General features: G+C 42.4%; 60 protein-coding genes and 3 tRNA genes (1 of these 63 running past the window's edge). 32 read left to right on the forward strand and 31 right to left on the reverse strand.

All coding sequences use genetic code 11. From position 1 onward, the window contains the following. The 5 genes from QXR92_01225 to QXR92_01245 form a co-directional block, all read right to left on the reverse strand. The coding region (locus QXR92_01225; GenBank protein MEM0318633.1) for a glycosyltransferase family A protein at positions 1–600 on the reverse strand (600 nt) is incomplete at its 3' end. Between the two features lie 1,365 nt (positions 601–1,965). Further along, entirely contained in the window at positions 1,966–2,850 is an 885-nt protein-coding gene (locus QXR92_01230) for an AEC family transporter (protein MEM0318634.1), read from the reverse strand. A gap of 98 nt (positions 2,851–2,948) precedes the next feature. Further along, positions 2,949–3,809, reverse strand: coding sequence for a hypothetical protein (locus QXR92_01235; GenBank protein ID MEM0318635.1), 861 nt, complete (start codon positions 3,807–3,809; stop codon positions 2,949–2,951). A gap of 94 nt (positions 3,810–3,903) precedes the next feature. Then, a complete protein-coding gene (locus QXR92_01240; protein ID MEM0318636.1) occupies positions 3,904–5,199 on the reverse strand; it encodes a hydroxymethylglutaryl-CoA reductase, degradative in 1,296 nt (431 codons plus the stop codon). A 116-nt stretch (positions 5,200–5,315) separates the two neighbouring features. Then, the gene (locus QXR92_01245) at positions 5,316–6,647 is read right to left on the reverse strand and encodes a cyclic 2,3-diphosphoglycerate synthase (protein MEM0318637.1); all 1,332 of its coding nucleotides are present in this window, start codon (positions 6,645–6,647) and stop codon (positions 5,316–5,318) included. Between the two features lie 128 nt (positions 6,648–6,775). Here QXR92_01245 and QXR92_01250 point away from each other — a divergent pair, with 128 nt between their 5' ends. Both QXR92_01250 and QXR92_01255 read left to right on the forward strand, forming a co-directional pair. Next, complete coding sequence (locus tag QXR92_01250; GenBank protein ID MEM0318638.1) at positions 6,776–8,074, forward strand: acetyl ornithine aminotransferase family protein; 1,299 nt, start codon at positions 6,776–6,778, stop codon at positions 8,072–8,074. Positions 8,075–8,159: 85 nt separating this feature from the next. After that, positions 8,160–9,383 (forward strand): Nramp family divalent metal transporter, encoded by a 1,224-nt coding sequence (locus QXR92_01255; GenBank protein ID MEM0318639.1) that lies wholly within the window; start codon positions 8,160–8,162, stop codon positions 9,381–9,383. Here QXR92_01255 and QXR92_01260 read toward each other — a convergent pair. Beyond that, positions 9,374–12,535, reverse strand: coding sequence for a DEAD/DEAH box helicase (locus QXR92_01260; protein MEM0318640.1), 3,162 nt, complete (start codon positions 12,533–12,535; stop codon positions 9,374–9,376). The two genes, QXR92_01255 and QXR92_01260, sit on opposite strands and share 10 nt — an antisense overlap. A 58-nt stretch (positions 12,536–12,593) precedes the next feature. Here QXR92_01260 and speB point away from each other — a divergent pair, with 58 nt between their 5' ends. Further along, the gene (speB, locus tag QXR92_01265; protein ID MEM0318641.1) at positions 12,594–13,490 is read left to right on the forward strand and encodes an agmatinase; all 897 of its coding nucleotides are present in this window, start codon (positions 12,594–12,596) and stop codon (positions 13,488–13,490) included. Here the strand turns inward: speB and QXR92_01270 are convergent. Then, positions 13,483–13,653, reverse strand: coding sequence for a hypothetical protein (locus QXR92_01270; protein MEM0318642.1), 171 nt, complete (start codon positions 13,651–13,653; stop codon positions 13,483–13,485). The two genes, speB and QXR92_01270, sit on opposite strands and share 8 nt — an antisense overlap. 101 nt (positions 13,654–13,754) lie before the next feature. On the opposite strand from QXR92_01270, the gene QXR92_01275 reads away from it, so the two are divergent. Continuing rightward, a complete protein-coding gene (locus QXR92_01275; protein ID MEM0318643.1) occupies positions 13,755–15,698 on the forward strand; it encodes a S9 family peptidase in 1,944 nt (647 codons plus the stop codon). A 4-nt stretch (positions 15,699–15,702) separates the two neighbouring features. Here the strand turns inward: QXR92_01275 and QXR92_01280 are convergent, their stop codons facing one another. Further along, positions 15,703–16,191 (reverse strand): hypothetical protein, encoded by a 489-nt coding sequence (locus tag QXR92_01280; protein ID MEM0318644.1) that lies wholly within the window; start codon positions 16,189–16,191, stop codon positions 15,703–15,705. Positions 16,192–16,672: 481 nt separating this feature from the next. On the opposite strand from QXR92_01280, the gene QXR92_01285 reads away from it, so the two are divergent. Further along, positions 16,673–16,987 (forward strand): hypothetical protein, encoded by a 315-nt coding sequence (locus QXR92_01285; protein MEM0318645.1) that lies wholly within the window; start codon positions 16,673–16,675, stop codon positions 16,985–16,987. Between the two features lie 166 nt (positions 16,988–17,153). Here the strand turns inward: QXR92_01285 and QXR92_01290 are convergent, their stop codons facing one another. The 6 genes from QXR92_01290 to QXR92_01315 all read right to left on the reverse strand — a co-directional run bounded on the left by QXR92_01290 (position 17,154) and on the right by QXR92_01315 (position 21,033). Continuing rightward, positions 17,154–17,405, reverse strand: a complete 252-nt coding sequence (locus QXR92_01290) for a hypothetical protein (protein MEM0318646.1) — start codon at positions 17,403–17,405, stop codon at positions 17,154–17,156. A gap of 34 nt (positions 17,406–17,439) precedes the next feature. Beyond that, positions 17,440–17,799 (reverse strand): DUF134 domain-containing protein, encoded by a 360-nt coding sequence (locus QXR92_01295; GenBank protein ID MEM0318647.1) that lies wholly within the window; start codon positions 17,797–17,799, stop codon positions 17,440–17,442. Positions 17,800–17,874: 75 nt separating this feature from the next. After that, entirely contained in the window at positions 17,875–19,434 is a 1,560-nt protein-coding gene (locus tag QXR92_01300) for a radical SAM protein (GenBank protein ID MEM0318648.1), read from the reverse strand. Then, positions 19,424–19,795: a hypothetical protein gene (locus QXR92_01305; GenBank protein MEM0318649.1), complete on the reverse strand. Its 372-nt coding sequence runs from the start codon at positions 19,793–19,795 to the stop codon at positions 19,424–19,426. The genes QXR92_01300 and QXR92_01305 overlap by 11 nt, the downstream gene beginning before the upstream one ends. Positions 19,796–19,810: 15 nt before the next feature. Next, entirely contained in the window at positions 19,811–20,182 is a 372-nt protein-coding gene (locus QXR92_01310; protein ID MEM0318650.1) for a hypothetical protein, read from the reverse strand. Between the two features lie 164 nt (positions 20,183–20,346). Next, entirely contained in the window at positions 20,347–21,033 is a 687-nt protein-coding gene (locus QXR92_01315) for a phosphoribosyltransferase (protein ID MEM0318651.1), read from the reverse strand. Between the two features lie 194 nt (positions 21,034–21,227). Here QXR92_01315 and QXR92_01320 point away from each other — a divergent pair, with 194 nt between their 5' ends. Both QXR92_01320 and QXR92_01325 read left to right on the forward strand, forming a co-directional pair. Continuing rightward, a complete protein-coding gene (locus QXR92_01320) occupies positions 21,228–22,073 on the forward strand; it encodes an S-methyl-5'-thioadenosine phosphorylase (GenBank protein ID MEM0318652.1) in 846 nt (281 codons plus the stop codon). Further along, the gene (locus tag QXR92_01325) at positions 22,040–22,960 is read left to right on the forward strand and encodes a hypothetical protein (protein MEM0318653.1); all 921 of its coding nucleotides are present in this window, start codon (positions 22,040–22,042) and stop codon (positions 22,958–22,960) included. The genes QXR92_01320 and QXR92_01325 overlap by 34 nt, the downstream gene beginning before the upstream one ends. On the opposite strand, the gene QXR92_01330 is transcribed toward QXR92_01325, so the two are convergent. Further along, on the reverse strand, positions 22,954–23,997 hold the full coding sequence (locus QXR92_01330; GenBank protein ID MEM0318654.1) for a type II glyceraldehyde-3-phosphate dehydrogenase: 1,044 nt from the start codon (positions 23,995–23,997) through the stop codon (positions 22,954–22,956). The two genes, QXR92_01325 and QXR92_01330, sit on opposite strands and share 7 nt — an antisense overlap. Before the next feature lie 144 nt (positions 23,998–24,141). Here QXR92_01330 and QXR92_01335 point away from each other — a divergent pair, with 144 nt between their 5' ends. From QXR92_01335 to QXR92_01355, 5 genes are read left to right on the forward strand one after another with little or no spacing between them, the layout of a single operon-like run. Then, on the forward strand, positions 24,142–24,741 hold the full coding sequence (locus tag QXR92_01335; GenBank protein MEM0318655.1) for a proteasome subunit beta: 600 nt from the start codon (positions 24,142–24,144) through the stop codon (positions 24,739–24,741). A gap of 9 nt (positions 24,742–24,750) precedes the next feature. Beyond that, positions 24,751–25,392, forward strand: a complete 642-nt coding sequence (locus QXR92_01340; GenBank protein MEM0318656.1) for an endonuclease V — start codon at positions 24,751–24,753, stop codon at positions 25,390–25,392. Then, positions 25,373–26,056, forward strand: a complete 684-nt coding sequence (locus QXR92_01345) for a DUF120 domain-containing protein (GenBank protein ID MEM0318657.1) — start codon at positions 25,373–25,375, stop codon at positions 26,054–26,056. The genes QXR92_01340 and QXR92_01345 overlap by 20 nt, the downstream gene beginning before the upstream one ends. Next, positions 26,053–26,814 carry a rhomboid family intramembrane serine protease gene (locus QXR92_01350; GenBank protein ID MEM0318658.1) on the forward strand — a complete coding sequence of 254 codons (762 nt, stop codon included), beginning with the start codon at positions 26,053–26,055 and terminating at the stop codon, positions 26,812–26,814. The genes QXR92_01345 and QXR92_01350 overlap by 4 nt, the downstream gene beginning before the upstream one ends. A 15-nt stretch (positions 26,815–26,829) precedes the next feature. Continuing rightward, positions 26,830–27,666, forward strand: a complete 837-nt coding sequence (locus QXR92_01355; protein ID MEM0318659.1) for a cation transporter — start codon at positions 26,830–26,832, stop codon at positions 27,664–27,666. 7 nt (positions 27,667–27,673) lie between these two features. Here QXR92_01355 and QXR92_01360 read toward each other — a convergent pair whose 3' ends face one another. The 5 genes from QXR92_01360 to QXR92_01380 form a co-directional block, all read right to left on the reverse strand. After that, the gene (locus QXR92_01360; GenBank protein MEM0318660.1) at positions 27,674–28,282 is read right to left on the reverse strand and encodes a DUF981 family protein; all 609 of its coding nucleotides are present in this window, start codon (positions 28,280–28,282) and stop codon (positions 27,674–27,676) included. A 280-nt stretch (positions 28,283–28,562) separates the two neighbouring features. Continuing rightward, the gene (locus QXR92_01365) at positions 28,563–30,074 is read right to left on the reverse strand and encodes a chloride channel protein (GenBank protein ID MEM0318661.1); all 1,512 of its coding nucleotides are present in this window, start codon (positions 30,072–30,074) and stop codon (positions 28,563–28,565) included. A gap of 57 nt (positions 30,075–30,131) precedes the next feature. Next, a tRNA-Leu gene (locus QXR92_01370) sits at positions 30,132–30,216 on the reverse strand. Positions 30,217–30,326: 110 nt separating this feature from the next. Beyond that, positions 30,327–31,418, reverse strand: a complete 1,092-nt coding sequence (locus tag QXR92_01375; protein ID MEM0318662.1) for a cytochrome ubiquinol oxidase subunit I — start codon at positions 31,416–31,418, stop codon at positions 30,327–30,329. Continuing rightward, positions 31,415–33,043 (reverse strand): cytochrome ubiquinol oxidase subunit I, encoded by a 1,629-nt coding sequence (locus QXR92_01380; protein MEM0318663.1) that lies wholly within the window; start codon positions 33,041–33,043, stop codon positions 31,415–31,417. The genes QXR92_01375 and QXR92_01380 overlap by 4 nt, the downstream gene beginning before the upstream one ends. Before the next feature lie 299 nt (positions 33,044–33,342). Here QXR92_01380 and QXR92_01385 point away from each other — a divergent pair, with 299 nt between their 5' ends. The 5 genes from QXR92_01385 to QXR92_01405 all read left to right on the forward strand — a co-directional run bounded on the left by QXR92_01385 (position 33,343) and on the right by QXR92_01405 (position 36,231). Further along, a complete protein-coding gene (locus QXR92_01385) occupies positions 33,343–34,557 on the forward strand; it encodes a dicarboxylate/amino acid:cation symporter (GenBank protein ID MEM0318664.1) in 1,215 nt (404 codons plus the stop codon). Positions 34,558–34,647: 90 nt separating this feature from the next. Beyond that, positions 34,648–34,742: transfer RNA gene (locus QXR92_01390), tRNA-Pro, on the forward strand. Positions 34,743–34,767: 25 nt separating this feature from the next. Further along, on the forward strand, positions 34,768–35,007 hold the full coding sequence (locus QXR92_01395) for a hypothetical protein (GenBank protein ID MEM0318665.1): 240 nt from the start codon (positions 34,768–34,770) through the stop codon (positions 35,005–35,007). Between the two features lie 8 nt (positions 35,008–35,015). Next, positions 35,016–35,699: a hypothetical protein gene (locus tag QXR92_01400; protein MEM0318666.1), complete on the forward strand. Its 684-nt coding sequence runs from the start codon at positions 35,016–35,018 to the stop codon at positions 35,697–35,699. Next, the gene (locus tag QXR92_01405; GenBank protein ID MEM0318667.1) at positions 35,680–36,231 is read left to right on the forward strand and encodes a hypothetical protein; all 552 of its coding nucleotides are present in this window, start codon (positions 35,680–35,682) and stop codon (positions 36,229–36,231) included. The genes QXR92_01400 and QXR92_01405 overlap by 20 nt, the downstream gene beginning before the upstream one ends. A gap of 162 nt (positions 36,232–36,393) precedes the next feature. Here the strand turns inward: QXR92_01405 and rnhA are convergent, their stop codons facing one another. Beyond that, complete coding sequence (rnhA, locus tag QXR92_01410; protein ID MEM0318668.1) at positions 36,394–36,900, reverse strand: ribonuclease HI; 507 nt, start codon at positions 36,898–36,900, stop codon at positions 36,394–36,396. 11 nt (positions 36,901–36,911) lie between these two features. After that, complete coding sequence (locus QXR92_01415) at positions 36,912–37,709, reverse strand: carbon-nitrogen hydrolase family protein (protein MEM0318669.1); 798 nt, start codon at positions 37,707–37,709, stop codon at positions 36,912–36,914. Between the two features lie 218 nt (positions 37,710–37,927). Here QXR92_01415 and QXR92_01420 point away from each other — a divergent pair, with 218 nt between their 5' ends. Both QXR92_01420 and QXR92_01425 read left to right on the forward strand, forming a co-directional pair. Next, positions 37,928–38,389: an OB-fold nucleic acid binding domain-containing protein gene (locus tag QXR92_01420; GenBank protein ID MEM0318670.1), complete on the forward strand. Its 462-nt coding sequence runs from the start codon at positions 37,928–37,930 to the stop codon at positions 38,387–38,389. Positions 38,390–38,397: 8 nt separating this feature from the next. Continuing rightward, entirely contained in the window at positions 38,398–38,682 is a 285-nt protein-coding gene (locus QXR92_01425) for a PqqD family protein (GenBank protein ID MEM0318671.1), read from the forward strand. A gap of 127 nt (positions 38,683–38,809) precedes the next feature. On the opposite strand, the gene QXR92_01430 is transcribed toward QXR92_01425, so the two are convergent. After that, entirely contained in the window at positions 38,810–39,052 is a 243-nt protein-coding gene (locus QXR92_01430; GenBank protein MEM0318672.1) for a ferredoxin, read from the reverse strand. Positions 39,053–39,238: 186 nt separating this feature from the next. Then, complete coding sequence (locus QXR92_01435) at positions 39,239–39,967, reverse strand: hypothetical protein (protein ID MEM0318673.1); 729 nt, start codon at positions 39,965–39,967, stop codon at positions 39,239–39,241. 128 nt (positions 39,968–40,095) lie between these two features. Here QXR92_01435 and QXR92_01440 point away from each other — a divergent pair, with 128 nt between their 5' ends. Next, entirely contained in the window at positions 40,096–41,079 is a 984-nt protein-coding gene (locus QXR92_01440; protein MEM0318674.1) for a hypothetical protein, read from the forward strand. A gap of 2 nt (positions 41,080–41,081) precedes the next feature. Next, on the forward strand, positions 41,082–42,101 hold the full coding sequence (locus QXR92_01445; GenBank protein MEM0318675.1) for a methionine synthase: 1,020 nt from the start codon (positions 41,082–41,084) through the stop codon (positions 42,099–42,101). 2 nt (positions 42,102–42,103) lie between these two features. Here the strand turns inward: QXR92_01445 and QXR92_01450 are convergent, their stop codons facing one another. Further along, entirely contained in the window at positions 42,104–42,952 is an 849-nt protein-coding gene (locus tag QXR92_01450; protein MEM0318676.1) for a hypothetical protein, read from the reverse strand. Between the two features lie 125 nt (positions 42,953–43,077). On the opposite strand from QXR92_01450, the gene QXR92_01455 reads away from it, so the two are divergent. Together QXR92_01455 and QXR92_01460 are read left to right on the forward strand one after the other, a co-directional pair. Next, a complete protein-coding gene (locus QXR92_01455) occupies positions 43,078–43,674 on the forward strand; it encodes a MarC family protein (protein MEM0318677.1) in 597 nt (198 codons plus the stop codon). A gap of 95 nt (positions 43,675–43,769) precedes the next feature. Continuing rightward, on the forward strand, positions 43,770–44,426 hold the full coding sequence (locus QXR92_01460) for an alpha/beta hydrolase (protein ID MEM0318678.1): 657 nt from the start codon (positions 43,770–43,772) through the stop codon (positions 44,424–44,426). Here QXR92_01460 and QXR92_01465 read toward each other — a convergent pair. Together QXR92_01465 and hypE are read right to left on the reverse strand one after the other, a co-directional pair. Further along, complete coding sequence (locus QXR92_01465) at positions 44,391–44,609, reverse strand: HypC/HybG/HupF family hydrogenase formation chaperone (GenBank protein MEM0318679.1); 219 nt, start codon at positions 44,607–44,609, stop codon at positions 44,391–44,393. The genes QXR92_01460 and QXR92_01465 overlap by 36 nt on opposite strands. A gap of 12 nt (positions 44,610–44,621) precedes the next feature. Further along, entirely contained in the window at positions 44,622–45,653 is a 1,032-nt protein-coding gene (gene hypE / locus QXR92_01470; GenBank protein ID MEM0318680.1) for a hydrogenase expression/formation protein HypE, read from the reverse strand. A 70-nt stretch (positions 45,654–45,723) separates the two neighbouring features. Here hypE and hypD point away from each other — a divergent pair, with 70 nt between their 5' ends. Both hypD and hypF read left to right on the forward strand, forming a co-directional pair. Then, entirely contained in the window at positions 45,724–46,791 is a 1,068-nt protein-coding gene (gene hypD, locus QXR92_01475; GenBank protein ID MEM0318681.1) for a hydrogenase formation protein HypD, read from the forward strand. Next, positions 46,775–49,090 (forward strand): carbamoyltransferase HypF, encoded by a 2,316-nt coding sequence (gene hypF / locus QXR92_01480; protein MEM0318682.1) that lies wholly within the window; start codon positions 46,775–46,777, stop codon positions 49,088–49,090. The genes hypD and hypF overlap by 17 nt, the downstream gene beginning before the upstream one ends. A gap of 2 nt (positions 49,091–49,092) precedes the next feature. Here hypF and QXR92_01485 read toward each other — a convergent pair whose 3' ends face one another. Beyond that, complete coding sequence (locus QXR92_01485; protein ID MEM0318683.1) at positions 49,093–50,472, reverse strand: MATE family efflux transporter; 1,380 nt, start codon at positions 50,470–50,472, stop codon at positions 49,093–49,095. A gap of 99 nt (positions 50,473–50,571) precedes the next feature. Between QXR92_01485 and QXR92_01490 the strand changes: the two genes are divergently transcribed. From QXR92_01490 to QXR92_01500, 3 genes are read left to right on the forward strand one after another with little or no spacing between them, the layout of a single operon-like run. Then, on the forward strand, positions 50,572–51,114 hold the full coding sequence (locus tag QXR92_01490; protein MEM0318684.1) for a QueT transporter family protein: 543 nt from the start codon (positions 50,572–50,574) through the stop codon (positions 51,112–51,114). After that, positions 51,050–51,772 carry an ABC transporter ATP-binding protein gene (locus tag QXR92_01495; GenBank protein ID MEM0318685.1) on the forward strand — a complete coding sequence of 241 codons (723 nt, stop codon included), beginning with the start codon at positions 51,050–51,052 and terminating at the stop codon, positions 51,770–51,772. Before QXR92_01490 ends, QXR92_01495 begins: the two co-directional genes overlap by 65 nt. Further along, entirely contained in the window at positions 51,769–52,353 is a 585-nt protein-coding gene (locus tag QXR92_01500; GenBank protein ID MEM0318686.1) for a hypothetical protein, read from the forward strand. The genes QXR92_01495 and QXR92_01500 overlap by 4 nt, the downstream gene beginning before the upstream one ends. An 11-nt stretch (positions 52,354–52,364) precedes the next feature. Here QXR92_01500 and QXR92_01505 read toward each other — a convergent pair whose 3' ends face one another. Continuing rightward, positions 52,365–52,595: a zinc ribbon domain-containing protein gene (locus tag QXR92_01505; GenBank protein ID MEM0318687.1), complete on the reverse strand. Its 231-nt coding sequence runs from the start codon at positions 52,593–52,595 to the stop codon at positions 52,365–52,367. 170 nt (positions 52,596–52,765) lie between these two features. On the opposite strand from QXR92_01505, the gene QXR92_01510 reads away from it, so the two are divergent. Further along, positions 52,766–52,996 (forward strand): hypothetical protein, encoded by a 231-nt coding sequence (locus tag QXR92_01510; GenBank protein MEM0318688.1) that lies wholly within the window; start codon positions 52,766–52,768, stop codon positions 52,994–52,996. 78 nt (positions 52,997–53,074) lie between these two features. Continuing rightward, a tRNA-Arg gene (locus tag QXR92_01515) sits at positions 53,075–53,150 on the forward strand. Between the two features lie 149 nt (positions 53,151–53,299). Here QXR92_01515 and QXR92_01520 read toward each other — a convergent pair. Further along, on the reverse strand, positions 53,300–54,133 hold the full coding sequence (locus QXR92_01520) for a twin-arginine translocase subunit TatC (GenBank protein MEM0318689.1): 834 nt from the start codon (positions 54,131–54,133) through the stop codon (positions 53,300–53,302). A gap of 26 nt (positions 54,134–54,159) precedes the next feature. Further along, positions 54,160–54,465, reverse strand: a complete 306-nt coding sequence (locus QXR92_01525) for a twin-arginine translocase TatA/TatE family subunit (GenBank protein MEM0318690.1) — start codon at positions 54,463–54,465, stop codon at positions 54,160–54,162. 158 nt (positions 54,466–54,623) lie between these two features. Between QXR92_01525 and QXR92_01530 the strand changes: the two genes are divergently transcribed. Together QXR92_01530 and QXR92_01535 are read left to right on the forward strand one after the other, a co-directional pair. After that, positions 54,624–56,549, forward strand: a complete 1,926-nt coding sequence (locus tag QXR92_01530; protein ID MEM0318691.1) for an aconitate hydratase — start codon at positions 54,624–54,626, stop codon at positions 56,547–56,549. A 24-nt stretch (positions 56,550–56,573) separates the two neighbouring features. Further along, on the forward strand, positions 56,574–57,671 hold the 5' portion of the coding sequence (locus QXR92_01535; protein MEM0318692.1) for an isocitrate/isopropylmalate family dehydrogenase. Its footprint extends 132 nt past the window's final position; the window shows 1,098 of its 1,230 coding nt (coding positions 1–1,098); it begins with the start codon at positions 56,574–56,576; the stop codon falls past the right edge of the window.

The raw sequence follows: 57,671 nt of genomic DNA on the forward strand, positions 1-57,671 counted from the left end.
CTGTGAAATTGGACAATCAGCTATAGCATTTTTTCTGAATCCCATATTTGCCCCACCTAGAAGTGCCGAGAGAATTGTTCTTCCATTGCATTCTTTATTTCCCCCCAGCCCTGAGACTGAAATCCATTCACAGTAGTTTTTATACTCAGGGAGAGGCTTTCTATGGATTGAACTTCTTGCAATGGAGTTGTCATAGAAGAACTCATCTTTCAATTCAATACCTGCTTCGGATACGATAGCTCTATATACAATACCTGAGGCTCCACCAGCCTCTGGGTACAGATGGAAAAAATCCCTATATTTTTCTATCCAATCTTTTGAAGCTACTGCATCGTCGTCGAGAAAGAGAATTAATTCTTCGTTCTTGCATGCTCCTATTCCAATCTCATAGGCAAGAGCAAAATTACCCTCCTTTTGAAAGATTATTTCATAGTTTAGACCAGCAGCATGCTTCTCAATAACTTTTTCGCTCTCATCCCCAGATGGCTTTACAACGAAAACAACTTTATCAGGAGGAATGGTTTGCTGTTTTAGCGATCCTATAGAATATGGGAGGGCCCATGCCCTTCTATATGTAGCAATCACAACACAGATTTTCATGGAAATCATCCTTTACATCTTATTTGTTTTTAACAAGCCCGTTTTAATTTAAAAATGATAAGCCTCTCAAGTATATTTTTATAAAATTCAACACGGAATCCCTTCAGGATGGATAGCAATAGATGATAAATTATTATCACCAAGCACATGCATTCAGTGAGGTTATGCGTAAAATTTTCTTTTTCACCTAGCTGAAATCCTCTGTTAAAGCAAAAATTCAGAAATAAGATATAATCACAGCTATAATATAATACCTCGCTATTATAGAGCTCAGGTTTAAGAAAATTAATTTCTAGCTTTGGTTTTTTCAAATATAGCTTTGTAGAGCTCTCTTATTTTTAAATATTAAATATGCTAAGCTTTTTCACTGCTTTTTTATCTAAGGCTTCATTACAGCTTAGAGAACTGTCTCGAAGTTTTCCATCATTATGCTGTTCCATACATTACTTTAGGAATAAATTTTCTCTGATGCTGGTTTCAGCTCTACTCCTATTTAATCAATTTTCATTTTTATTCTCGGTTTTAAGATGCACAAAATGAAGGAAAAGAGCACAGCTCGAATTAAAAGAAAAAAATTTAGCCATATGAGCTTAGCAGCGAATTTTTTACTGCTTAATGCACGAAACAGTTCATCGATGGATGTACTTTGCAGTACACTGCAAAAATTTTATTATAAAAATCATCTATTGCATATTCATTTCGAGAAGTAGGCTGTAACTGTAAAGCATAAATTTTTACGTGCTACTCCTTATTTCTTCGAGCCAAAAAGAGTGATAATGCATATAGCTCCTATGTTGAAAGAGTAGGGCTAAGAAAAAAGGAGTATTTCTGAACAAGCAATATGTTTCAAAGATATAAACAAATCATAGTATTTTCCTCTTTTCTCTTTATTTTCATGGGAAGTAGCTGCATCTTAGTATTGAGCTGCTTTTAATGCAGAGGAAGCTCTTTCCTTACTGTCATGAAAAATATGCTTTTTTCATCCCTTCAAAGTATACATAAAAGAAACAGCTTTCCTAAATTCATAGAAAAGATGGTGCTCTCATTCAGTATTTGGATTCTCTGCATAGAGCATGATGCTTAGCTATTATGCTCTTATTTGTTTGAAAAAATCTCTCTGGGAGCGTCCTCTCTCTTATAATGTCTCCAGGATCTCTATTCTAGAGTGGAGGTGCTTGGCATAGACGAGTTCAATCGGCTCGGACGCGAAAAATCTCCCGACAAGCGGGAGGGAGTTTTGAAGAGGTTAAATCAACCGCCGGTGTTTTTAATCTCCAGTTAAATACACCAGTTCTCAAGCTTGAATAAATGGGCAATTGCCTCGGATGTTTTGATGACCCCCCTACCCCCCTTTACCCGGATTTTCTATAGCATGTGGTAGACAAGGAGAACAATGGGTAGGCTCACTACTGTGAGGAGAAATGATGAGGATGCAACGAAGTCTGGCCTCCAGTTGTATCTCATTGCCATAACAGTGTTCAGACTGGCTGGAGGCATGAATGATAGAATGATTACCTCGTTTCTGTAGAGGTGGGGAAGAGAGAAGAAAGACAGAAGGAGCAAGTTGACTGCTGGATTTAGAATGAACTTGAAGACAGTGGTAGCAATCACTTCACTTTTGTACTTCTTTATTGGCTCGGGATCCATGCGGAGTGCCAAGCCTGTTGCAAATATGGAAAGATAGGAGAGAAAGGATGGAACCCAGAAGAAATATGTTGATATGTATGAGGACAGTTCTGGAGAAGTATAGTGAATGAACAGACCGATGGCCATTCCAATTATTACGGGATTCTTGAGAAATGCTAACAAATAGAAATTCCCCCTTCCCATGAGGTCAGGAACTAGTATGACGAGAACAAAGGCCACGAATCCAAAGTAAATGGACATTGTAGCATCTCCATATAGGGAAAAGAGCACGGGAAAGCCAACAAACAGGTTGTTCTGAATTGTGCTGTTTAGTATTACTCCCCTCTCTATGCTCTTTTCATCAGCTATTTTCAGCACCTTTACTATTACCCATACTATTATGATGAGAAGCGTAGATGATGCTAGAGGAAGAACTAAGTCCTTCGACAGACCTCTCGATGAGAAAGTATCTATGAAGGTGAGAGGCACGAGAAGCCAGTAGATGAAGCTTATGAGTCCTTTGGAGAATTTTTCGAACCAGCTCCTGCTAGAGAAGTAGGCCCTGAATATGGAGCCGAGAATCATTAGAGAGAAGAGGAGCGAGATCGCTAGAGCAGCCTCCATCATCTCACCTAGCACTGCATTTCTCTGCTATCTGCTAGGGCAAAGGAGCTAATAAAGAGGAGTTCAGGAAGCAAAATGGTTCCTCAGCTCTAAAAATGCTAGAGCTTGACGCCATGAGGAAGCTTTATTACAAAAACGCTCTCGGCATCTCCTTTAGATGTGCATCTTACTTCTTCTATGGCATCATCATTGAGTTTAATTCCCAGCAACTGCTCAAGGAATCCCTTGTAAACTCCTCTCTGATGCTCACCGCAGTCCTTTATTCCATTTTCTCTGAGTATTTCTTCCTCAATCAGCCTGTCAAACGATACTCTTATGTATATCCCCTCACTATCCTCAAAGACCTCTGTTGATTTGAGGTGGAGGAATCCCTTCAATTCTCCCTGAGAATGCAGAATTTCTAGACAAGCTCTTATTCCATAGGGTAAGCAGTCCCTCTTCATTTCCTCCCCCAGTGTTCTTCCAAAGAGCTCACCAATCTTGTTTACAAGCATCTTGCCAAATGCATCTCCATACTCCTTTCTTGGTAGAACGAAGAGCCCCAGAAGATTCTCATAGCTGAAAAGAACTACGTTTTTCCTCCTAGCATCATATAGTGAGTAGATGTTGTGGTCTACTATGTATCCATTCCTCAGTGGGAAGACATAGTAGTATTTATCTATGAGGTTGCTTTTGCTCATGCTCTGGAGAGCTTGATTTAGATGGATCTCGAAAGTACCTCTGTCAGTGCTGAACTCAATTATGGCTGTCCAGAGATATTCGCTGCTGTCCATTTCCTTCTGAATGTTCAGATAGAGGATAAGAGCTCCAAGGGGATTCAGCTTGTTGGCGAGATACTCTATTACCTGCTCCTTTGGCTTGTTGGACCAGAAAACCAGCTTGACTGACTTCTCTGGATTTTCCATTTTGGCGTAGAGTGGAATGAAGCGAAGCAATTTCATTTCTCTCTCGTTTGCCATTGTTAACATCCATATTGATATTTGTTTTAGAAATCATATAAAAAAATTCCTTTTTGTAAAATTTCAAGTAAATATTATATAGAGTATTACTTATTTAGGATTTTCCGCTTCCTCCAGCTCTTAGGGAGTCAAGCAGCTCCTTTGCCCTCTTGTAGGTAATGTTTCCTTCCTTCTCCAAAATTTCCGCGATTTTCTCTGCCTCCTCATATGTTGCTCCTGCCATAACAGCGAGGCTCTTTGCATGAAGCCTCATGTGCCCCCTCTGTATGCCCTCGGTCACAAGGGCCTTGAGAGCAGCGAGGTTCTGTGCCAGCCCAACTGCCCCCATTATTTCTGCCAGCTCTCTGGAAGAATTGACTCCAAGGATCTTTAAGGAGAGCCTTGCCATCGGATGCACCCTCACAGTTCCTCCAACAGTTCCAACTGCTAGCGGCATTTCCAGAACTCCGACGAGATCCCCCTCTGGGGTTGCCTCCCATCTGGAGAGGGGGAGGTACTTTCCAGTTCTCGATGCATATGCGTGTGCTCCCGCCTCTATTGCCCTGTGGTCTTGACCTGTTGCGAGAGCAACTGCTATGACCCCATTCATTATTCCCTTATTGTGGGTAGCAGCTCTATAGGGATCTGCAAATGCTATTGATGATGCCCACTCGATTCTCTCAACCACCTCTCTTCCACCAATTTCCTCTGCTCTGATATAGCCTCTAACTCTTACAAGTCTTTTGTCAGCTAGGTTGCTCAGGATTCTAAGAACAGCCCTCCCTCCCGTCAGATCTTCCAGCAATGGGGATACTTTTTCAGCCATTGTATTGACAGCATTGGCACCCATGGCATCCCTCACATCAACGAGGAGATGAACCGTTAGCACCTTCCCCTTCTCGGTTTCAAGAACTCTGACCTCAATGTCCTTCGCTCCTCCTCCAAGAGAAGTAAGAACCTGATCTGCTGAGTTTGCCAGGTCCAAGATTTCCTTCTTCCTCTCGAGAAGGATAACCGCTTTGTGCTCTGGATTGCTCACGTTTATGAGGTGTATTTGGCCTATCATTATTGGCTCGGTTGAAATTGACCTTATGCCCTCTCCTTCCCTCATTAGTCTAGCAGCATTGGATGCTGCTGCTACGACGCTTGGCTCCTCTATTACCATTGGAATCAAATGCTCCCTGCCGTTTATTCTGAAGTTCGGCGCAATTGCATATGCATAGGACATTGCACTGATAGCGTTCTCTATCATTGTCTCTGCTACTTTGCTGTCCATGGAGCCCCATTTTCTCAGCAGCTCGACCTCCTCATCGGAGAGATTGGAGAATTCTCTGACTATTCTGAGCCTTTCTTCCTGGGTGAGCTTGTGAAATCCCTGTATCCTGGATGATTTACCAGTCAGTGCACTCATTCAGCACCATCTCATGACAACTTTTGGAGACTAAATCAGTTGTATTTGCTTTTTCAATGTCATCCATATAAATTGATTTTCCGTTGAAGGTGAATTGATTCTATGAAGGAAAAAGGCTATTTCTTTTTTCGAGAGAGGAAATCCTCAATTACATCCTTGAGAGTGGGCCTTCCAATTTCCTGAAGCTCGTAAGTAACTCTGACATGGGGCTTGTTTATCTTTAGTATTCTTCCAAGGTTCACTGGAGTTGCTATGATAACGAGGTCAGCATCTGAGGCATTTACGGTTTCTTCGAGCTCTTTTATCTGCTGCTCTCCATAGCCCATTGCTGGAAGTATGCCTTTGAGGTGAGGATACTGCTCAAAAGTTCTCTTTATGCTTCCCACGGCAAATGGCTTTGGATCAACTATCTCTCCCGCTCCAAATTTTCTCGCAGCAACATAGCCTGCACCGAAGTTCATTCCTCCATGCGTCAGGCTTGGGCCGTCCTCTATTATTAGGACTCTCTTCCCCCTAATCATTTCATAGTTCTCAGCGAAGATCGGAGATGCTGCTTCAATGACGATTGCTCTTGAATTGTATTTCCTAATGTTCTCTCTGACGAGCTCAATCCTCTCGAGGCCAGCACTATCAATTTTGTTTATTACTATGACATCTGCACTTCGGAAGCACGTTTCTCCAGGATGGTATGTGAGCTCGTGGCCTGCTCTGAGGGGGTCTGCTACTGCTATCCAGAGATCGGGTTTTATGAAGGGAAAGTCGTTGTTCCCTCCATCCCATATTATGATGTCGCTCTCGCTCTCAGCCATCCGCAATATTTTCTCGTAGTCCACCCCAGCATAGACAACGTTTCCCCTCAAGATGTGGGGCTCGTACTCCTCTCTTTCCTCTATTGTTACCTTTGCCTCGTCAAGATCCTTTAGGCTGGAGAACCTCTGCACAGCTTGATTCCTCAGATCCCCATACGGCATGGGATGCCTTATTACTGCTACTTTATATCCAAATTCCTTAAGAATTTGGGCTACTTTCCTCGAGGTCTGGCTCTTTCCGCTTCCAGTTCTAACTGCTGTTACAGCTATGACAGGCTTCGATGACTTGAGCATTACGCTCTTCGGTCCAAGAAGCCAGAAGTCGGCGCCGTGCTTGTGGGCGATTGAAGCTAAGTGCATGACATGCTCATGAGATACATCGGAATATGAAAAGACAACTATGTCCACGCTGAAGGCATCCAGGATTTCCTCGAGCCTCTCTTCTGGATAAATTGGAATCCCATTTGGATATAGTGGTCCGGCTAGCTCAGGAGGATATGTCCTGTTCTCTATTCCAGGAATCTGCGTGGATGTGAATGCCACGACTCTGTACTGAGGATTGTTTCTGAAGAAAACGTTGAAGTTATGGAAATCTCTCCCGGCTGCTCCTAGTATGACGACGTTTCTTCTCTCGGTCAAGGGAAACACCCAAAGGAGCTTTTAAGGTTAAAGACTGACATTTAATGTTAAACTATAATTTTAAATATTAATTTTTCGTTATCAATATATGCATTTTCATGATTTAAAAGTAATTTAATGTGATCAAAATGGGGGAGAAGAGCCAGAGCATAATAGAAAGGAGCAAGAAGGTTCTTGATTCTCTAACACAGGATGTTGATGTGCTTCCTCTTGTCCCTGATAGAGGAGAGGGAGTGCATCTTTGGGATGTAGATGGGAGGAAATATCTTGACTTCTCAAGCGGCTATGCAGTTGTCAGTCTTGGACATGCTAATCAGAAAGTTGTGGATGCTATAATAAAGCAGGCTAGAAAGCTCGTTCACTATCCTGTGGCAGACTTCTATCATGAGCTAGCTGCTGAGGTTGCTGAGAAGCTCTCTTCAACTTGCCCAGGAGGAGGGGAGAAGAAGGTAGTTTACACGAACAGCGGAGCAGAGGCAAATGAGGCAGCAATAAAGCTTGCTAGGTCTTCAACGAGGAGGGGGAGGATCCTTGCTTTCTATGGGGCATTTCATGGAAGGACTATGGGAGCTCTTTCCCTGACTGCCAGCAAGGCTGTGCAGCAAATGGGCTTCTTCCCAACAATGCCTGGGGTCGTTCACGCACCTTTTCCGAATCCCTTCAGGAATATTTGGAAGATTAACGGCTACGAGGACCCTGGAGAGCTGGTGAGCAGAGCAATAAGCTACATTGAGGATGTTATATTTAGGGCATATCCTCCGGATGAGTTTGCTGCTGTATTCATAGAGCCAATACAGGGAGAAGGAGGATATGTTGTCCCTCCACACACGTTCTTCCAGGAGCTATTCAAGCTGGCAAGAAAGCATGGAATACTTATCATGGATGACGAGGTTCAGATGGGGATGGGAAGGACTGGAAAGATGTGGGCAATAGAGAACTTCAATGTCATACCAGATGCCATTCAATTCGGCAAGGCAATAGCTAATGGAATCCCTCTGGGAGGAGTCATACATAGAGGGGATTTCACGTTCAGGCAGATGGGACAGCACTCCTCAACATTTGGAGGGAATCTCCTTGCTCTCAGCGCAGCTAGTGTTGTCATAGATGAGACATTGAAGCTGCTGCCGAATGTGGAGAGGGTGGGAAAGCATCTAGGTAGAAGGCTAACAGAGCTCATGGATGAGTTTGAGATAATAGGGGATGCGAGGGGGATAGGGCTTGCAAGAGCTATAGAGATAGTTAAGGGGGATGGTTCAAATTCCCCTGACCCGAGAAAGAGAGATGATATAATAAGGGAGGCTCTGAGAAGAGGACTTATACTAATAGGATGCGGGGAGTCCTCAATAAGGATTGTCCCTCCAATCAATGTGGATATTGAAACGATAGATAGAGGTATTGATATTCTGAGGGATTCACTCAGAGCCTGAAGCTTTTTTAAAAGCTTCACGTACTTGCCTCATATATATAAGGAGACTACTCCTAATTTTTTTGATTCCTCATAAGGGGAGAGTATTGCTGAGAAGAGGAAGTCAGCTGAAGAGATTGCTCGTAATAGGTCCTGCTACAGTAGTTGCAGTAGCCTACATAGACCCTGGAAATTTTGGAGCGAACATTCAGGCAGGATCGAAATACGGGCTCTCTCTCCTCTGGGTCGTGTGGCTGTCAGGAGCAATGGCTGTAATGTTTCAGTACATTTCTGGGAAGATAGGAATAGTTTCTGGGGCGGGACTCACAGATATTGCAATGGGTCAAATGAAGAGGAGAAGAATGAAGCTTCTCTACTTCATTGGCCTTTTTATAGCAATTCTAGCAACGGATATGGCCGAGTTCATAGGGATGGCTGTCGGTCTCCACCTCCTTTTCAAGATCCCGCTAACAGCCTCTGCTTTTCTCTCAGTCGTGGATGTTCTGATACTGTTCTTCCTAACAGAGGATTTGGGAAAAATGGAGGTTCTGATAGCAGGCCTGGTTGGAGTAGTTGGGCTAAGCTATCTTGTGGAGCTGGCAATAGTTCATGCAAGCCCAATGGAGATAGCTATGCATTCTTTTGTCCCTTCATTGAAGGGGGGAGCTATGGCGCTCACGGCAGTGAGCATAATTGGAGCGACAGTAATGCCTCATGCAGTGATTCTGCATTCATATTTGTCTGCTGAAAGGCTAGTGAGGGAGGGATGGGAAAGGGATAGAGAGCTCAAGCATCATTTGAAGGAGACTGTGATAAATTTGGGAGGAGCGAGCCTGGTGAACGCAGCTATACAGATAATGAGCTATTATGCCTACTATAAGAATGGACTGAACGATATTGTTAGCCTGGACAATGCCTACTATACGCTGATTCCGTTCTTCGGTTCAGTTGCCTCCACCATATTTGCAGTTGCCCTCTTTGCCTCAGGCTTGAGCTCATCTATGGTGAGCGTACTGGCTGGAGTGAAGATTGTGGAGAGCTATTTTGGAGCTCCAACAAAGCAGTGGAAGGTCAGGCTAACGCTCAGGCTGATAAACATGGTTCCCTTTCTAATAGCAGTGTACGCTGGCTTCAGCACCATGGAGCTCCTGGTATATACCCAGGCTATTCTCTCCTTTACTCTTCCACTGGTCCTCTTTCCTCTCACATTCATTGGAAGAAGTGAGGGGATAATGGGAGAGAGAAAGATAGGCAGAGCTCTTTTCTATCTATCTCTCATCTCCTCCATTTTCATATTGCTCATTAATTTTGCTATTCCCTTCTATGGGTGATTTTCCTCTGGCAGGGTTGATGAATGAAGATATGCAAGGTAAAGAGCTATGGCTCTCAGCTTCATATATGCCTCTATTTTCTGCTCCTCATCGCTGAGCAGCTTCGAATATTCTCCCTTTTTTATCTTCTGAACTATTTCGAGGACGCTTTCGAGGGATGCTTCAGAAAGGGTATTGCCATAGATGCTCTTTGCGAGGGCCATGTAGGGCTCAAGGCTTGGCGGGGAGATTGCTCTCTCAATCTGCTTCATGACATCTATTCCAGACCTCTCTGCTGTCTGGGGAAGTCTTCTGAGACCCATGGAGAGAAGCGCTTTTCCAATGCTCTCGGATGGGATGAGAAGCTTGAACTCTCCATAGCTGATCATGTCCTCAAGCTCGTTTTCATATCTCTTCAGAGCTTCGTCAGGCTTCAATCCGGGGGCTATTGGTGTTATGCTTGCATGCGCCTCGGCGCTCTCTCCATCGAAGTAAGACATTGCTACTAGATAGAGAAAAGGCCTTTCTCCACCCTCTACGGGCTCAATTAGGGCATCGAGAGAGACGATCTTCAGATCCCTGGAAGGCCTCGGTATCCTCGCAAGGCTTCCTGATATGAGCACCTCCATTGTCCTGCCCTGGTTCAAGTACTCGAGTATCTTTTCGGCATACTGCTTCACGGAGTCCCAGTCGAAGCCAAGCTCAATGAAATCTGCATAGGCTAGCTCATCTATCTCGTTGAGGAGGATCATGTCGAGGTCATCTGGTACGTAATTTCTCACCTTCTCCTTGAATGAGAGCCAGTCAAAGTTCTCTATGAAACCAGCACTAGCACTCTCATGGAGATCGAACATCTTCTTTCCTCCAACAGTGACTATTCCATATTCTAGAAGATTCAACGGTATGCTCTCTGCTCTTCTAAGCACTATAATAATGAGGGCTAGACCCAGCCGGATCAGTCTCTCATCAAGCCGTTCATCAACTTCGTAGATGTAGCCATATGTGAAATCTGAGTATCTGCCATGAACCTCTACGGGAACCTCTATGGGCCTCTTGCTTCGAGAGATAATCGTTTTTCCCTTTACAGTGAAGACTTTTGGTTTGGATGATGAGGCTATCCATAGGACCTTATCTGGAATCTTTACCAGCTGGCCAAAGCCATTTCTTGGAGGATAGACGGTTAAGACAACTCTAGAGGTTAAAAATCCGTGGGAAAGATCCTTCATGAAGGAGGGCTCTTCCCCCCATCTGTACTTAGTCTCCATGTATTCTTCCATGGCCCTAGCAAAGGACTCATCCTCCCAGAAGTTCACGTCCTTGATCCTCTTCTCAATGACTGCTGTTACCCCCCTTCCCTTCTCTATTATTCTGTGCGAATATACAATGGAATCATTTGAGTAGTCGAAGCATCCTCTTTGAAAGAGCTCAACGAGGTCGCAGAAGCCTATTGGCTCAAGCAGTCTCAATCCCTTCTCTTCCTCAATTGCTCTCTTTATTCCATATGGAAGGGAGAACTCATAGAAGTTCATTCTTTTCCATATGTACTCTAGTCTCTTTCTGTTCAGACCTCTCTCTCCTATGATTCCAGCCCTTCTCAGAGCCTCCTCTTCAAGCTCAGTTAGCTCATTTTTCCTGTACCAGGTTGTCATGAGCTTAACGATTCCGGTGAAGAGCTTCTGGTAGAGGTTCCTTGGATTAACCATAGTTTTCTCCAGAGGAAGCGATAGCCATTTATCGAGAGCGTCAAAGCCTCTCGACAGGAGCTCCCTGTCCCAGCTTCCAAACGGAATAATTACTGTCTCGGTGAATGGTATTCCAGCCCTCCTTCCCTTTCTCCCCTCTCTCTGCTTGAACTCCCTAACGCTGTCTGGAAGACCGACGTGAACTATTCTAATTACCTTTCCAATGTCAATTCCCTGGGATAGGGTCCTAGGAGAAATAATTATTTTCATCTCGCCCTTTCTGGCCTTCTCCTCTATTTCTTTTCTTCTCTCCTTAGATATGAGGTGGTGATGGGTTGAGACGCGCAGATCGCTATCCCCCAGCCTCATCCTGAGAGTCCTTCCTATCTCCTCAGCCCTGTTTATGCTCCTGGTGAAAACGATTGTCAAGCCATCATCATCCAGGTATCTCTGGAGTATCTCAACGATGTCCAGACCAATTGATGGCACGGGAACTCCGAGGGCCTCAATGTAGCTCAGCACCTTGTAGGATCTCTCCTCGAAGGCCTCAAAGCTCTCAAGGGCCTCAGCTATTTCTTTTTCTTCCCTTATCCCGCTCTCCCTCATCTTCTTAAAGATCTCGCCCCTCTTCTTTCTTAGCTCCTCCCAAATAGCTCTTAGGTTCTTCCCCATCACTACATGCACTCTGTTCTCAACGTGGAATGCCTCTCCTCTTACAATTTTGTAGCCTCTGCCTGTAATGCTCTTCAAATACTCCCCGAGCTCATCAGGATTCGATAGGGTGGCTGTCAGAATGGCAATTTGTGGTTTCTCCTCGGCAGAATCTGAAATCAGCTGCAGCATTCCGAGAAGGAGGCTAATGCTCCTCGGATCATAGAAGTCGAATTCGTCGAGCACAATGAGGTTGACTGAGCTGAAGAAAGGCTCGAGAAGGCTCTTGTCCCTCTCTATCATGTACTTCTTGAGCTCGCTCATGAGATAGGAAGGATTTGTCAGAAGTATGCTGCTTCTAGCTATTTTCCTTCTTATTCCTCCTGTTCCCTCAGCCTTTCTGATCTCCTCTTTCGTTGGGGAATCCAGCCTCAGTACCTCGACTGAAAATGTTTTGGCATAGGATGATATTCTCTTTATTTGGTCCTCCGCTAGAGCAAGCGTAGGGTACATTACTATTGCCTTGAAGTTTCTTCTCTGAGCAGACATCCTGAGCGCTGGAAGGGCCCATGCCTCAGTTTTTCCTGAGCCAGTTCCAGAGATCATGATGAGATTCATACCGGAAGACAGAGCATCAATGGCTTCCAGCTGGTGCTCATAGGGGTTTGCTGATGCCAGCCTTCTGGAAATTTCATCGCTTCCGTTTGAGAGCTCTGGAAAGAGATCTGAGAAAGAGGAAGCTATCCTTCTGGGCTCAACTGGAGGATCTATTCTCGTTATTAACGTGTAGCCGTCTGCCTCCAGAGATGCTCTGGAATCCAGAACCTTCATAATTTCCATGAAAGTGGCCTCCTCTTTATTAACTATAAAACAGGGATTTAAATGCAGGAGGTTTGTCATGAGCTGGAGGCTGAGGCTGGAGAGGGGAAAAACCTTTGCCAACTTCTCATCTTCAAGAGATAGAACAAAGATAAGCATCATCGGAGCTCCTCTTGATATATCGAACTCGCATGCTCCTGGGACAATGTATGCTCCTGACGAGATAAGAAAAATAGCTGAGAGCCTAGAATGGTATTCCTTCATTTCTGAGAGAGATCTAACTGAGTTTGGTCTGCATGATGAGGGGAACCTCGTTCTCTATCCAGGAGAAATTGGAAAAAGCATTGATCTCATATCCGAGGCCCTCTCTGATTTGAGAGGAGAGGGAAGGATACCTTTTTTGCTTGGTGGAGAGCACACTGTGAGCATAGCTTCTTCGAGAATTGTTTCTGGGGATTGTCTGGTAATAGTTTTCGATGCCCATCTTGACTTAAGGGATGAATATCTGGGTTCCTATGTGAATCACGCAACTGCTATGAGGAGGCTGTGGGAGCGATCAGGATCTCCAAAGTTCGCATTTATTGGAACCAGGGCTGTCTCTCCAGAGGAGCTGGAGTTTGCAAGGAAGGAGGGGATGGAAATATTCACAAGCAGGACTATATGGAAGTATGGATCATCGGAGGCCGTGAAGAGGATAAATAGGATGATCGAGGAAGCGAAATGCGTTTACATATCATTTGACATGGATGTAGTAGATCCAGGCTTTGCTCCAGGTGTTGGTACCCCGGAGCCCCTAGGGCTAGAGCCAAATGCTGTTGCAGGAATGCTTGTATCATTGGTTGGGGAAAAGCTAATTGGGTTCGATATGGTCGAGGTCAATCCCATGAGAGACTGCGGAGAGGCAACAAGCGCTCTGGCTGCAAAGCTAATAATAGAAGCTATAATTAAGTATGAGATCAGCAGGAAAGCTAAATAGCCTTGATCCTCTTTACATATGGCTTTCTCACTTTATATACAATTTTGCTTCCGCAGTAAACACACTTTATGCTATGAAGCAGCTCGAAGTCCTGAGGCTTCAATTCCTTCCCGCATCTGGCACACACGTAAATAACTTCTCCTCTTGCCGGCACTTCCTCCAAAATAGACCACCATAGATAAAGCAAGCATGAGGAATAATAAATCTGATTGTTTGAAGAAATTTTTTTATTTTGAATGATAGAGCATAGAACAGTGATGCATCTTGGGACTTACTATTGAGGACCTGGATAAATTGGTTCTTGTTTCCGATCCAAAGCTCTCTCCTGACTCGAAATTTATAGCATTTGTTGTGACCAAGCCCTCAGTGAAAGATGATAGATACAGCTCATCAATATGGCTGTACAGTCTAGAGGATGACTCGAGCTTTCCATTAACGGATGGTCCAAGCGATTTCTCTCCCTCATGGAGCCCAGATGGTAGGTTCTTGAGCTTTGTGAGGAGGGTGGAACAGCAGGACTCAACATTCTTCGAGCTTAGAATTGCTGACATGAAGCACAATGCTCAGCAGAGAGCGCTTCTGAGAACAGAGAAGGGGATATGGGGGGTGAGATGGAGCAGAGATGGAAGGGAAATAATGTTTCTCAGCAGTAAGGGAGAGATTGAGAAGGATGTGAAGCACATAGAGGACATACCCATATGGTTCAATGGAAAGGGCTTCACGTATAACATAAAGTCAAGGGTATTCATAGCAGACGTATCTTCCGGAAACTACAGAGAAGTTGAAATCAGCGAGAAGGAAGATATATCTCAGGCTGAATGGCATCCCAGCGGGAGGAAGATCGTTTATTTATCATCTTCCGATAGTTCAAGGCCGTACATATCAGATCTTCACATCTTCGATCTGGAAAGCAAGATGGATGAGAAGATAACCAAAAGCGATATGTCTATAGAGGATTTTGATTTGAATATGGCAGGAACGAAAGCAGTGATAAGGGGGCTGGATCTATCGAGGGGGCTAGCTGGACACAACAGGCTATGGCTCGTTGATCTAAGAAATGGAGAGATGGAGGAGATTTCTCTTCCTGATAAAGATGTGTCCAATTCAATGAACTCGGATGTGAGGGGGCCGAGCAGTGGAAAGAAGCTGCAGTGGATCGGCGAATATATTTACTTTCCACTCATGAATGGATACAGAGCATCTCTTTACAGGTGGAACGAAAGCGATGGATTCTCTCCTCTTGTGGAAGGAGAGTTCACTGTAGAAGATTATTCCGTGGGAAAAAATGTTGTTGCCCTGACAGTGATGAGCTCGACTGAGCTCCCTGAGCTCTTTCTCCTGAGGAATGAAGAGCTGAGGAAGCTTACATCCTTCAATGATTCCCTATTGAGGCAGGCAAAGCTGACCAGGCCTGAGAAGTTCGCTGTGAAGGCAAGTGATGGAGAACAGATAGATGCATTTATTTTGAAGCCATCTTCATTCGAACCTGGCAGGAAGTATCCGGCCATTTTGTATATTCATGGAGGTCCAGCAACAGCATATGGAGAGTCATTCATTCACGAGTTTCACGTCCTCTCTAATGAGGGTTTTGTGGTCATCTATTCTAACCCAAGGGGGAGCTCGGGATATTCAGAGAGCTTCAGAGATATAAGGGGAAGCTATGGAACTAGAGACTTCCAGGATATAATGGAGGTTCTGGATGAAGCATTGAGAAGGTATGATTTCATCGATTCCCAGAGGCTAGGAGTAGCTGGTGGAAGCTATGGAGGATTCATGACCAACTGGATAATTACTCATACCGATAGATTCAGGGCAGCTGTTACCCAGAGATCAATAAGCAATTGGATAAGCTTCTACGGCACTTCGGATATAGGGTTCTACTTTGCCGAAGATCAAATACTTGGAAGGCTGGGTAAGAGGCTGTGGGAAGAGGGATCCTTTCAGAAGCTGTGGGATGCCTCTCCTCTCAAATATGCTGGTAATATCTCGACTCCAACGCTAATACTGCACTCAGATGAGGACTATAGATGCTGGCTTGATCAAGCAATACAGCTGTTCACAGCTATTAAGCTGAGAGGTGTTCCTACGCGGCTCGTGATTTTTCCAAGAGAGAACCACGATCTCTCAAGGAGCGGAAAGCCAAAACATAGAGTGGAGAGGCTGAAGGAAATAGTGCAGTGGTTCAATAAGTATCTCAAGATGCCCTGAGATGCTATTTTTTCCCTTCATCTATTAGCTTTCTAAGGAGATCGTCGTGTCTCAGCTCATCCTCTCCAATTAGCATCAGCACTTTTGCTATTTCTCCGCGACTCTCCTCGGAAAGGATTCTAGAAATGGAGGAAACCATGGCCTCCTCGTAGATTTTTCTCTCGACTGATGAAGTGCACTCAAGAAGCTCCTCGAGTTCCTTTTCATCTATTCTTTCTATATTCGATATTCTCTCTCTGAGCTCGCTGTTGAGCTTAATGACATCTCTGTACATTTCTCCGAGAAGCTCTGAGCACAGCTCTGGGTTCTCAGATTGCTCTTCTCCAGCTAGTCTGGAATAAATTAGATAGTGCTTCAGCGTGTCGAGTGATATGAATAGAATTGTTCCTCTCTCTTTGCTATCCTCCATTTTTGAATAGAGGTCGTCATATAGCTTGTAAGTCTCCTTTTCCATATATGCGAGACAGCTGAGAACTTCCTTGATTTTCTCCATACATACTCACTCCGAAATATTATGAAATATTCTAATACATAATTTTTTCCTAAAGTTCCTCAAATTAAGGAGATTTGCGTCGAGATTTTCAACCAGCTCTGCAGCTTCAATGCAAAATAGGAGAAATGTTGTCTTTAAAGAATAAAAAGCTAGCTCAATATCCGCTTTCTTGCAAATAAACAACCGATTTGCTTCTACAAGACTTGAAGAGCGCCCATGACCTCATGCAGAGTGTCTGGCAGCTGCAGTGAATCGTAGAGCAGAAAGCATGTAGCAAACGAATGTGCTTGATATTGAAAAATTTTCTATATACTTCAATTTTATTCTTTTTAAAAAGTATTACGGTATGGATCTTCTCTCCTTAATGCTTGCGAGCTCCTTTTGCTAGGATCAGAAACCAACTAAAGAAAAAATTCTGTATAAAGTCATAACAACGATTAATAGCCCAAACAGCTTTTTCAGTAGAATGGATGGCACATACTTGGAAGTTATCCTAGCACCAGCATATGAAGCTATTGTAGAGGTAATGAGCAGTATAGCTGTCAATTGGAGATCCATGCTAATATTCCCCAGCCTTGGTATTAGTGCTGAAAAAGAGGGGGGACAGACAGCAACAGCATTTATTCCAGCTGCTTTCTTCGGCTCAAGGCCAGCAATAATCAAAGTTGGCATAAGCAGAAATCCTGGCCCAACGCCAAGAAATCCTGCAAGTATAGAGATGGGAACTGCTAAGATAAGTGCTAGTTTATATCTCTCTTTACTTGCAGTGGCTTTAACTGGCTTGAATAACCTGTAGGCAAGATAGAGGACTGAAGCAAAGTAGATAAACCACACATAGAGCTGCGGAACTTTTAATACCAATATAGAGCCTATGGGTGCTGAAAGAGTTGTAACTAGCTATTAGGTGATTCTCTCTCATTCTAATTTTTTTCATGCATTGAATAATGAAAAAAGAGGAGATTTTATTGGGATTTCTTGAGCTCCTCTATTCTGGAGTCTATGTCCTTTAGGACAAAGTCAGTTATGTATTTTCTCAGGTCCTCTAGATATCTGAGCTCCTCCTCTTTTGAGAAGAAGCCTCCAGCATAGGTTGGAGTGTACCGGAATGGCAGGCCATAGCACCATCCTCTGCCATACCAATATCCAGGTCTTTCCCATGGAGGAAGATCTGACCAAGGACCGTTTCCAGGATATAATCCTCTTCTCCACCACATTTTTTGATCACCAATTTTGAAATATGTTTCAGAATTAATAAGCTTTTTGGTCGTTTTTTTCCTCCAAATTTCCTCCTTTTTTTGAAACAAGTTTTATTGGCTTTCCAAAAAATAGAGCATCAGCAAGCTTCATTCTGCATGATTCCAATATACGCCAGAAAGTGGCCTTTGAGACTCCCATAATATTTGCTGCCTGATCCGTGGAGAGACCGTCAAGATGTATTAGCTTGAGAGCTTCTATCTCATAATCATAGATTTCAACAATGTTCTTTTGCTCTATCCCAACTGAGCCTTTCACTGGGAGAAAGATCAGTTCCTCCACTTCTAGTCTAGATCTCACTTCTATGGGAGGCCTTCCCCTGCAGCCGCGGCGGCCCTGCATCCATCTTGGCATGATGATTATTTCCCTAATAATAATAAGGCGAAGGGATTATTATTGCATTTGCTTATGCTCCTTATGCTAAAGAAATCAGAAGTTGGGGTTTCGGCTCTGCTGGAGTGGTGCTTGTGCTGACTGAGCTGCCTTCTCCCTCATTCTGAGTGAAGGCAGCTGTTTGGCTATGCTGTTCACTTTTCTCTCCACATACCACATGAAAAATTCAAGGAGTCCTCTAAGGGGTAAATATGCGGGAGATCTCAGATATGATTTCTCAAGTATTTGCTTCCCCCAATAGATGGAGTGCTGATAGGTCTTGTAGAGAATCTGCATATGAAGTTCGCTCATCATCTCTCTTCTGTAGAAATCTCTGTCCTTGAGTGCCCCCATTGGCACGAACATCATGGGCACTATGAGGCTCCTATATTGCTTGAGCTTGTCCAAGAGCTCAAGCGTCTGAATTAAATCATTTTCGGTTTCCTCTGGCAGCCCAATAATGAGGGTAACTGCAGGTATTATGCTGCTCTCATGCATTATTTTGAAGGCCTCCTCAACTGTTTCATGCCATCTCTCAACTGGGTATGGAGCTGATTTTGCAGGCATTATTTTCTTAGCAAGCTCAATTCCTCCAGTTTCAAGGCCTACCTCAACACCAAGAAAGTCCTGCTTCTCCTTTATCATTTCCATCAGCTTCGTTATTAGCTTGTATTTTTCCTCTGAGTATCTAATTGCTGCGAGGCTGGCATGACTCCAAGCAATATTCTCAACATGCTTGAGAGCCATTTTATGAAGCTGAATGAGGGGATCCTCTCTTGGCTTAACCCCATCAGATCCGTAGAGAAGCACATCTTCGCTGTGAAGCAGCCCTATATTCACGCCATACTTCACGTTGACTAGAATTTCCCTCTCGATTTTTTCCAGAGGAATGTGCCTCAGAGGTCTAAGAGTAACGCTGCAGAATCTGCACCCTCTTGGACATCCCCTCATGATCTCAACAAGCCCATTTACGCTTGGCCTAACTATTTCAGGTATCTCATCAATTGAGGGAACATCTTTTATTCCCGCATAGAGATAGCTGGGAAGCTCCTCGTTGTTCAGGGCTTTTCTAACAAGGCTTCCAATTAGCTTTTCGGATTCTCCCTCGAAAACCGTGTCTACTCCCCACTTCTTCCACTTTTCCACCTCATAAAGCCACTGCCATGCTGCTGGCCCCCCCACAATTATCTTTGCACCATTCTTCTTCATTTTTCTCACAGGCTCGCTTTCCATAAGTCTGATGAAGCTGATTCTGTTTATAGGCTCCTTTCCTGTTATTAGCCACCATTCATTGCTAGGAGGACCGTAGGCAAAGTAATCATGATGGCCAATGAGCAGAACCTTAGCCTCTTCTTCATATTTTTTCAGATAGTCAGGATCGATTACTCTTGCATCTATCCCCTCCCTTATCAGAGCTGCCTCTACCTTTCTCAGTCCATAGGGAGCTTCCAGAGGCTCCCCATCCTTCATGATCTTCGGCTTGGGTGACGATATCCACAGCCAGAGCTTCTCAGGAAGAGCTATTGGTGGTCCGGTAGATACGAAGCCAAGGAATTCCTTTCTATGATGGTTGGACATCATAGTTCTATCTGTTGTTATAATGACATCAGCTTTCACTGCTGATCACCTCTCCATCAAAAATTCTTATGGGGAGAGAGCCGTCAGTTTTTATAGCCTCGAGAATCCCAGAGGCAGCTCTCTCTAGGTAGAGAGAGTCGATCTCGTGTGAAGCTATAATATTTTTGAGGAGCTCTACGTCGAGCTTCTTGGTTATAATTGATAATGTCACGCTGTGATTGATTGAGATTAGGGGGAGTGCTGAGATGACCTGATCTGGAGGATCCATATCGGAAAAGATGAAAAGTTTTAACCTGAAGTTCTTCCTTCTAGCGAGCTGAAGAAGCTCTGCTGCTGTGGCATGTGATATGCTCCTTCCGCTCGAAATGACGAGAGCAACTCTGAAGCAATCATTTTCCAAAAATCTCCCCTCAGCTTATTTGGTTTTCAAGATCTCATCCAACTGGCTGAGGATAGAGCTGAGCTCATCGTCTTTATGGGCAAACTGTAAAGCAACTGGCTGAAGGAATTCCCTGATCTCAGCAAGATGTTCCTTTATTATATTTGAAATAGCCCTCTCTTTCAGCTTGAACATAGTTTTTTTGTTCTCGCAGAACCTCTCCACTATTTTCATGGCCTCAAGATTTTTCAGTGTTAGAGAGACATGTCCCTTTGCATATCCGCTCTTTTGGACAAGCTCTCCAAATGTTAATGGCTTCTGGCTCTTCAGCATTATCCCAAGTATTACTGCAGCAGACAAGGTAAAGCCAAGCTTGAGAAAAAGCCTTGTGAATTCTAGGTCACTCATCGTGAAGACCTGTTCTATTTGTTTTTCCTTTTTAAAACAATAATGCATTTTGCAAGATAAAAATTTTTGGCTCAGACCTCACACGGCTCAGCATTTCTTCTCAGAAATAGGTCGGTCATCACTGCCAATCTTTTATCGGGTTCCTAGAAAATAGGCTTATTGCTCTATCTCATGAGGTACTGTGCTCTGAGCTTCACCTCTCCGTTGACGTAGTAGAAGACTCCCCTTCTAACTCCCTCTTTCACTACCTCCTCGATGTGGATTGGGGGATCTATTTCATATGATTTTTTGAATTCATTTTCTATTTCAGCTATGCTCCACTTTCTAGAAGCATCTGACTGAAGAATTTTCTTCACGAGGTTTACTGAATCCTCGTAGTAGTTCCATGGATACATGTACCAGTACCATTCTCTGACTTCCTCAGCATAGTAATCGGGCTTGTACTTCGATATTGTGCTTATATACTGCATAGCAGCTGTCCTCAGCTCAGCAGGTTTAGAATTCCTAATTATGTGCTCTCTAGCTACCTCTATGCTCTTTCCAGTATCACATATATCGTCTACAAGCAGTACTTTCTTTTTGGAGAGATCGGTATCGAAGCCATACTTGATTGTCGCATTCTCCACATGAGCAGCTGTTTCAAGCCAATGCTCCACCTTTATTGATAGCAGATCTATTACGCCGAGATAGTCGCATAGAAGCCTTGCTGTAACAACTCCTCCTCTTGCAATTGCTACAATAACATCTGGGTTATAGCCATCAGATACAATCTTTTTGGCAAGCTCTTTGCTCCAGGAAACAACATCCTCCCACTTGACAAGCTTTACGGGGATTCTCGGCAGTTCAATCACCATAAATAAAAAGGAATAAGCATTTTTTATTTCTATTCTTTCGCTTTTCAATCCGAAGAGGATTTTTGCCAATTAAAAAAATTGGATTTTCAATTTTAAAATTAGCATTCTCTCTTCATACATATCAAATAGCCAAGAACAGGCTTCTGAACTCAAGAATATTTTTTTAATGTGTTCTTGCTATGAGATCTTGGGTGTTTTATTTGGAGAACTGGCTGAAAAAGGTGGAAAGCAGGGAGAGGAAGCTTGCTGATATAGCGATAATAGGAGGAAGCGGCTTGTATGATGCATCATTCCTTTCAGAGACAAGTGAGATCTGGATAAATACTCCATATGGCTCTCCAAGTGACTCAATAATTGTGGGAAAGATAGGGGAGAGGAATGTAGCATTTCTTCCCAGACATGGAAGAGGCCACAGGATCCCTCCACATAAAATTAACTACAGAGCCAACATGTGGGCTCTAAAGACCATTGGAGTGAAGCTGGTAATATCTGTGAGCGCCGTTGGAAGCTTGAGAGAAGACTATAGGCCAGGCGACCTGGCTGTTCCAGATCAATTCATTGATATGACGAAGAGGAGAGAATATACCTATTTCGATGGTCCAAGGGTGGCCCATGTTAGCATGGCAAGGCCATTCTGTGAGTATCTCAGAGGAGAGCTTCTCATGGCTGGAAAGAGGGAAAACGTGAGAATGCATGGTGGAGGGACTTATGTGTGCATAGAGGGACCTAGATTCAGCACAGTGGCTGAAAGCAAAATATTCAAGGATGTTTTCAAGGCAGATCTCATAGGCATGACGCTGGTTCCAGAAGTAAATCTGGCATGTGAGCTTGAGATGTGCTATGCTACCTTGGCCATGATAACTGACTATGATGTGTGGGCAGAGAGACCTGTTACAGCAGAGGAGGTCTCAAGGGTAATGGCAGAGAATGTTGAGAAGGCTAAGAGGATTGTCTATTCTGTAATACCGAATTTAAGGACTGAGCTAAAAGAGGATGAATGCAGTTGCTGCAGGAGCCTGGACACAGCTCTTCTCTGAATAGGGAGCAGCTTTTGACGGAAGTTGAAGGAATAATCCGAATAGCAGAAAGGGCAGGAGAAAAGATAGGAGGCTTCCTGAAAGAAGAAGCAGCCATAATATATAGTGGTATGGGATATCCAGGCGCATATGTTCTGAAGAGCTATATGCAGGTACTGAGATGGGGAAATGCTCCGAAGCTGATGAATGCTGGCGAGTTTCTATTCAGTTTCATGCCATATTCCGAGGGAAAAATAAGAGCAATATATTTCATGGGAAGCATTAGAGAGAGAAGCCTGGCTTTAGCAGTTGCAGAAGGAGTCAGGGTGATGGGAGGAGAGATCATAGTTGTTACTCCGTTTCCCAATGATCCAATTATTAGAGGGAAAATTGGAGAGAGCAGCTTAGTCTCAGTGGAAGGCTCAAGAGATCCCCTTCTCTCCGAAATCATCGCATCTGCCTTCGCTGGCATGATGAGTGCCGAGATGTCTGGTAGAAAGGAAGATATGAGAATTGTAAGATTGAGAAATGAGCTTAGATCATTGGCGGAGGTCTATCCCGATATAATTGAACAGAGCTGCCCAGACCTGAAAAAATTTTCGGATGAGAGGAGCAAAATAGATGTGCTATTTTCATCATCACTCTCTCCTCCAGCAAATCTGATTTGGTACAAGCTGGTTTCAATGGGAAAGGATTCAAGGCTCTTAGAAGTTGATGCCTCCTTGCCTATAGCTGAAAAGCTCTGGCCAGCTATTGTTCTTTATACGTCTGTTGAGGAAGGTGGAATGAAAGAATTGCTATATAGGCTGAGGACTATGAAAAATGAGGGAAAAATGATCCGTTTCAATACAGATCCGCTTACTGCGCAGATATATGCTTCTTTTCTGTCAAGATGCTTTATTCAGTAGAGGCTCTTCACAATCCCAAGAGTTCTATCTGTTTTCTCTATGCTCCTTTTCCCATCGCTCTCCAGCTCCATGGCAGCTCTAATAGCATCGATGTTTTCAGGAACAACTATGCTCTCATTTGCTGTTCCCCAAATGAGATAGAGTTCATTTTCCTCGGCCTTCATAAGGTCAAGCCATACAGGGACCTCGTATAGGTCTCCTCTGGTTCTGTTGAGATCTCTTGATAGCTCGAAGATGCTGTTCAGTCCAGCAACTCCGTCTGATGCTTTTACAAACACAACTCTCGGTTCGTCTCTCAATACATCTATGGCATCATTAAGCTCTATCCTCTTGTCAAACTCAAGCATCCCCATGTGCATGTGAAACAGATTATGGCTGCCCTTGACAGCTATTGTGAAGATGTTAAGTCCATCAACAACAGTTCTCGCATCTTCTCCATGATGGCTTGGCACCTTGGTCTCAGGCACAACAGTGTTTATGGCTCCGCTCTCATGGCTTTCCCAAACGTCTACTGCTCTTCTCACTATTGTGACCCTTGCCTTTTTTACTCCAAGCTTTTCATGAAGCCCTCCAACAACTCTGGAGATCGCAGTTGTATTGCAGCTCACTACCCTTATGAACTGCTTTCCGATAGCTTTTTCGTAGTTTCTCTGAGCAACGAAGCTGACATCGGCTATGTTTGCTTTCTCTCCTCCTTGAAAAATTGCCTTTACCCCATATTTTTTATATAGATTTTCCTTGTTTTTGTATCCAATGTCCTTTGGAGTAGCATCCACAACTATATCTACGCTTCCGGATCGGATAAGCTCTTCAACTGTTCCTTCTAAGGGTAATCCAGAAGCTTTCATTTTAGGTAGGGCTTCCTGCGTAGCAGCATATATTCTGTATCCTTTTTTAACGGCAAGCCTAATTCTCCAGTCTGATGATACATCTCCGATTCCAATTAATGTCATATCATCCTGAGCTGAAACTGCATCTGCAACTCTCTTTCCAATAACGCCATAGCCCATAACAAGAACTCTTGCTTTCCCCTTCATGTTTCAACACGGAAAAAATTAGTATCTTATCTTATTTATTTCTTTAGAGAGAATGAGCAGTGGAACTTGAAAATTGAAAATGAGAAAAATTATTATGAGGATTTAATTAGGGTAATTTGATCACGTTAACATGTGGGGAAAAACATGAGTGAACAGCCATTTCAGGGAGCAACGGTTGTAGGTATAAAGTTCAGCAATGGAGTGGTAATAGCTGGAGAGAGAAGAATGACATATGGAAGCTACATACAAAGCTCGAATGTCAAGAAAGTATTTTTGATCAATGAGAGAATGGCCATTGGGGCAGCAGGGACTATAGGGGATCTGCAGAATATTATAAGGTTGCTTAGGGAGGAAATAAGGTACTATGAGGGGGAAACAAAGAACAGGATGAAGGTTAGAAGCGCTGCAAAGCTGCTTTCGAATATACTATATTCCCTCAAGATTTTTCCTGCTATGGCAGAGTTCGTAGTCGGAGGCATTGAGGATGACTCTCCAGTACTGGCAGTTCTTGATCCTGTCGGTTCAGTTCTAGAGGATGACTTTGTTGCTGTGGGGAGCGGTGGAAGCATTGGAATAGGAATAATTGAAGAGCTTTACAAACCTGGAATGAGCGAAAATGAAGCCATAGAACTTGCAGTAAGAGCAGTTAAGCAGGGAATAAGGAGAGATGCTCTTTCTGGAGGAGATATCGATTACGTTGTGATAACTAGGGAGAAAAGCTATGAGGGGAAAGCTAGAATTTAGTGTGGGAAAATGCGATTTTTATTTGAGAAAGCAGCTAGAGCCCAGGAGGGGATGGCAGAGCTCATAGAGGAAAGAGACACGCTGAAAAACGAGCCTAGAAATGTTCTTGGGCTTGATGCTTCCTATTCTGGGAAACTAGTTTCTGCTGCTGCTGTTCTATACAACATTGCGAAGAAGAGGGTTGAGCAGTACTCGGTTGCTATCATGAGGGTTAAGCTGCCATACGTTCCTGGCTTTCTGGGATTCAGGGAGATCCCTGCATTCATGGCTGCATTGAAGCAAATAGATTTGAATTCCGTTGATCTAATAATAGTTGATGGTCATGGAAGATTTCATCCGAGAATGGCTGGCTCAGCATCTCACATTTCACTTGCTGTTGGGAAGCCAACAATCGGTGTTGCTAAAAGTGCTTTGAAGGCTGATAGAATTGATAATAAGATAATTTATATGAGGGGAAGACCTGTTGGAATGATTTTAGATGAGCCAGAGGGTTCGAGGAAACTGTATGTAAGCGTTGGAGGGGGCCTGAGTCTGGAGAGAAGCTATTATTTAATAAAGAAGCTCAGAAAAGGGAAAGGTCTTCCTTCGCCATTGGAATTTGCTGATCAACTTAGCAGGAGGGCTCTGAAAGATGCTCTATCGGGAGGCTAAAAAAGTTCTCTTCATTGCTCTGGCTTTTGGCGGGAAGAGAAGAGTCAGAATAGTTCAGCAGGCCTTGGCTTCCAGGATGGGGATGAGCCAGCAATCTGTCTCTAGGCTTCTGAAAATTCTTGAGGAGGAGGGATACATAATGAGATCAGTGAAAGGAAGGGGAGAGTTCATCGAGATAACTGAGAAGGGCCTCTCCGCTATGGAGGAGCTGTACGGATATATATCAAGGCTCATGAGTGAGGAGGCTAATATCGTAATTCTGGAGGGAAAAGTTGTAAGTGGACTGGGAGAAGGCCAGTATTACATGAAGCTTCCCTACTATAGGAATAAAATAGGTGAAATTTTGGGTTTCGATCCTTATCCTGGGACCCTGAATGTTCAGCTTGATGGTGAGTCATCTATTAAAAGGCTGGTCCTAACCAGGAGCAACGGACTTAGAATAGAAGGATACAGGAATAAGGAGAGATTCTACGGAGGAGCAACCCTTTTCAAGTCCAAGATAAATGGATATGAGAAGGCTGCTATAATTATTCCAGATAGAACCAGTCATCCGAAAGATGTTATAGAAGTTATAGCTCCTGTATATCTTAGAGGGGAGCTTGGATTGAATGATGGAGACAGGGTTGTCTTGGAGGTTAGCCTAGAAAGTGGTGTGAATGAATGATACCAACGGGAGATGAGAATATAGAAATCGAGAGACCTGTGGTCAATGAGCTTCTAATCGTGATAAACACAGCTGTATTCATTGTGACATATTTCTTTCCTGGCTATATTCTACCAGGAGCAACATCTATAGATGATATAATTAACGTTTATGGGTTCAAGCCGTACTTTCTGATAAAGGGAGAAGATCTATGGACGATCTTTACCGCAATGTTCATTCATACAGGCTTTTTGCATATAATGGGCAACATGCTCTATTTGTACATTTTCGGAGATAATGTTGAGGCAGCAATGGGGAAAGCGAGATACTTTCTCTTCTATATTTGCTCGGGAATTGGTGCAGTTGTCTTTCACGTTTTGAGCGTTGCTGTTTCAACATCTCTCTCTCCGGCCACTTCATACGGTCCCCTGTACAACCCCTGGCTGATTCCAGCTGTAGGGGCTAGCGGAGCTATAAGTGGAGTCTTGGGGGCATATTTGATAATGTATCCTGCAGGAAGTGTTAGGGCTCTGGGCCTCTGGTTCGTTATTCCGGTCTTATTTAGGATACCTGCCATTGCTTTCATTGGTTTTTGGTTTGTCTATCAGCTTATTCTTGCAGTGGTATCTCTTTCAGGCCCCTATGTTGGAATTGCCTTTTGGGCTCATGTGGGAGGATTCATCACGGGCATTGCGCTTGTACCAATATTTGCGAGCAGAGAGAGGATTAGGACACTGAGAATCCTTGCTGAAATGAGAAGGACACCTGCTTTTGAGTGAGGTGATTGCAGTTCAATGGAGAGAAGAAAGAGAAGTGCGCTAATATATATCCTTGCTTTTTCCTTCCTAGGTGGTGCCTTTAAAATATATGGAGGAATTGTTTACAATTCAAAGTCGGTCCTGGTTGATGCTCTTACATCGGTGGCAAATTACATATCGCTGGTTCTAACTGTTTTGTTCATAAAGAAGAGCTTTGAACCGCCAGACAAAGATCATCACTTTGGACACTATAGGCTGAAATTTGGAGGATCCATTTTTACCTTGATGACTTATTCCTTTGTTGCTGGAATAGCACTTATGGAAGTTATCTCTCCTCACCCATATGAAATTTCTCCAGGAGCACCGGTCATGGCAGCTATAGGATTATCGTTCTATTTGATTTCAATTGAGCTTTCGAGGAGAAGCGGAGATGATCCTTTGATTTACTACTCAAAGTTCACGTTCAGTGAGATCATAGAGGGGGTGACGGTCATATTCTCCTCTTTGCTGGGGGTGTTCTATAGCTATATTATTGATTATCTAGGATCCGTCGTTCTCACAGGCTATATATTATATGAGCTTTCAATGTCATTCAGAGAGCTGATTTTGAGGATAAGCGACCTAGCTCCACCGGAAGGAGTTGTCGATGATATAAAGAGGAGATTCATTGAGAGAGGTGTTGAAATAGAAGATATAAAGATGAGGTATGTTGATGAGAAAAAGCTGGAAGGTCACCTCACGCTTATTGGAGATGATAAAACTAGAGAGGAAATGGAAAAGATTGTTGATGAGGCAAAAAGGGAAGTATTGGAGAAGTATGAAGCAGATCTCTTTGTCGAGATAAAGGAAAAAAGAAAAGGAAGAAAAGATTAGGAGCCCTCTAAAGTATTGGAGCCCATTGGGCAAATAACTTGAGGTGCTGAGGTACTGAGTTAGCAGATATATAAGCTGCCAGCAGTCCTGTCAGCACGAGCAGAGCAGCTTCCAATATAAGCAGTCCTCTATTTACCTTTCCCCTGTCAAGCTGATATGAGGCAAAGTAGAACAGAACTGATGATAATCCTGCTCCTCCGTAGAGGAGAAACAGTGCCAGAGGCTCCTTCGTCATGTTGTTGGCATAGCCCACAGCTCCATAGTATATTGTTACTATTCCGAAGACAAGAGCGAGAAATCCGATATATTCTAGTTTGTAGTTGTACTTGATGCTTATAGCCAAAGCAATCAGCCCTACTCCAAGAAGAGGATAGAGGTCATAGAATAGAATATTGTAGCTCCCTGGAAGAGGCCACAGCAAATTGCCAAATATTCCGGAAACTGCTATGTAGATTCCCAGCAGAAGAATGGGAATGTATAATGGCTTCAATTCCTTCATTATTTCTTCATATGTCGTATGAAGCATTGAGATTTTTGCAAAAGCATAGCCTATTAGTATGAAGGCTCCAGCCATGGCGAAGAGCTGTGCTGTTAGGGGATCTATGAACAGTGCCATTTTTTCACCCCAATTTTTCGAAAAGTACCTTAAGGAAATAATTTTCACGTATATACGGAAAATTTCTTAAAAAAACTAAAATTAATTAAACAAAGAAATTACTTAGCTCTTCTTCCCGGATCTTTAGCACTTTTGATTTGCCCTGGGACGTCGTGCTGAAAGAAAGTTAAAATAGAGCTCAGGAATTATTTGAAGGCGGTTGAGTTTCTCAGCTATTGAGTTTGCTGTAGAATATTTGGTTTTACAGTTTGTTTTTCCTTTAAAACTTATTCTTGAATATTTAAACTTTGGCATTGCATTTGTCTTGTTTGCTCAATTTATTCACAAGCTGACTTTTATAGAAAGATCTGCTTCCTGTAAGAAAATAGCTCATAGAAGCGGAAACAACTGTGGGAATTATGTAGCTCGGACCCATAGTTTCAGCAACCAGAGTTATACTTGCCAAGAGGGACTTGCTCGTTGCAGCTACTACTGCAGCCATTGATAGTATGACATACAAAGCAGGAGGCTGAAGGTTAAAAATTTGTGCGTAAATTAGTCCAAGTACCCCCCCAACATAAAGCGATGGAATGAATAGCCCTCCGTTTCCACCGAAATTCATTGTTATGCTTGTGGCTACAATTTTTAGAATTAAAAGCGCGATCAAATTTGTCAAAGTTAGTTTTCCTAATTCGGCTATGGAGATTTTATGAATGAAATCATAGCCTACCCCAAGCACTTCAGGGTAAAAAAAGCCTATGATACCGAGAATTAATCCGGCATTTATTGTCATAAGCAGCATTGGAACTCTGCTGGAAACCCATTTGCTTATGGTGTTTAATATTTCAAATACTTCCATGAATGCAAAAGCGACTACTGCCGAGAGGATCCCTAGAAAAACTGCATGCATAAGGGTGGAAAGAGTTGGTTTAATAAATATTGGAGTTGGAAAAATTGTTTCTGTTCCAAGAGTTATAGCGGAAATAAAATAGGCAGAAACAGAGGCAATAGATGCAGGGATAAAAACCTCGGCTTCTATGTCTTTCTTGTAAGGTATTTCAAGGGCAAGCAATATCCCCGTCAATGGAGCTTTAAAGATTGCTGAAAATCCTGCTGCTGCTCCAGACAGAAACAGTGTTTTCACGTCTTTTTCATCCAACCTAAGCCTTCTAACAATAAACGAAGAGAGCCCTCCACCCAACAAAAGGCTTGGTCCCTCTAATCCAGCGCTTCCACCAAAACCCATGGTTATCACAGAGGCTAAAGTTTTGCTTAATGTATCTCTCAAGCTAACAAAGCCGCTTTTGAAATGATATCTTTCAATTAAAAGTTCTGTTCCGCAGCCACTCTCTTTATCTTCCGCCAAAAGTCTTACAGTTAAATATCCTCCGAGAAGGGCAATGATTGTTGAAACTAGGAGAAATGAAGAATTCCAGCTTATAATAATAAATGATAAATAGTTTAGCAATTTGTAAGTGTAGAAAAGGAGGAATATGGCTAAGCCTATTACTGAACCTAAGATTAAGGGGAGCAACCAATACTTTGCTACTTCAAAAAATCTTTCGCTGCGCAGCTTCTTAAATTCCTCTTTAACGGCAAGTAAGTACTTGAGTAGCTTAGCACGGATTAGGTTGAAATATTCGCCTTCCTCATGCTGGATAGAATTTTCAGCTTTCTTAACAACAAACCTAGTAAATGAGATGCCAGTCCTCTCAGCATGTCGCTGCAAGCTCCCGAGCATCTTCAAAATGAGATAGTATGCATAGAACACTCGATCCTTAATTTTGCGCCTCTTACCTCTATCAGGTTTCATCGCAATCATGAACAAGAAAATAATAATACAAGTATTTATAATTTAACAGTGAATCAGTGCGGGGGGTGGGATTTGAACCCACGCAGGACTACTCCATCGGAGCCTCAGTCCGACCCCTTTGACCATGCTCGGGCACCCCCGCTCTATTTGTATATCGTGAAATATGGTTTTATATTGATTTCTCAATCATTTGTTATGAGACTTGGCAGATTTAAAAAATTGCCTTTCATTTAGGTTTTGATAATAAAAAAGTTATAGAACGAATCTTTTTATCATAGCATAATAAATAGCTATGGAAAATACTGCTATCGAAAGCGCTAGGAAAACAGATATTGTTAGGATTGCTGGAAACACGCTCTGTATGCTCATGAGCGGATTTGCCAGGCTCTCGATGCTTATTCCACTGCTGCCCAGAACGACCATGTATGGATAGCGAGATCCGTCATTCATGAACTCTCCTGTTATTGCTACAGCTATGGCAAGAATACCTATATATTTTCCATATGATGGAATGGTATTTGCTCCCAGTCTCCTCATTAAATGAATTGAGGCCGCTAGAAGAACTGCAAAAAGAAAGAGCTTTACTGCTAGAACTGGCATGAATTCTCCCGAAGTTATGCTATTAGCTATATACTGAGCATTATTGGATAGAATTAGATAGTAGGCAGTTCCTGCTATTGGCTGGAGCAGGAGGAATATAGTCGCAAAGAGTAGAGCTTTTCTGGACCATAGTACATCTCTATCCATTATCATGATTGCTGCAACCATGAATGCTCCTACAGAAACAGCTGCTATTACTGTATGAGCATAGAGTCCCCAGAAAACGGGATCTGTATATGCATAAAGCAATGATGGCTGCGTTCCCTGAAGAAGAGCTGCTACTGATCTTGGAGAGGTAATTTCGGCGAATATTGTTCTGAATCCAAACGGAATTCCAAAGCCAGACAGACCCATAATGAATCCGATTATGCTGTGGAGCTTTGGACTTACCTTCCCCCATGTGTACCAAAATATTGCTATTGAAGGAACTCTTATCATTATGCTAGCAATTGATATAGCAAGGGGACCAAACAATGCGCTGGCAGCTATTGCAGTTAGGGATGGGAAGAATCCTGCTAGGAATACAGTTATCACGGTTCCCCATACACCCGAGAAGAGCTCCGTTACAACCAGCAGCCTAAATGCTCTTCTGGCAAATGCCTCTAGATTTTGATCTTTTCTAGCATAGGAAAGATATCTGTAGACGGCTACTATAATACCTACTCCGAGCGTAGTGGTTACAAAGCCTATATGTACAATAACAGCTATTCCAAGAAGGAGAAACTCGATAAATCCTGGAGTCATGAGTTCTCACCTCTTATTTTATTTAATAGCTCCCTGAAGTATTCTGAGACCTTGTCTGCGTTGAGAGCTACGTAGGCCATAGCAGCCAGACCAAGGATGTTAACAGACAGTATTATCAAAAATGCAATCAGCAGAAAAGACAGAGAATATGCAGTTGGCACAGTTGTTGCTAGCTCGCTTGGATAGAGAAGACCGTATACTGTCCATGGCTTTCTTCCAACCTCTCTTACATACCATCCTAGAACCGATGCGGTAGCTGCTCCAAGAGCTATGAGGACTGCCAAAATCAAAATGGTCCTCTCCTTTCTGCCACCGAGCAACTTATCTATTGCTCTGGAGATAGGAGAGATCAGCGGTATTCTGTAGAGGAGGCCTGCTAAAGCTAATGAGGAAAGAAGAGCGAGTATTCCTCCAGCTATCTTAGTATAGTAGAGCACATTTATTGTTGGCAAGATTGACAAGTCAACGCTAAGATCTTGCTTACAGACATCAGCTGCTGTTATGTTGAGAACTCTAGAAAGATTTTCATCCGATAGCTCTATATTTAGTAAGCCTGCAATTTGCTTAATGCTCTGAGCAGTTAAGTTATATTGTGAAGCGATTTGAGATAGGGTTTTGTTTCCCAGCAATTCGCATGAATTCTCATAATCTTTTATACCCATTATGGGATGGTTCGGATTTCCATAGGCAAGTAGGCTGACCAATGGATTGCTAATTTGCTCTACAGCTCCTTCCATCATTGAAAATTTTGTTGGATTGTATTCAACTACGGATGTTCCCATTAGATGGCCGAACAAAGTTGGTTGAAGGATCATTAGAACTAGAAAAGGAATGAAGAAGGATGCGAGTATTTTCACATATCTATCATCTTTTGTTTTATAATATCTGTAGGACCATGCTAATATGGCAATGGAAGTCCCTATTATGATGGCTGCTGTGATGTTGTGTATGGAAGACGAGATGTTGTATGGATTTTTGAGGGCAATGTAAGGATCTGTTATTAATATGCCAACTTTCTGAGCGGCAATTGGGTCTTGTAATACTGATTGAAGTGGCAACCCTGTTGCCAGCATTATGATTTTGACTGCAAGCAGCTTTGAAGGATCCATTGCTGCTGGACCGTAGTCGGGCATGAATGGATATATGCTTTCAGCAAGGTTGCCTGTTCCCCATGGAGAAACAAGCCAAGAATTTACTGAGGTAATCAGTATTCCAGAAAGAATAGCAAACGCCCAGTATGATAGTATTATCGTTAGGCTCTTTTTTGCAGAGAATTTTCCTAGGGTTACATAGAACAATATCAGAAGAGCTACCTCCATTACAAATGCTATGAGTTCCGCTGCCAATGGAGCAAATGCCGATGTGGCTATAGCAACAAGGGTTCCAGACCATATTTGAACTAGGCCGAATTCAACTAATGTTCCGGTAATAGCTCCAAGAGCGAAATTAATCATCAGTATAATTGTCGTAATTCTGGCAGCTCTCAGTAAAGACTCGTCACCAGTCCTGCTATATTTATAAAGAAGGGAAGCAATTGCAAGAGGAAAGCCAAGGGTTATTGAAACTGATATTGCATGAAAGTATATTCCTGTAGCAGAGAGATCGAGGAGACCAGCAATCTGCATTGAATTCACCTTCTTTATAAAATCAAGTCTATTGATATAAAAAATTTACTCATAGAAAAATGAAATATTACAAAGTTATTTATTTATTCGGATATTTCGCTATTTTTTATGAGAGAGTTTTATTAAAGAGCGGTTCGTTTAAAGTTGAGCATCCACATAAAGGGAGCTGTAAAAAGTATTAATAAGTTATCTTTTAAATATAAATTAATAAAATTACTTAAAAAATTGTTATTTTGTTTTACTATTTTGGAAAAGTTTTTATATATCATGTTTAATAAACTTAGAAATTGGGATAGATTATGGTTGCTTGGAAAAAATATGCATTGATCCTTGCTATAGCGGTTGGGTTTATCATAGGGATAGCTGTTGGATTTGCCTACGGAAAATCAGCAGGTGTCCTGAAGCCTCTTGGCGACTTCTTCATTAGATTGATGAGAATGATTGTGACTCCTTTAGTCATAATTACCATATCCGCAGCAGTAGCTTCGATTGCTGATCTAAGAAAGCTTGGAAAGCTGGTTTTAGGGACCTTCTTCTTCTTTATTTTGCTTTCTGCTATCGCTGCTACTTTAATGCTGTCTGCTGCCCTTGTATTTAAGCCTGGAGCAGGCGTTGGGCTAAAACCCCCTGCTGGATATACCCCGCCAACTCCTCCTAGCGTAGTTGATATATTGTTGAATTTAGTTCCAACTGATTTTGGTAATATATTGAACGTTTCAGGTCTGCTTCAGGCAATAGTGTTCTCCATTTTGCTTGGATTGGCAGTTAGCCTCGCTGGAGATAGAGGAAGGCCAGTAGCTGAAGCTCTTAATAGACTATCGGAAATTATGATCAAGTATGTTTCTATTATTATGTGGTATGCTCCAATCGGAGTATTCGGCTATGCTGCCTATGTGATAGGAACGTATGGAACCGGCATACTGGAGGCATATGGAAGATTGCTGCTTGTTGACTACACGTTCAGCTTGCTTTTCTTCTTCGTTGGATACACGATAGTTACCTGGGCATCTGGTATAAATCCGCTTGTATATTGGAGGGCAATAATAGAACCAGCAATAGTAGCCTTCACTACTAGAAGCAGTGCAGTTGCACTCCCAGTTAACTTCAGAGCAGCAAAGAGAATTGGAGTTCCTGACTATGTAGCTCAACTGGTGCTGCCTACTGGAGCTACATGCCACATGGATGGGACAGCAATGTACCAAGTTCTATCGACAATTTTCATAGCGCAGGTCTATGGCCTTGCAGTTGCCCCTGCCTTGTACCCAACCATAGTTTTGGTGGGAACTTTGGCAGCTGTTGCCACAGCAGCAGTTCCTGGAGGAGGATTGCTAATGCTTGCTATGACTGTAGGAGCAGCTGGAATGCCGCTAGAGGGTATAGCTTTGATTACAGCCATAGATCCTCTTCTGGATATGCTGAGAACAATGATAAATGCGGAAGGCGATGTGGCTGTATCCACGTTGATGAGCAGAATAATGGAAGGTCCCAGATGGTGGGAGAAAACAAAAACCTAATATTTTTTTAATTCTTCCTTTTTAAAAATACGAAGAGCTGAGGAACAAAAATAACATTTTAAAACCGCTTGTTCATTACTTTACTTTGTTGGGGCCGTCGTCTAGCTTGGCTAGGATGCCAGCCTGGGGAGCTTCCCCGGAGCCCGGATCGCTGGTGGTCCCGGGTTCAAATCCCGGCGGCCCCATCGTTTCATAGAAAAGGTGAAAGAAATGTCTGAATACAAGGGAAAGAAGAGGCCGATCGATGTAATCAAGATTTCAGATGCTGAAATACCAATAACGGAAGATCTATTGAAGATACTGAAAAAATATGTGATGACCCAGATGACACTTGAGGAACTTGCTAGAGAGCTTGGTCTGGAAAGTTGGGAGAAGGCATATGAGTTCATCAAAGCCGTGCCTGCCTGGCTGATATGGACTCCGTTCACGATGTGGGAAATAACAGAGTGATTTTTGACTTGGTAGTTGACGGCAAAGGTGGAGGCTATCTGTCATCGCTATCAGAAGCTTTGAAAAAGTATGAAATTCCCAAGGAGAGCGCTTTCATTGTTTTTAATGTCATCCAGAAGCACCCGAACAATCCTTTTATTACGCTAGTCAGCATCATTCTTTCCCAGAACACCAGTGACAGAAATGCTATGCTAGCTCTTGAGAGGATGGAAAAATACGGAATGACATCGCCGGAGGCTATATTGAAAGCTGGATACCAAAAAGTACTTGAAGCTGTTTATCCGTCCGGAATGGGCAAAATAAAAGCGAGAAGAATTCTTAACATATCCCAAATTGTCTTAGAAAATGGGGATTTTCTGGAAAAGGTCTGCGAGTTGGGGGAAAAAGGAAAAGAGCTTCTAATGCAGCTTGAAGGCGTTGGTTTAAAGACGGCAGATGTCTTCATGATTTCCTATTGCAATTATCCTTCATTTCCAGTCGATAGGCACATTGCTAGAATTACGGAGAGAATTGTTGGAAGAAAGATGAAGTATGAGGAAATTTCGAATTTTTGGAAGGAGAAATTGGGAGCATCTGACTATAAAATAGCGCACATGAAGCTGATAGCTATTGGAAGGGATATTTGCAGAAAAAGAAACCCGAAGTGCGGAATGTGCCCGCTCAGGGAATTCTGTGCTTCGAAGAGGGGGTGAAAGTCACATAGAGGAAATCAGAGGTATTCTAATAACAACAAGAACAAACAGAGAGAGAAGTGCAGAAAATGAGCTTGGAAGCTTGCTAATAAGCAGAGGAATACCCTTCAGGATGGGGGCCGAGCTTGGTAATGGAGCAGTCCTCTTTTCAACAGAATTTCCATTTAAAGCATATAGGGCAGTAATTTCTTCTCTGCTCTCTGAACCGATGAGAGTTTATCCTCTTGTTAAGCTGAAGGACCTGGAGAGAATTCTATCATTGGTGAAAATAGATAAGATGAGATGCTATTTGAGGAAAAAAATGGAAATCTGCAATGATATTGAGAATTATGCAAGGAAAATAATTGTAGGTAAGAATTTGGATAATACTCAGAGCTCTCTACATGTGATGCTGCACATACAGGGATTGGGAGTATTTTATGGATATTCCCCCATTCCAAGAGATTGTGAGAGGTACGAAATGATTTTAAAGATGAGCAACCTTCGGGGATTCTGTTCTTCATATGCAGATAAAGTATCAGCCTTGCTGTAAAGAGGAGAAATGGCGGCGGGGCCCCGCTCTTGAAAAGTAGCGGGGGGTGGATTCGAACCACCGACCTCGGGGTTCCTCCGAGGCCTCAGGCCCCTTATGAGCTTCGCGGGTTCGGGGCTACCGCCACTGCTTTATATGCATGGAAAGGATTAAAAGGTTTTACTATTTGAGAACTGTGTCATTCAAAACAGATTCAGCCCATTTCCTTCCATAGAACCTTGAGACTTCCTCGAAATTTTCCTCTACGAAAATCCTGAGGGCTTTTCTGCTCAGGACATCTGCTGCTTCGTTGTTCTCCCTTGGAATCCACTCGATTTTATATGACTTGAAATTTCTGAGAAGATTGATAGATTTGTTGTAAAGGGGGATCAGCCTGGGTGCCTTTACTCTGTATTTGCCAATGAGTTGCTTGATTACGAGCTGGGAGTCTCCTCTTATGGTAATATCTTTTTCAGAAAGATCGCTTTCAATAATTAGCTCCAGCCCTCTTATCAGAGCTGTGTACTCAGCAACGTTGTTTGAAACATTGTCTCCTCTAAATCCAGCACCTACAATTCCAAATTCTTCTTTCAGAACCTTTTTATTCTCGAAGATGACAACGCCGTATGTAGCTATCCCTCCAGGATTGATAGGCTCACACAGACCATCAAAATATAAAAGGAGACCCAAGCATTTCCACCTTAGAGCTTATAAACCGCAGTGTTTCTCTGCTTCAGCATGGGCAGCTTCCTTCTCACTTCTTCTATTTCGGAAACTTCTATGGTGATTTCTCTGTATTTTTCCCCTACACCAAGATCGTATATTACTTCTCCCATTGGACCTATGATGGTACTTCTTCCTGTAAAATTCTTTCCATACTGATTTACTATAGCTAAGAATATTGTGTTCTCATGCGCTCTGGCCCTCCCCAATACATGCAGAATTTCTTCCTTCATGTCTCCCCTATACCAACCAGAAGGAACGATCACGAGCTCAGCACCTCCTAGGGCATAAGTTCTGAATAGTTCTGGAAACCTTATGTCATAGCATATTGCTACTGAGATTTTCGTGCCTTTCAGCTCGATTATTGAAGATGGTGCGTTTCCCGGAAGCATGAATTCGGATTCTCTATAGTCGTAAGCATCAAAGAGATGAGCTTTTCTATATCTCAGCAGAATTTCTCCTTTTGGACTGAAAATCACTGCTTCATTATAGACCTTTGGTTTAGAGGCAGGAGTGAAGAGCGTTGCTAAGATGTGGACGCCTAGTTTGCTTGCCAATTCTTTTAGTGAAGAAGCAAAAGCTCCATCCAATTCTTCTGCCATCATATATATTCTATCTGGTTCATCTCCTGTAGGATTGTACATGAAATACTCTGGAGTAATAATGAGATCTGCTTCCCTCAAGTTTATTATATTATTCAACTTTTCTATGTTTTTTGCCTTATCCTTAGTGCTTTCCATCTGTACTATGCCAAGAGTTATACTTCTATTTTTCATTTTTATTCCCCGAGGAATGTTCAAAGCTTATTTTTAATTTGATCACTAAGAAAAAATCCTCGAGAATGTATAAATATTATTTGGAAAGCATGGAGTCTGATGTCCTCTCTCTCATAAAATATGAAACTTTTAGGTTGTAAATAAGCTAGTAGGGAAATACTTATTATTCCCATCCGATAGAGAAAAAGTTGTCATAACATAAACGGAAGGTATGAATTTTGAACGAAGAAAACGAATCTGAAAGAAATGTAACAAAAAAAGTTATGGAGCTAAAACAAGGCGAAAGCTCCATAACAATAAAGGGAAGGGTTCTTGAAGCAAACGAACCAAAAACCATAGAAACGAAGAAAGGGACAAGAACAATAAGTGAGGCAGTTCTAGGCGACGAAACTGGTAGAGTGAAGATGACATTGTGGGGAGATAAGGCAGGAAGCATTGAGGAAGGACAGGCTGTGAAGATAACGAACGCATGGACCACTGGATATAGAGGGAAGGTTCAACTGAATGTTGGGGCTAGCTCAGAAATAACTCAAATTGGAGATGAAGAAGTTCCCAATGCTGAGGAGATCCCCGAATCAGAGCCAGCAGCTCCTATGGAAGAGAGGAGGGGAGGCTTTGATAGGAGAGGAGGAAGGCGAGATTACAGACAAGGCGGTGGCTTCAGAAGAAGAGAATGGTGAGCTGCTAAATGAGCTATGCGGAAATAAAGGAAAAGAGATTTATGAGAAAGGGAGAAGAAGCAGGAACGAATAACGAGAACTTCTACATTACAGATGAATCTAATGTAACCTATGAGCTATCTGCAGCTGTCTATTATGTCTGGAAGCTTGCTGATGGTATCAAGACAGTTGAGGAAATAGTTAAGCAAGCCAGTTCTGAGCTGAATATGCCAGAAGAAGAGCTTCAAGAACCAATAGCTGTTATCATGCTCAAGCTGCTCGAAAATAATCTTGTTTCAGAAAGCCTTGAATAAAAATATATAAAAACCCTTGGCCTAATTTTTTTATTGGCGGGGAAAAAAAGCGGGGTAGGGCAGCCAGGTAGCCCGCGGGAGGTGCGTGGGCTACCGCCCTATGATTTTTTCCAAAAACAGAAAAAATCTAGAGCTTCTGAACTCTTATAGCTCCAACCGGACAAGATCCGGCTGCTTGTACGGCGCATTCATAGAGATCCTCGGGTATTTCTCCTTCTGAAAGTGAATCCGTCAAGTTAGTGGAGTACTTATCCACAACTCTGTTTTTGCCGTTATCGCTTCCAAGAACGAATACTTGCGGACATACTGTGGGAGCTACACCACATGCTATGCATGTATCTCTGTCAACTGTTACCTTTACTTTTGCCATTGAGTTCACCCAGATTATTTTTAAACTCGTTATATTTAAATATGCAACAATTGTTCCGAAAGTTCACATTTAAAAGTAATATCTTTCTTAGAAAAGGGATTTTTGGAAAGAGATCTATTTTGAATTGATTTGGCAAACGAGTCTCTAGCATAAAGTATTTAAATAGAATATAGTTGCAGAGAAGAGCTATTTGTTGAATAGAGTATTCTCAAGATTTTTCAAGAATTTTATGTCTCCAGCTGTCGATATAATGACGCCGCTAACAAGATCTTCTATTTTATCTAGCACATTCTTAACGGTTGAAGCATCATAGCTCGGCTGGGAAATTCTCTCTATTATGCTCAAGTTCTTCTCTGTTTTTATTATGATATATGGATAAAGCTCTATCTTCAATTCTCTGCCTCTTTCAGAAATTCTCTCGAGCTTTTCAATTTCTTCCATAGTCATTCTGAGGATCAGGAATTTTTTGAAGCCCAGTGATAGTCTCTCCAAAATTTTTTGCTCATCATATCTCATGCTTATAATTGCTCCCAGCTTTTTTTCCAATTTGTAGTTTTTTGCCAGGGATAGGGCCTCTTCGGTAGTTATCTGGCTTTTAAATCCTCTCTCATCCTTCTCACCGGAAGTAACAAAAACGGCATCAATCCCAGTTAGATTAGCTGCCGAAACAAGTGAAATGAAGGAAATTGGGTTGAGATCGCTCAGCCTAATATGAGAAAATATTTCAGCTTTGGGACACTGTTGCTTTAAAATGCTGCCTATGACAATGGAGTTTGCTGAGGGGATGCTGAGTGGAGATTCAGGAATGTCCACTCCTGAGAAGATTGATTTCTCCTCACATATGAGAGAGTTTGCCTGCTTTAGTCTCTTTTCCTCCTTTCCTAGCTCAAATGATAATTCGGCAAAAAGCTTCAAAACTCCTTCACCTTTTCCTGTAATGTGCTACACGTTTTTTGTGTAAGAAAGTATAGATATGAAATGCTTAAAAAGCTCATTATATAAGATACTAAGACTCAAGCAAGGAGGTCATTGAGGTAAAAGAAATGAAGGTTGTTCTTAGCTTTTCCGGCTCATTTCCAAGAGACGAGGGTGTCGCAAAAATTCATTCTATGAGAAAATCAGGCGAAATAGATGATACATCATTCATTGACAAAATAGCAACAAAGGAGCTGAAGCTGTTGAATTTGCTTGAAGCTCTTGGCTTCTCGCAGAGCACTGATGGAATGCTATGGTCGGATGATATAATCAATCCAGTTGTTTCCATGTCAAATGTAGGAGTTAATGGACTAGTAAGATTCTTCGATAACAATTTCTTTCTAAGAGCCCCCATTGTTAAAGAAAGTATATCGTTCAGGGAGGGAGAATATATTAATTGGATAATAAAGATCAGAGAAAAATTGAAAGAAAAGAACAAATTAGAGCTCAAAGTTGCATTTCCCGGTCCAGCTACACTTTCTCTCTTCTCTCAGAATAGCTTCTATCCTTCAAGCAAAGATCTAGTAATTGCTTGGGGAGAGAGCTTCCTCTTTCCCTTGATAGAGAGGTTGAAAAAGGAGGGATTTTCCACATTTGAGATTCATGAGCCAGCCATGACAAGCAGGAGAACTAGCAGAGAAATGAAGCAGGCTGCTTCTGAGGAATTATCGAATTTGTTTGAAAATTTCAAGACGAGCAACTTCATTTTACTAACTTACTTCGACCTCAGTTTGAGAGATTGGAATACTCTTCTGAAGGTCGTGCGACCAAACTCAATATTAGGCATAGATCTTCATGTTAGAAATTCGCGGAAGGCTGTAGAAGCTCTCTCCGAAATTGGAGAAAAGAGAATTTACATGGGTGCTCTGAATTCTAGAAATCCGATTAGAGAGAGAGCCTCATTTATCAAGAAATGGATCTTCAGAGCTCGGGACCTTGGCTTCAATGAAATTTTTGTAGGAAACAACGCACCTATGGACTTTATACCTCCAAAGTGGGCGATCAGCAAGCTAAGAAAGCTTTCAAATGTGGTTTCAGGGATGAGGTGGTAGAAATGGTGGAACTTCCTATTTTACCCATTTCTGTCATTGGTTCCTATCCAAAGCCAAAATGGCTGAGAGAGAGCATTAAGTTGAGGAAGGCAGGAAAAATAGAGGATTCCCATATGGAGGAAGCATATAGGGATGCAGTTTCCTCCGTAGTTAGAGAGCAAGAGCTGCTGGGAGTTGATATACCATCAGATGGGGAAATGAGAAGGGAGGAAATGGTAGAATATTTTGCTGAAAGAATTGAAGGGTTCAAGTTCTTCGGAAACGTCAGAGTGTGGGGAAATAACTATTTCAGGAAGCCTGGAATTGTGGGTCCATTGAAATGGAAGGGGCCTATGACAGTTGAGGAATATAAGCTTCTCAGAGAAGTCTCAACAGCAAAGGCTGTAAAGATTCCCATAACTGGACCTTATACCATAGCAGATTGGTCCTACATAATATATTATAGGAGCAAGGAAGAAGCAACCTTCGAGTTAGCTAAAATTATTAACAGAGAGCTTAAGGAGTTAGAGGGAGCAGGAGCAACATTTGTGCAAATAGATGAGCCCGCCCTAACAACACATCCTGATGAAATGGAGTGGGCAGTGGAAGCTATAAATGAGGCCGTTAGAGGAATTAACATGAAGATAGGCCTTCATGTTTGCTATTCTGATTACAGAATATTGAAACCGTTTTATGATCGATTGAAAGTATCTCAATTTGCCCTCGAGTTTGCAAATAGAGGATTCAGCGATCTTGAAGTTGTAGAGGGACTAGGGGTGGAGCTCGGCTTTGGAGTTGTAGATGTTCATAGCAGAAGAGTAGAATCTCCAGAGGAGGTTGAAGCCGCTATAATGAAGGTACTGAAGTATGTGAAGCCTGAATGCCTCTACATTAATCCTGATTGTGGACTCAAGCTTCTACCTAGGAGCATAGCTAGAGAGAAGCTGAAGTCTATTAAGCTAGGTACTGATAGAGTTAGAAGGAAGTTAGCAGAGAATGGGAATGAAAAAACTATACTGACAAATACCCCGAAATGCCAATGATTTCATAGAATGGAATGCTTGGTCAGCTCTGATAGCTTAGCCATTCCCTCCCCATACTTTATTTTTCCAATGTAGAACTCTCCATTGTTTATTGGTATCCAGGAGGAAATATCATCATCATAATAGTAGTCGATTGCAGTAGAAGATGAAACGATCAAGCTGTTTCTCTCGTTCTTCAAGTATAGCCTGTAATAAGGTGCATGATCAGCATTTATAAAATAGCTTCCGAATAGAACCTGGATCTCTCCCTCTGCTATTAGAACTGCTATTAAATTCAGAGCTGACTTCACGTATTCTTTATATCTTTTGATTGTACTTATATCGAAACTTTTCCCCAATTCCGTTGAGAGAGACTGACCTAGCATGAATGTATCGCTGTATCTATTAGCAACACCTTCTGGAACCAATGAGCCTATTTCTGAAACCAATCGCTCTTTGTCAACTGAGCCGTTGTGAGCTATTATGAGCTTTTCTCCTGTCCTAGTCGAGAACTCGAATGGCTGAACGTTGAATATGCTGACTTCTGTATCAGGAGAAGCTGCCCTCGCATGAATTAGATCAATGATGAATGGCTTGAAGTATTCAGAGTCGACGGAATTGCCGGGTATTATTTCAGGCTTCTTCACATAAATTGGGTGCATGTGCTTAATTATCGAATATGAGATGTTTCCGCTATCCAAGTATAAGGTTGCTCTTCCCCATCCATGCTTGTGTGAGGAGCCCTTAGGACCAAATATTCTCTTGGCATATGGATCATAATATGCAGAAGAAACAAGTGCACTCACCATTTTCTCATAGGTATTTATAGAATGAGTAGATGGCATTCCCATCATTGCTAGCATTCTGCACATTTTAATGTTACCTCACTTCAACTGGAGTACGATTCTAAATTAGCTTTTCTCCTTTTTTTGATTTTGCTCGGGATCTTGCTTATTAATCCAGTATTCAGAATCTCTAACGTTGAATGGTGCTAAACATGCAGATCTCTCAGGATTCAATCATCCCTATTGTAGTCCAGCTTTATGCTGTGATGAATCCTCTTGTGGCGATTCCAAAGTTCCTGGAAGTAGTTGAATCAACTGAGGGAAGCTTTTTCAGAATGGTTAATAGAGTATTTTTTGCCATATTATTACTTACGACTCTGTTCGTTTTAGGTGGAAACTATATTTTGAGCATTTTTGGAATTAGTCTTTCCAGCTTGAAGATTGCAGGGGGCATAATACTTCTGTCGGTTGCCATTGATACGCTGATAACGGGACATAAGCCCGAAAAGGTGGAAACAGGAGATCTGATCGTGGTTCCAATTGCTACCCCTCTAATAGTTGGTCCTGGGACAATGACTACTTTGATACTCCTCAGTGGGCTGAAAGGAATAGCAGCCACACTGCTATCCTCCTTCTTAGCATGCTTTCTAGTATACCTCACTCTATTGGCATCAACCTTCCTATCAAGATTACTGGGTCCTACATTTGTGAATGGATTGGGAAAGTTCATGTCGCTGATAATTGCTTCATTTGCTATAGAGATGCTATTGGGTGGACTGCAGAGCTATTTTCCCAAATTTTTTCAATAGTACTTGGTGAAGTTGGAAAATAATTTATTTATGCGAGTAGAAATTGAAAAAGCTAAATATAACTTAAATTGAACATAAAGAGATGATGATGACCGTTGAGGGAAGAAAAAGGTTGTGTGGGGAGTATTTGCTGTCGATATATTCGCAGTGAAGAAAGCATAGAGAAGAATTACTTAGTTCTCCTCCATGGATATACGTTCAATAGCTTAGTTTGGAAAGAAATTGGACTTCTGCAGAAATTGGAAGAGGAGAGAATTCCATTTTTCGCACTTGACATGCCATATGCTACAAGAAGCGAATGCACTAGAAGAACTACAGATGCGCTAATGAACTTAACCTTTTTGGAGGATTCCATTGAGAAGCATCTGGGAGGAGTAGGTGCACCAATATTATTGGGTGCCAGCATGGGAGGCTATTTTGCTATCCTGTATGCTGAGGAGAGACCTGCTAGGGGGCTTATTCTTGTTGGTCCGGTTGGAACTGAGGAGGAAAAGGTGAGAATGAAAATCGGCAAAATCGATAGTCCAGTATATATAATACTCGGAGACAAAGATACAATAATTGATTTTGAATCGATAAAATCCTTTGCTTCTCTCGCAAAGAGATCGAAAATTGTTATTTATGAATCCTCAGGACATCCTGCCTATCTCTATCAGAAAGACAGATTCATTAAGGATGTAATTTCCTTCTATAGAAAGAACAGCTATAGAGAGAGCTCAGCTGCTGAGAGATCTGAAGATTTCTTCCCTTAGCTTGTAGTCCTCCTCGGATGCCTTGGATATTATCACACCAGCATGCACTACAACATAATCCCCAACCTCTACATCCTCAAACGAAGCATCGGCTTGTACAATGGCTCCTCCTCCTATGTCCACCTTTGCGATCTTCTCCTTTTCATCCTTGCTGATAACCCTGCCTATTATTCCAAGACACATCTTTGTTCCACCTCAGCATATTCTCGGCACAATAATTCCGGAAGGGGGATCCAGAATCCTGAGCCCCCCTATTCTAGTTCTAAGCAGGACTTCGCTTCCCTTCCCAGTAACTTCTCCTATGATTTCAGCTTCCGGGAATCCGCTCCTTCTCATCTCCTCTAGGAAGATCTCCGCTATCGAGGATTCTACAGCTATCACTGCTCTACCCTCACTTGCAAGTGAAAGAGGATCTATTCCGAGCAAATCCGAAATGCCTTTTACCCATGGTTTAATGGGAATCTTTTCCTCCATGACCACGATTCTCACTCCATTCAGCTCTGACCAATCGTTTAAAACCATTGAGAGCCCCCCTCTTGTTGGATCTCTAGCAGCGTGCACAAAGCTTCCGAATTTTTCAAATAGGGGGAGCAGGCTCATAAGAGGAAGAACGTCGCTCTTAGCATCCTCATTCAGCTCAAGGCCAAACTGATGTGCAGCTATCACAGCACCGTGTTCACCAATGCCTCCAGTCAATATGATTTTGTCCCCTATTTTTATTCTGTCATCAGTGATGGGTCTCTTTGTCAATCCTATTCCTGCTGTAGTTATTGTAAATCCGGAAATTTGACCTCTAGGCATTACTTTGAAATCTCCTCCAACAATCGCTACTCCAAGAGATTTGCTCTCTCTTATCATATCATCAGCAGCCTTTTTGAGGAGATCTATTTCAGTTCCTTCCTCTGCTACTATGGCATCGAGTATGGCTAGTGGGGTAGCACCAGAAACCACCAAATCGTTCACTGTTCCATCCACAGCTAGCTTTCCAATGCTGCCACCTTTGAAAAAGATTGGCTGTATTGTAAAAGAATCTATTGTTATAGCTAAATAGAGATCTTCATTGATCCTTATGAAGCCTGAATCATCCATTATATCTAGGCCGATTATTCCTTTGGTTCTCCATGTTTTTGCAAGGGATATTGCCTCAGAAAGCAGATCTCTCACTAGTTTTTCTGTTTCTATGCCACCTGCTCCATCTGCCAGCGTGATATTTGATTTCTTCAGCATGATTCTACTCCTCAAAATACACAAGAAAAATTAGGCTATACTCGTTAAAAAATCAAATGTGTGAGGAGCTTTGCTGGAAAGCGCTCTAAGCGAGATTCGAAAAATTGCTGAAAAATTGGGAAAAACCAAGATAATGAGCTTTTGTGGCACACATGAGCACACTATCGCTTCGAGCGGATTGAGAGCTGTTTTACCGGGCGAAGTGGAGCTAATACCTGGGCCAGGATGTCCTGTTTGCGTTACACCTGCCAGCATAGTTGATGAAGCCATAAGGCTTTCTTTGGAAGGAGTTGAAGTAATAACTTTTGGGGATGCTTTCAGGCTTCCCGGAAAAAAATGGATTAAAAGCGATTTTCCAAAGAGCCTGATGGAAGCGAAGCAGAGAGGAGGATATGTAAGAGTAATATATTCTCCATTGGAAGCGATAATAAATAGGAGCAGAGAGAGCGTTTTCCTTGCTATTGGTTTCGAGACAACTGTTCCTGCTACTGTGTCACTTTTGGAAAGAAAAAATAATGTTAAAATATTGAGCGCTCATAGGCTAACTCCCCCAGTCATGAAATACACGCTTGAAAAGCACGGTAGAGGGGGCTTAAGGGGAATAATAGCGCCTGGACATGTTTCCGCAATAGTTGGAGCAAAGGCATGGGAGTTTCTTCCAAGGGACTATGGTATCGCAACTGTTGTTTCCGGCTTTGAGCCAGAAGATGTTTTAATATCCATTCTTGAACTGCTCAGGATGATTGAGAGGGACGCCCCTTCCCTGAAAAATACGTACAAGAGAGTGGTCAAATATGAGGGAAATTTGGAAGCTCAGAGAGCCATTGAAAAGTGGTTTGAGATATCCGATGCATCTTGGAGAGGTTTTGGAGTTATTCCAAACAGCGGTCTTGTCCTGAGGGAAAAGTGGAAAGACCTTGATGCTATGTGGCAGTATGGAATTAGAGCTGATAGAGATTCTGGCAGCGATAACCCTCCAGGATGCAAGTGCGCTGAAGTAACTCTTGGCATGAGCTTTCCAACTAGTTGTCCCCTCTTCATGAAAACGTGCGTTCCCGAAAATCCATATGGACCATGCATGGTCAGCACTGAGGGAACATGCTACATATGGGCGAGGATGCTTGGAAGAAGAAGCTAGAAAAATCATAGTTATAGGAATAGTTCAGGGAGTTGGCTTCAGGCCGTTCATATATAGATTGGCTAAGAGGCTTGGCTTGAATGGATATATAAGGAACTTGGGCGGAAGTGAAGTTGTGATCCATGCTGAAGGTGAATTGAATAGAATTCAAGAGCTTATACTGGCCATAGAGAGGAATCATCCTCCTAGGGCTGTGATTGAGAAAATAGAGGTAGAGGATGCAGAATTAGAGGGTTGGAAAGATTTCTTCATCCTTCCAAGCGAGGAGAGAAAGGAGGAGAAATCAGTAATACCTCCTGATATAGGGATGTGCGATGAATGTCAGAGAGAGATCTTGGATCCATGCTCAAGATTCTATCGATACCCTTTTCACTCCTGTGTGAACTGCGGTCCTAGATATAGTATGATGATTAAGCTTCCTTATGACAGAGAGAACACATCCATGTCACTCTTTCCACTATGTGAAAGATGCAGAAGTGAGTACGGAGATCCGAATAATGCTAGAAGATTCTATGCTCAGGGAATTAGCTGTCCTATTTGTGGTCCTAAACTGAGCCTCCTCGATTCCTATGGAAGAAAAATCGACGTTGAGGATCCCATTCAAGAAGCTGCAAGCTTAATAAATGAAGGACATATAGTAGCTATAAAAGGCATAGGAGGATATCATATAGCAGTTCTGGCAACTTCCTCAGATGCTGTATCCAGGCTAAGAGAGAGAAAGAGGAGGATGAGAAAGCCTTTTGCCCTAATGGCAAGAGATATAGAAACTATTGAAAAAAATGCATACGTGGGAGAAATCGAGAGAGAAGAGCTTCTATCACCTTGGAGACCAATAGTTCTGCTAAGAAGGAAAGATGATAGCATAGTATCTCCAGAGGTCGCTCCAGGACTAAACACTTTGGGTTTCATGCTTCCCTACTCACCTCTTCACTTTCTTCTGATGAGGGAAGTGAGAGATGGAATAGCTGTAATGACAAGTGCAAACATATCAGGAGAACCTACGTGCACTGATCTTTCATGTTTGCTTGAAAGTCTTGGAGACTCAATTGATTACGTTCTGGATCATGATAGGCCTGTATTCAATAGAGTAGACGACAGTGTGGTTAAATTTGTTGATGGAGAAAAGGTCATCCTGAGAAGATCTAGGGGCTTTGCTCCTGCCTGGATTGAAGTTAAAATCGATTTCTTGAGGCCTGTAATAGCCCTGGGGGCATTTCTGAACAATGTTGGTGCAATCGCCTTTGATAACAAGGTCGTTCTAACGCAGCATATAGGAGACATGGACAGCTTCAGCTCGTTGCAGTTTCTACTCTCTACAATAAATAGATTGAGCTCGTGGTATGGTATTCAGGGATCTCCATCAACAGTTGTCATGGATAAGCATCCAATGTATCCTCAAAACAGGCTCTATAGAAATAGAATTCGCATGGAAATTATAGAAGAATTGAGAGTTCAGCATCACTGTGCCCATGCTCTTCAGGCTACAGATGGAGATTGGAATGATAGTCTTCTGGGATCGACGGCAATAGCGATTGATGGAACAGGCTATGGAGATGATGGTAATATTTGGGGAGGGGAAGTGCTGATGATAGAGAAAAGCGGATGTGAGAGAGTGGGTTCTCTCAGCGATTTCCCTCTAATTGGAGGGGATTTGGCGGTTAAGGAAGCAGTTAGGCCCCTGGCAGGGCTTCTTTTTTCCTATTTCGGAGAAGATGCCCGAGCATTGTTGAGGTCTTTCCGTCTAATGGAAAAAGAGTGGAAAGGCGATGGGGAGAAGTTGATTGATGTTCTAACAAACGGAAGATCTGTCTTTCCTAGTTCTTCAAGCTTAGGCAGGCTCCTTGACGCTCTCGGCTGTGCCCTTGGATTGAGATGCTATGCTGATTATGATGGGGAAATACCAATGATGATCGAGGATTTTTCCTTGAATGGGAAAGATAGAGATGATATAGGCGTGAAAATAAGGAAGCAGGGATGTGAGAGAATCGATCTGGGCGAGGTTCTCTTAAAGCTCTCTGAGATAAAGGAAAGGGAGGAAGCAAGGGACTTTCTATACGCTCTTCAGCTTGAGCTTGGTAGAGCTTTAGGAAAAGTAGCTTCCAAATATTCTAGAAGTGGTATTGTTCTCCTTGGTGGGGGGGCTGCTGTGAACTCAATAATTACGAGAGGAATTAGGGAAGCAGTAAGCGAAGAGGGGCTCAGTTTGAGATTTGGAAGAAAAGTTCCTCCTGGTGATGGAGGAATAGCTCTTGGTCAAATTATATATGCTGGGCTCAAGCAAAATGGAGTATTGGGTTAAATTTACCTCACAGCTTTTGAGAGCCATTCTCCCTTTTTTGCCCATAAGTAGCCTCCGATTCCAGCGTATAAATTGCTTAAGGAAATAGCAATCCAAACTCCCAATTGACCGAGACCGAAAAGAAAGCCTAGTAGGCCGCTCAGTCCTATTCTAAAAACATAGAGTCTAATTATGGAAAGTATTGTGAAATTCAACGTGTGGCCAGATCCAGTGGCAAGGGCACTGCTGGTGAAAAAGAGCCCTAGAAATGGGAGTGAAGCAGCAAAAGCTATCATCAGAGAGGATCCCACTGAAGCAACAGCATCATCGTTTATAAATGCTCTTATGAGTGGTATTCTGAAGATTGAGATTAAAGTGGCTCCGATGAGGAGAGAGAGGAAAACGAACCTGTGGGCAATTGATGCAACCTTCTTTGCTCTCTCATATATTTCTGCTCCTATGGCTTGTGCTATCATTATAGATAATCCTCTATTTATTCCCCATGTGAACGATTGAACTATATCCAAAAGCCTCAGAGTGACGCCATACGCTGCTACTGCAGCATCCCCGAAATGTGCTACAATAGACATCATTATCAAGAAAGCTAAGTTTATAGTTATGTTCTGAATGACAAGCGGAAAACCTACTTTATTAATTAGCTTGAAAATGTAGCTATTGGGAAACAGATCATCCTTGGACGGCTTCATCCCTCCTTTTTCTCTGAAGAGGAAAAGAAGCAATAGAGAAGCTTGAAATCCCCTTGCTATGTTCGAAGTTATGGCTGCCCCCTTTACTTCCAATCTTGGGAATCCGAATAAGCCGAAGATAAGGATGGGGTCAAGAATCATGTTCAGGATGATGCTAGCTATATTGATTTTTGTTGGAGTTCGAGTGTCACCATATGAGTTCATTATGGATGTCAGGGAAAATGAAAGAAAGACGAGAGGAGTACCAAGGATGCTTAGCTTCATGTAAGAAACTGCAAAGGGATATACGTCCGATGGGGTATTCATAACGGAGATGATCCATGGAGTTGCCATGTAGACTGGGATCGAGACAAAAAGGCTTAGGATAAAGAGAAAGGTAATGCTGAAGCCTGACGATTTTGAAGCTCTTTGTAGGTCTCCCCCACCAAAATATTGGGAGATTATTGTTGAGCCAGCAGTAGAATATGCCATTCCAATAGATTGAAAGAGCCAAATAACAGTCGAAGTTATTGTCGGGGCATCAAACTGTTCAACTCCAAGCCTTCCAAGCCAGAGAGCATTGATTAAGTTATAAGCCATGTTTACATAGTTTGCTACAATTGCTGGCCATGATAGCCAAAGCAAGGTGTTCAGGGGAGATCCGTACAAGATCCTTGTTCTGTTCTCAAGCAGCTCCCTATTCTCCCCTTTCTCCATCTGAACCTCGCGCCTTCATTTTTATTTTTTAATTTTTCCCTTGATTGGTTTAAAAATTAATTAGGGGTAAATGATCTTCTGCTATTGGTGGTTTCTACTGTGAAATTGAAAGATGCTGTTGAAATTTCGTTGATCGCTGGAGGTTATGCGGCTTTAACTATAATGGTTGCTCCAATCGCGTACGGTCCTATTCAGGCCAGGATAAGCGATATTCTCCTGTCTTTGCCTTTTTCGAGGAGATTTGGATTGAAGGGAGTCATAGGATTAACTGTGGGAGCTTTTCTCTCTAACCTCGCTTCTCCCTATGGGGCATATGACATGGTTCTAGGAACGCTTGCAAATTTCACCTCATCACTGCTAGTATATGCCTCGAGAAAGTTACCATTCCCATTGAGGATATCTCTTGTTACAGGTATTGCTCTTGGGATAGCTGCAGTAGATTTCATAATAGGATACGTCCTTCTTGGACTAATCTATCAGGTACCCCTGCTCTATGGTATGGGGGGTGTTGCTATAGGCGAGATCCTCACATTTGGAATAGGGGGCTATTTACTAGCAACTGGGCTGGAAAAACGGTATGGAGAGGGAGCAGAGAGAAATGATTATGGAGCTAGCCAAAGTGAGGGTAAGGCTGAACGGTAGAGAAGTGCTGAAAGATGTGTCTTTGAGGTTTGACCCAGGAATAACAGTTCTCCTAGGTGAGAATAGCAGTGGAAAGACAACACTGCTTAAGACAGCGGCTGGGCTAATTAGGCCAGAAAGTGGAACAATTTTCATTGACGGAAAGGACATAGGATTGATGAAACCTAAGGAAAGAGCAAGGCTAATAGGTTATTGCTGGCAAAACCCCTACAGTGGATTCTTCGAGGAGAATGTGAAGAGAGAGGTGGAGTTTATACTGAAAAACATTGGAGCAGCAGGGAGGAGGGATGTTCTGGAAATTCTTGGGATAGAGAAGCTCATGACAAGAAATCCATTCAAGCTGAGTGGTGGAGAAGCTAGGAGGGTTTCTATTGCTAGCGTTATTGTGGCTGATCAGCCAATAATTCTCCTCGATGAACCATTCAATGAGATGGATCTGGATGGATATATATCTATTCTCAAGCTCTTGAATATGTTTAAAAATGAGGGAAAAACAGTTGTTGTTGCCCTTAACAATGCTTTGACGATCGATTCCATTCGTCCGGAGAAAGTAGTTGTTCTTAAGGAAGGGAAGGTTGTTTTAGCTAAAAAGTTTGGAGAAATAACAGAGGATGAGCTCGAAAGAAATAACATCGTAACGAGGAGAGCGATCAGTTGAATCTAATAGAGGAGATAGTGAAGGCTAGAGAAGCGGGAACCGAGCTGAAAGGATTGAAGGCTAGCGTCTTGAAGGCTGCAATTTTGCTTTTATCTTTAATATCAATAGCTCTTCCTCATCAGCAAGAAATTTCTATTGCTATAGCGATCTTATCTTCAGTTCTTCTTTCCGTTTCTGGTGCCTTCAGAGTTTTGCTAGGTGGTTACTTTCTGTTCTCCACGACTGTAATTCCAATAGATGCTATAAGCTTAGCTTATGGTGGAAGCTTTTTCTCGATTCTGAGAGTCACTACATATACTCTCTCCACTATGCTCTCTCTAATTTTGTTCATTTCAACAACTGATAACAGTGATCTAGAGAGTCTATTTGGTAGGAGGAGAATCATTATATACACTTATTCTTCAATCTTTTACTTCATGAATTCTCTCAAAAATGTTGAGGATTCCTTTAAAAGCAGAGGATATGAAGCAAGGGTTAGAAATCCGTGGAGTTTCGTTCCTCTTCTCATATCCTATGTTTATTTCATCTTGGAAAAGATGGAGAGCGTTGCTGAGAGCATTGAAGCAAGAGGGGGAGATTAGAGTTTTGTCTTTTACACATGCGATGATAATGCTCTTACTAGGTCTGCGATGAACACCTTGCTGTGCTTGTAGCAATTCAATAATCCTCTATATATCCTCTTGTGCTCTTGGTTCTTCACTCTGCATAGTGGGCAGGTCGAGGAAGTGTTCTCTTCATTAACGAGCTCCACCTTTATACCGTGCTCTTTTCCTACTTCGATCACTCTTCTCGCTAGACATTCCAATGTCCATGTATGAACCACTTCGAAGTTGACCTTGGAGGTTCTATTGCTGTTTTGAGATATGTATTTTTGATAGCAAAATAGAACTTTGAAATACCTTTCCTGTAATTTATAGAAAGGTTCATTCAAAAAAAGAATATGTGCGAAAGATGTTTTAAAGATTTTTTCCAAAACATTTAGTAGTGAGAGTTATGTGCTTTGGATGCTGGGGATTTTGGCCATTTTGGGGAATGGGCATAGGAGGATTCTTCTTCCCAATGATGATGCTAATAGTATGGCTTCTTTTTATAGCAATTGGGATTGGGATCGTTGTCTATGTTATAAAGCGCATAGATCTATCAAGCAATGATAGGAAAAGATATGAGGAATTGAAAAAGAAGATAGAAGAGCTGGAAAAGAAGCTGGAGAGCTCCTCCCATTAATTTTTCCATTTTTTTAAAAATAAGCAGACTTCTTCGGAAAATATACTTTTATTTTCCTTCTCAGATATAGAGGTGCTTGGGCCCGTAGCCCAGCCAGGATTAAGGCACCGGCCTTCGGAGCCGGGGATCCCGGGTTCAAATCCCGGCGGGCCCGTGGTAATTATTCCTTAGCTAAAAAATCATCATAATTGTTGACTTAAATCAAATATCCTTGAAGTGCTAATGCTCATAGCTTGTAATAGCTAATAGGTGTTTTTCAAAAATTAGCGCGAATGCCAATGCCATTTAATTATGCTTTTTCAATTAACCTCCTATCTCCCTCGAAAACCCTGTTTCTTTTTTCTTTCTGCTTGCTAAATGAACACCCAGCAAAAAAACTAAGTAAAATGGGATTGCTAGCATGAACATTGTTATTCCGGAGGGATCAGGGGTTATCACAGCAGCAATAAAGAGTATTGCTATGAAGATCAGTCTGGAATTATAGCCCTTGAGCTTTTCAGCGTCCACTACTCCAAATACGATGAGATAGTAGATGACAAGAGGGATCTCAAATATAGCTCCCGTAGTCAGTGTTATTCCTATTATGAAGGAGAGGAGTTTGGAATAAGTCATGCTTATGAGGAAGTTCTCTGTAGGAGCTGGAGCTGCTTGTAGAAGAAGCATGATCTTCATAGTTATTGGAGCTAGAACGAAATATCCCAAAAGAGCTCCAAAAATAAATAGTCCTACTCCAGCTGCGGCTGCCCCCTTCATCCTTTCTCTCTCATTTGGGTATAGAGCTGGCTTCACATATTCATATATTTCATATGCTATGAATGGAGAGGAGATAATCGCTGCAAACAAGAGAGATGTGTAAAGTATAACATTGAAGCCTTCAAATGGAGATGTGTATATTACAGTTACATTGAATGTGTGACCATACCAAGTTACGTTGGAGGGGAGCACATAGCTGACCATGTCCTTTGATAGTTCAGCAACAATTGGTACGTAAGAATGTGATACATCTATGGGAATGAATGTGATTATGATCCAAACGGATATGAAAAAAATGAGGATTTTCTTTAGTCTCTCTGAAAGCTCCTCGAGATGCTTTTCAATTGGCTGTTCACTTTGTTCAGTTCCTCCTTTCTTTCGCATTCTCTTCAGCCCAGAAATTCTGGCTGCTACTTTCCAATTTTCTCCTGTATTTTCTTCAGAATTTCTGCATCGCTTAGTCCATTAACATCTATGCCGAGCTTCTTTGCTATTTCAAGTATAATCTGCCTGTCACTTTCAGTTAGCGTTTGCTTAGAAGATATGGCAGAAATTTGCTTTTTCTCCTCATCAGTAGCTCCTGAAGCTGCCTTTCTGAACTCCCTTAGAGCTTCTCCAATAGATCTAGCTAGCTGCGGGAGCTTCGAGGGGCCCAGCAGTAACAAAGCAATTACCAGAATTGCTATTATCTCCGGTGTGCCAAGTGAACCTGGCATGTTTTTTCATCTCTGTTTAAAAATAACGAATAATAATTAAATAAATTTAACTATTTAAATGGCTATCAGCCTGTTTTCCCACTTATAATAATTGAAAAATTTATATGAAAGGTCAAACATTAACTGAATAATAAGAAAAAATTTCAGGATGAAGCCTTATGGGAAAAAGTATTTTTGAAAAAATTCTGACTGAGCATCTGGTGGAGGGAAAACCAGAACCAGGAGAAGAGGTATCAATAAAGATAGACCAAACACTGACACAGGATGCTACGGGAACAATGGCTTTCCTTGAATTTGAGGCCATAGGTATTCCCAGAATTAAGACGGAATTGAGCGTGAGCTATGTTGATCATAACATGCTTCAAATTGACTACCTGAACCCAGATGACCACCTCTATTTGCAGACAGCTGCAGCTAAATTTGGAGCATATTTCTCAAGGCCAGGTAATGGAATATGCCATCAGGTTCATCTGGAGAGGTTTGCAGCTCCTGGAAAGACCCTGCTAGGAAGCGACAGTCATACTCCTACAGCTGGAGGAATAGGTTCTTTGGCCATTGGAGCAGGAGGAATGGAAATAGCAGCAGCAATGGCAGGAGTTCCTTATACATTCAAGTACCCAAAGCTAGTTAAGGTGAATTTGAGAGGAAAGCTGAATGATTGGGTATCAGCAAAAGATGTTGTTTTAGAAATGCTCAGAAGACTCACAGTAAAAGGAGGTGTTGGAAAGGCATTCGAGTTCACTGGAGAGGGAGTAAGGTACCTAAGCGTTCCTGAAAGAGCTACAATAACAAATATGATGGTTGAGACAGGTGCTACTACGAGCATTTTCCCCAGTGATGAAATTACTAGGAAGTGGCTAGCAGCCCAGCAGAGAGAGGAGCAGTGGAAACCAATAGCCCCTGATCCTGATGCATACTATGATGAGGAAATCGAGCTTGATATGAGCGAGCTGGAACCCCTTGCTGCCTTGCCTCACTCTCCAGACAATGTTAAGCCAGTTGCTGAAGTAGAGGGCTATGAGATTGCTCAAGTAGCCATAGGCTCATGTACTAATTCTTCTCTGAGAGATATGAAAATTGTAGCAAATGCGCTGAAGGGAAAGAAAGTAGCAGAGAGCACATCGCTTCTCGTGACGCCTGGCTCGAGACAAGTAGTTCTAAATTTAATAGCCAGCGGGGAATTCTACTATATTGTTGAGGCTGGAGGAAGAGTTCTGGAAAATGCATGTGGGCCCTGCATAGGAATGGGGGGAGCCCCTCCATCTGGCTCTCTGAGCGTCAGGACATATAATAGGAATTTCAAAGGAAGAAGTGGAACTGAGGATGCTGGTGTAATATTGACTAGCCCTGAAACTGCTGTAGCAACAGCTATAACAGGGAAGCTAACTGATCCAAGAAGGCTCGGAAAGATGCCAGAAATAGTTATGCCGGAGAAGTTCATCGTTGATGATAGAATGATTATTCCTCCTCTTCCGCCATCTCAGGCACAAAGCGTCCAGATAAGAAGAGGACCAAATATAAGGCCGTTGCCCAACTTCGATCCGCTTCCAAAGGAAGTTGAGGGAGAGGTTCTGATAAAGCTGGGAGACAATGTAACAACAGATGATATATTGCCAGCAGGAGCAAATGTCCTCCCTCTCAGGAGCAATATAGAGAGAATATCAAAGTTCATTTTCCATAGGCTCGATCCAAGCTTCTATGATAGAGCAGTTGAGAAAAAGGGAGGAATTATTGTTGGAGGAGAGAACTATGGACAGGGGTCAAGCAGAGAGCATGCAGCCATTGTTCCCAGGTATTTGGGAATAAGAGTAGTGATGGCAAGATCATTTGCTAGAATACACAGGCAAAATCTAGTGAACTTTGGTGTAGTTCCACTGATCTTCACCAGTACTGAGGACTACAATTCTGTACAGAAGGGAGATAGAATTAGAATTGAGCTGGGTAAGCTCGAAAGTAGGGAAGTAAAAGCTCATCTAATAGGAAAAGAAAGGACAATTTCTCTGAAGCATGATCTCTCCGAGAAGGAGAGGGAAGTTATTTTGGCAGGGGGTCTCCTGCCGTGGATCAGATTGAATTTTTCTTAATTAAAAAAAATCGGGTGAGTTTGAATGGTTGACAGGTCCGAAATAGAAAAGGCAAAGGAGTATTTTGGGAAAATATTGGAAGAACAGCTTGCAAGGGCGGAGAAAATAAAGTCCTCCCAAGCAATTATAGATTTCACAAAGGTCAGACCAATTGTTATAGGTGTTGCTGGAGGAGATGGTATAGGTCCAATTATAGTTAGTGAGGCAGAAAGGATCCTCAAGCATCTCCTTTCAGAGGAGATTGAAAAGGGAATTGTTGTATTCAAGGAGATTGAAGGCTTAACCATTGAGAATAGGGCACGAGTGATGAAAGCAGTACCAGATGAAGTTCTTGAGGAGATCAAGAAAACACATGTCCTATTGAAGGGCCCCACCCATACTCCATCTCCGGGTGATCCCTGGCCCAATATTGAGAGCGCCAACGTTGCTCTGAGGAGGGAGCTCGATCTCTTTGCTAACGTGAGACCAGTTAAGAATCCCTTGCTGGGAATAGACTGGACATTCTTCAGGGAGAATACTGAGGGAGAATACATACTTGGGAGCATGGGAATTGATATTGATGATGTATCAATAGATTTCAAAGTAATAACTGAGGCTGGCAGTGAGAGGATAATTAGGATGGCCTTTGACTATGCCAGGAAGACTGGGCTGAACAGAGTTTCCGTTATAACTAAGGCCAATGTTGTTAAAAAGACAGATGGAAGGTTCTACAGAGTTGCTGAAAGGGTTGCAAAAGAATATCCCGAAGTAAAATGGGATCACTGGTTCATTGACATATTCTCAGCCAAGCTCCTCGATCCTGAGAGAAGGAGTGACTTCAAAGTGATAGTGTCTCCAAATCTCTACGGCGACATATTAACAGATGAGGCTGCACAGCTTCAAGGAGGTGTGGGAACAGCAGGGAGCGCTAACATTGGGGCAAGATATGCTATGTTTGAGGCAATTCATGGAACAGCCCCTAGAATGGTGAAGGAGGGGAGAGCAATTTATGCCGATCCGGAGAGCATACTGAGGGCATCCGTTCTCATGTTGAAGCACATTGGGTTGAACGAGAAGGCTGAAATGCTGGATATGGCGCTCGACATATGCAGCATTTTCGAGAGAAAGATCGTTGTGACAGGA

The sequence above is a fragment of the Fervidicoccaceae archaeon genome (genome assembly GCA_038734945.1).
Taxonomy (GTDB): Archaea; Thermoproteota; Thermoprotei_A; order Sulfolobales; family Fervidicoccaceae; genus ARK-14.

Bases quoted from the DNA above. Each gene is read 5' to 3' on its own strand.
- QXR92_01230 (MEM0318634.1), bottom strand. From the start codon at position 2,850: ATGGAGGCTGCTCTAGCGATCTCGCTCCTCTTCTCTCTAATGATTCTC.
- QXR92_01235 (MEM0318635.1), bottom strand. From the start codon at position 3,809: ATGGCAAACGAGAGAGAAATGAAATTGCTTCGCTTCATTCCACTCTAC.
- QXR92_01240 (MEM0318636.1), bottom strand. From the start codon at position 5,199: ATGAGTGCACTGACTGGTAAATCATCCAGGATACAGGGATTTCACAAG.
- QXR92_01250 (MEM0318638.1), top strand. From the start codon at position 6,776: ATGGGGGAGAAGAGCCAGAGCATAATAGAAAGGAGCAAGAAGGTTCTT.
- QXR92_01260 (MEM0318640.1), bottom strand. From the start codon at position 12,535: ATGGAAATTATGAAGGTTCTGGATTCCAGAGCATCTCTGGAGGCAGAC.
- speB (MEM0318641.1), top strand. From the start codon at position 12,594: ATGAGCTGGAGGCTGAGGCTGGAGAGGGGAAAAACCTTTGCCAACTTC.
- QXR92_01280 (MEM0318644.1), bottom strand. From the start codon at position 16,191: ATGGAGAAAATCAAGGAAGTTCTCAGCTGTCTCGCATATATGGAAAAG.
- QXR92_01290 (MEM0318646.1), bottom strand. From the start codon at position 17,405: ATGTGGTGGAGAAGAGGATTATATCCTGGAAACGGTCCTTGGTCAGAT.
- QXR92_01295 (MEM0318647.1), bottom strand. From the start codon at position 17,799: ATGCCAAGATGGATGCAGGGCCGCCGCGGCTGCAGGGGAAGGCCTCCC.
- QXR92_01310 (MEM0318650.1), bottom strand. From the start codon at position 20,182: ATGAGTGACCTAGAATTCACAAGGCTTTTTCTCAAGCTTGGCTTTACC.
- QXR92_01330 (MEM0318654.1), bottom strand. From the start codon at position 23,997: ATGAAGGGGAAAGCAAGAGTTCTTGTTATGGGCTATGGCGTTATTGGA.
- QXR92_01335 (MEM0318655.1), top strand. From the start codon at position 24,142: ATGAGTGAACAGCCATTTCAGGGAGCAACGGTTGTAGGTATAAAGTTC.
- QXR92_01340 (MEM0318656.1), top strand. From the start codon at position 24,751: ATGCGATTTTTATTTGAGAAAGCAGCTAGAGCCCAGGAGGGGATGGCA.
- QXR92_01345 (MEM0318657.1), top strand. From the start codon at position 25,373: ATGCTCTATCGGGAGGCTAAAAAAGTTCTCTTCATTGCTCTGGCTTTT.
- QXR92_01350 (MEM0318658.1), top strand. From the start codon at position 26,053: ATGATACCAACGGGAGATGAGAATATAGAAATCGAGAGACCTGTGGTC.
- QXR92_01355 (MEM0318659.1), top strand. From the start codon at position 26,830: ATGGAGAGAAGAAAGAGAAGTGCGCTAATATATATCCTTGCTTTTTCC.
- QXR92_01360 (MEM0318660.1), bottom strand. From the start codon at position 28,282: ATGGCACTGTTCATAGATCCCCTAACAGCACAGCTCTTCGCCATGGCT.
- QXR92_01365 (MEM0318661.1), bottom strand. From the start codon at position 30,074: ATGAAACCTGATAGAGGTAAGAGGCGCAAAATTAAGGATCGAGTGTTC.
- QXR92_01375 (MEM0318662.1), bottom strand. From the start codon at position 31,418: ATGACTCCAGGATTTATCGAGTTTCTCCTTCTTGGAATAGCTGTTATT.
- QXR92_01380 (MEM0318663.1), bottom strand. From the start codon at position 33,043: ATGCAGATTGCTGGTCTCCTCGATCTCTCTGCTACAGGAATATACTTT.
- QXR92_01385 (MEM0318664.1), top strand. From the start codon at position 33,343: ATGGTTGCTTGGAAAAAATATGCATTGATCCTTGCTATAGCGGTTGGG.
- QXR92_01395 (MEM0318665.1), top strand. From the start codon at position 34,768: ATGTCTGAATACAAGGGAAAGAAGAGGCCGATCGATGTAATCAAGATT.
- QXR92_01415 (MEM0318669.1), bottom strand. From the start codon at position 37,709: ATGAAAAATAGAAGTATAACTCTTGGCATAGTACAGATGGAAAGCACT.
- QXR92_01425 (MEM0318671.1), top strand. From the start codon at position 38,398: ATGAGCTATGCGGAAATAAAGGAAAAGAGATTTATGAGAAAGGGAGAA.
- QXR92_01430 (MEM0318672.1), bottom strand. From the start codon at position 39,052: ATGGCAAAAGTAAAGGTAACAGTTGACAGAGATACATGCATAGCATGT.
- QXR92_01440 (MEM0318674.1), top strand. From the start codon at position 40,096: ATGAAGGTTGTTCTTAGCTTTTCCGGCTCATTTCCAAGAGACGAGGGT.
- QXR92_01445 (MEM0318675.1), top strand. From the start codon at position 41,082: ATGGTGGAACTTCCTATTTTACCCATTTCTGTCATTGGTTCCTATCCA.
- QXR92_01450 (MEM0318676.1), bottom strand. From the start codon at position 42,952: ATGTGCAGAATGCTAGCAATGATGGGAATGCCATCTACTCATTCTATA.
- QXR92_01455 (MEM0318677.1), top strand. From the start codon at position 43,078: ATGCAGATCTCTCAGGATTCAATCATCCCTATTGTAGTCCAGCTTTAT.
- QXR92_01465 (MEM0318679.1), bottom strand. From the start codon at position 44,609: ATGTGTCTTGGAATAATAGGCAGGGTTATCAGCAAGGATGAAAAGGAG.
- hypE (MEM0318680.1), bottom strand. From the start codon at position 45,653: ATGCTGAAGAAATCAAATATCACGCTGGCAGATGGAGCAGGTGGCATA.
- QXR92_01485 (MEM0318683.1), bottom strand. From the start codon at position 50,472: ATGGAGAAAGGGGAGAATAGGGAGCTGCTTGAGAACAGAACAAGGATC.
- QXR92_01495 (MEM0318685.1), top strand. From the start codon at position 51,050: ATGGAGAGGGAGCAGAGAGAAATGATTATGGAGCTAGCCAAAGTGAGG.
- QXR92_01510 (MEM0318688.1), top strand. From the start codon at position 52,766: ATGTGCTTTGGATGCTGGGGATTTTGGCCATTTTGGGGAATGGGCATA.
- QXR92_01520 (MEM0318689.1), bottom strand. From the start codon at position 54,133: ATGCGAAAGAAAGGAGGAACTGAACAAAGTGAACAGCCAATTGAAAAG.
- QXR92_01525 (MEM0318690.1), bottom strand. From the start codon at position 54,465: ATGCCAGGTTCACTTGGCACACCGGAGATAATAGCAATTCTGGTAATT.
- QXR92_01530 (MEM0318691.1), top strand. From the start codon at position 54,624: ATGGGAAAAAGTATTTTTGAAAAAATTCTGACTGAGCATCTGGTGGAG.